Here is a 57,671-nt window from a genome sequence, read left to right on the forward strand (position 1 = left end):
GGACTTGAAGTGAGACGCGCTTCAAAAGATGGCCCTGTTGCTGTAAGGATTCACACCAGTACACCAACAGGGCCAGTAAAGTAAAATATGGAAATGACACAGTTTAAATTACACTCCCGAGGCCGCTGCATGTATACTTGCAGCGGCCTCTTTTATTTTATCTTTGAGTAGAGATCCTCCTCTACGTTTTTAAATCATCAATGCTGCTGCACCATCTCCTTCAGCGCCTCCACCCATGTGTCGCTGGAGTTCAGGCTCTCTACCAACTGCCACTTCTCGCCGCCCTCGTGCTCAAACATCTCCTTAAACTCTTCGCCCACCTCCACAGTGGTTTCCAGGCAGTCGGCCACAAAGGCGGGGCTGAAGGCCAGCACTTTCTTGATGCCTTTGGCCGGCATGGTTTTCAGCACCTCGTCGGTATAGGGCTGCAGCCACGGGTCTTTGCCCAGCCGCGATTGGAAGGCAACGGTATACTGGTCCTCGCTTAGGCCCAACTCAGCAGCCAGCAGGCGTGAGGTGGCGAAGCAGGAGGCGCGGTAGCAGTAGCGGTTGCGCTTGTTGTAGCTGTTGCAGCAGGAGCCCAGTTTGCAGTAGCCGTGGTCGCTGCCTTTAAGTATCTGCCGCTCCGGCACGCCGTGATAGCTGAACACTACGTGGTCGTAGTTATCCTCGGCCATATACTTCCTGCCCAGCTCGGCAAAGGCGTTGATAAAGCCGGGGTCGTCGCAGTAGGTGGAGATAAAGTTTATACTTGGGATGATCCACCAGTCCTTCACGATCTCCATGATCTTGTCGTGCACGGAGCCGGTGGTGGCAGAGGCGTACTGCGGGAACAGCGGCACCACAATGATGCGGGATACGCTTTTGTCGCGCAGCTCCTCCAGGGCACTTTTTATACTTGGGCTCTGGTAGCGCATCCCAAAGGCCACGTGGTAGTCCTCGCCGAGGGCTTTCTGCAGCTTCTCCTGCAGGTCGCGGCCGTGGTAGAGCAGCGGTGAGCCGCGGTCTGTCCAGAGCTGCTGGTATACTTTGGCAGACTTAGGGGCGCGGAACGGGGCAATAACGCCGTTGACCAGTGCATAGCGGCCCACAGGGTTTATGTCGATCACACGCTTATCCAGCAGGAACTCGCGCAGGTATTTTCTAACATCGGGTGTATTGGGGGTGTCCGGTGTACCGAGGTTCACCAGCAGCACGCCAATCTTACCTATAGTTTTTTTGCTCATCTATACTTATAAGAGTACTGTTGTTACACAAAGATACAAGTATAACCCGTTACTTGTTGATACTTAATTTCTATCCGCTCATAGAGGGGCAACGTAGCCTAAAGCGAAAAGTAGGGGGAAATGTTCTGAAGTTAGAAGGTTAGAAAGGTAAAAGCCCTGGCGCAAGCGTCCGCTTGTGCCTTGCTATGGAACCTGTAACAAGAAGCAAAGGCGGACGCTTGCGCCAGGGGAGGAAAGCAGCTTGTTTCTGCAAAACTTTCAGGTTTCTCATCTTCAATATCCTTCATCACCGTTCTCACACTTGATTAAAGTATACGCGGAAGCACCCCTAAGCTTTCTAACCTCTCTAGCTCCCCAACTCCTAAACTCCTCCTAAATCTGCACATTTTCACGGGGTTTCGTAAAAAAGGAGTAATTTTGCAACCTCAAATTTAGATTATGGCCGAAACACCGCACAAAGCCGGTTTTGTAAGTATAGTGGGCAAGCCGAACGTGGGCAAGTCCACGTTGATGAACGCGCTGGTGGGCGAGAAGCTTTCCATCATCACGTCTAAGGCGCAGACCACGCGGCACCGCATCATGGGCATTTTGAACGGAGATGACTTTCAGATCGTTTACTCCGACACGCCCGGCATCATCAAGCCGCAGTACGCGCTGCACGAGTCTATGATGGGCTTTGTGCGTACCTCGCTGGAGGATGCCGATATCATCCTTTTCGTGACGGACATTTACGAGAAGCACGACGAGGACGATGTGATCAAGCGCCTGAAGCATGCCTCGGTGCCCATACTTTTGCTGATCAATAAAATTGACCAGGCTACCGAGGAGGAGGTGAACGAGAAGGTTGCTTATTGGAAAGAGCACATGAACCCGACCGAGATCCTGCCTATATCGGCGCTGCACAAGTTTGGGCTCGATCATCTGTTTGCGCGTTTGCTGCACTACCTGCCGCAGCACCCGCCGTTTTACCCCAAGGATGAACTGACCGACAAGCCCGAGCGTTTCTTTGTCTCGGAAATGATCCGGGAAAAGATTTTCCTCAACTATAAAAAGGAGATTCCCTACAGCTGCGAGGTGGTGGTAGAGGAGTTTAAGGAAGAGGAGGACATCATCCGGATCCGGGCCGAGATCAGTGTGGAGCGGCGCAGCCAGAAAGGCATCGTGATCGGCAACAAAGGGGAGGCGCTGAAAAAAGTAGGCACGCAGGCCCGCCTCGACATGGAGGACTTCTTCCAGAAAAAGATATTTCTTGATTTATACGTGCGCGTGAACGAGAACTGGCGGACAGACCAGAAGCTGCTTCGGCGCTTCGGCTACCGCGAAGAGTAGCGCACCATAAAGCTTCGGGGCACGGTGCTCCGGGGGCACTTTAACACTTTTATTTTAGTTCGATGTCAACCAACATCATTGCTATTGTAGGCCGCCCGAACGTGGGCAAGTCTACGCTTTTTAACCGCCTGATCGGCCAGCGCAAGGCCATCATGGACAACGTGAGCGGCGTAACCCGCGACCGCAGCTACGGCCACGGCGACTGGACCGGCAAGTACTTCACCGTGATAGACACGGGCGGCTACGTGCACGGCTCCGACGATATTTTTGAAGCCGAGATCAACCGGCAGGTAGAACTGGCCATGAACGAGGCCGACGTGATCCTGTTTATGGTGGACGTGGAAGCCGGCCTGACCGGGCTGGACGAAGAGTTTGCCAACGTGTTGCGCCGTACCGATAAGCCGGTGTACGTAGTGGCCAACAAAGCCGACACCAACGCCCGCATGCACCAGATGGGTGAGTTTTATTCGCTGGGTGTGGGTATCGATATTTTCCCGGTCTCCTCGCAGAGCGGCTCCGGAACCGGCGAGCTGCTGGACGAGGTGGTAAAGCACTTTAAAGACGAGGGCGTGGAAGACCCGGATGCCGGTATCCCGAAGATCGCTGTGCTGGGCCGCCCGAACGTGGGCAAGTCCTCTTTCGTGAACCTGCTGCTGGGCCAGGAGCGTAACATCGTGACTGACATTGCCGGTACCACCCGCGATGCCATCCATGCCCGCTACAATGCCTTCGGCAAGGAGTTTATCATTGTGGATACCGCCGGTCTGCGCCGCAAGAGCAAGGTAAACGAGGACATCGAGTTCTACTCGGTGCTGCGCTCGGTGCGTGCCCTGGAAGATGCAGACGTTTGTATCGTGATCTTGGATGCTACCCGCGGTATTGAGGCGCAGGACGTGAACATTATCGCCCTGGCCGAAAAGAACCGCAAAGGCATCGTGATCCTGGTGAACAAGTGGGACCTGATCGAGAAGGATACCCATACCACCAAGAAGTTCGAAGAGGAGATCTACAGCCGCATTGCGCCCATCGCTTACGTGCCGATCATCTTTACCTCGGTGCTGACCAAGCAGCGTATTCACAAAGCCATTGAGGTGGCCATGGAGGTATACGACAACAAGACGCGCAAGATCCCGACCTCCAAGCTGAACGACCTGCTGCTGCCGGATATTGAGCGTTACCCGCCGCCAGCCATCAAAGGTAAGTTTATCAAGATCAAGTACATTACGCAGCTGCCGACGCACAACCCTACGTTTGCGTTTTTCTGTAACCTGCCGCAGTATGTCAAGGAGTCGTACACGCGCTACCTGGAGAACCGGATGCGCGAGCACTTCGACTTTACAGGGGTTCCGATCAGGCTGCTGTTCAAGAAAAAATAATTTTTCGGGTGTGTATTTGGAGGCTCATATATAGTAGTATATTTGCGCCTCATTTATAAAAATCACAAACACCATGAAAAAAGTATTTGGTTTGCTTTTCGTTGCAGGTCTGTTCGCTTTTGCATCTTGCAACAGCGCTGAAGAGACAGCTACTGAGGTTGAGACTGTAGAAGAAACTACAGTTGAAGAGGCTCCAGTTGTAGAGGAAGACACTACTACACTTGAGGCTGACACAGCTGCTACTTCAGTTGATTCTGCTTCTGCTGAGTAATCAACACACGTAAACTCCCGGCGCATGGCCGGGGCATAAAAAGGCACCTCCAAAGGGTGCCTTTTTATATTTCTATATATTTCTATAAACTATATTCAACTGCTGCCGTATTCTTTGTCATGTTTCCGCGGTAGCCGCTTGTGCTGCCCGGGAACAGGGATTTATTCCTTTACCTAAACGCATAGAACCAATGAAAAAAGCACTGTACGTATTTACCCTTGCAGGCCTTTTCGCCTTCGCTTCCTGCGACTCCCCGGCTGAGGAGAGAGCAGAGGAAAGGGAGGAAACTGTAGAGGAAATGGAAGATCAGGCAGAAGAGGTGTCGGATGATATGGAAGACGCCGTGGAAGACACTGACACCAGTGCCGTGATCGAGTAGTTTTGTTTGTAACCCTTAAAACTGAAATATTATGAAAAAGTCAATTTTGATGTTCCTGGCTCTAGGCCTCTTTGCCTTTACCTCCTGCGATTCTAACACAGAGAATGCTGTAGAGAACGATACCGAAAGAGTAGAAGAAGGAGCCGAGGAAGTAGGCAACGACATTGAAGAAGGTGCCGAAGAAGCCGGCAACGAGATAGAGGAGGGTGCCGAAGAAGTAGAGAACGAAGTAAACAACTAATTTATAGCAGGCAATGCCTTGGTAGCGGGTTGGGCTCAGGCTCAACCCGCTATTATTTTAAGTGGACGGTGTTAACCTATCACTTTGCCTGCCGTTGAATAACAGCATGTTGTGTTGTGGAAACTGCCTGTAGGCAAGGCCCACGCACGAAGTATAAATTAAATGAAAGGCCATGAAAAAGCTAGTTTATCTATTTGCTGTCGCCGGGCTGTTTAACCTGGGAGCATGCGCATCTACTGAGAACACGGTAGAAGAAGGAGCCGATGAAGTGGAAAATGCAGCCGAGGAGGCTGGCGATGAAGTGGAAGAGGCTGCGGATGAGGTAGAGGACGAAATCGATAACGATAAATAAGGTAAGCACTACTTCTGAAACACAAAGGCCGGTGCAGTACGCTGCACCGGCCTTTGCTTTTGCACGTTGCCGCACCTACGGGCCCAGCCTTTTCTGGATCAGGCTGTTCACCAGCGCGAAGAGGCGCTTGGGGGTAAAGGTGCGCCAGTGGATGTCGTCCAGGTTGCCGCCATAGTTGATATAAGAGTCCAGGTTATAGTTCTTCATCTCGCTCAGCACGAAATCCTGGAAGCCAAGGGCAGCCACCCAACCCTCCTCAATGTCCTCAAACCACTCTTCATAGTAAGAGTCGTCGGAGCCGTGGAAGTTAAACACGTTTTCCCCGATCAGGATAAAGTGCTTAATGCCTTCCTCCACCATCGGGTCAATGATGTTTCGCTTCAGCTGCATAACGTCGTTGTTCAGGGCGTCGTTCCACTCGCCAATGAACTCTATCACTGCAAAATTCAGCTCGTAATCGGCATAGAGTATCTTGATAAACAGCGTTTCGGAGTTCATGTCGTCCCACTGGGGGTGTATGTAGTACCCGTAAATGGTGTTGGTGTACTGCGAAAGGCTGTTCTCTGCCCCATAGAGCGGTGAGCGCGGATCCTCGGAGGCAGCGTACTTCTCTATCCAGTTATAGTATGGTTCTATCGTATGCATAAAGTGTAAAAACAGGTGCGGGGGCTGCAGTATACTGTACTGCCGGCGCTGCCCTAAAGTTGAGGCCTTCGGGCAGCTTTTTTCCACCCGCCAGCGCTGTGGTTTCAACAAAAACAGCCAAAAAAAAGTGGCATCCGGTGCAAATGTAAAGTATAAGTGCCGAACAGGAAACCGTTTAGGGCCTCCTGCGGTATGGTAAAGTACAGGCGTCGGTTCTGAAAGGCGCTGGCATACCCAGGGTACGCATCATCAACACTAACTTTCCGGCAAACTATGGTATCAATAATTCACTTTGAGGAGGATAACCTTGTAGGTTTTCATGTGCAGCACTATATTGACGAGGCTGGGCTGAGGACAATTGTGCGGGAGATGGAAGAGAAGGCGCAGGAGCAAGACAAGGTATGTTTATACTTTGAGTTCGAGAACTTTGGCGATTGGGACAGCGTGCAGTCGTTTTTTGATACGCTGAAGCTGAAGTTCCACAGCTGGGACAAAATTGCCCGCTACGCCATCGTAACCGATAAGGATTGGGTAAAGAAACAGTCGCGGCTGGCTAACTTCCTGACGCCCCACTTTGAGGTGAAGGCCTTTAGCCTGGCCGACAAGGAGCCTGCAATAGCATGGCTGCGGCAGCCCGTAGCCGACAAACCCGGGCAGGGCCTGTCGGTGCTGGAGGCCATGCCCAGGCATGTGGTGGGGGTGGCTACGCTTGGCAGCCTCTCCGCAGATGATTACCGCACCGTAAACGACCTGCTGGCCGAACAGGCAATGAAGCAACAGGATGTGCGTTTATACCTGGAGGTGCTGCAACCTAACGGCAATGCCCCGGATGCCCTCTGGGAAGAGCTAAAGCAGCAAGTGCCTCGGCACGACAGGCTCAGCAAGGTTGCCATAGCCGGCCATGAGGAGTGGCTGCAGCGCCTGGGGGGCTATGTGCCCGGCAATAATGTAAGATTCTTTAAATTGGATGAGCGCGACACGGCCATAGACTGGCTACGATAGCAGCTGCTTGCAGGGAGCTGCCGCGCCATCAGCTCTGGAAAAATGTTCAGAAAAACACTCTTATTCTTTATGGTACTGCTGCTGGAGCAGCAGTATGCTTTTGCCCAGGGGGCACCGGATTACACTAAAGTCTATCATCCTGTTATAAACGAGGCGGAGCTGCTGGTGGTGGACAGGGAGTATGAAAAGGCGCTGGACACCTACCGGCAAGCCTTTGCCGCCGTTCCCTCGCCTTTCGCCCGCGATTACTACAACGCCGCTATCTGCGCGCTGGAGCTGCAGGACCGCAAAAGAACCTTTAACTACCTGGAGGAGCTGGTGCAGAAAGGCGTAAGCCTGGAATACCTGGAGCGGCAACCTGTGCTGGACTCGCTGCGCAACACAAAGCACTGGCAGAAGTTCGCCAAAAAGTACCCCAAGCGCCGCGACAAGTATGAGCAAAAGCTTAACAAAGAACTCCGAGCCGACCTCGACGAGCTCTATGCCCGCGACCAATACTTCCGGCAGGCGAAGGGCGGCTGGCGCGTGCACGGCGACACGATCACTAAGATTGAGGCGGCCAACACCAAACTGCTGCTCGGTTGGATAGAGGAGTACGGTTACCCGGGGGAGGACCAGATCGGGCTGGCAGATACGTTGGAGCTGCTGCCCCGCTTTACGGTGGTGATAGAACGCCAAACCAAGGCACGCAAAGGCCACGACTTTAAGGAGGTGCTGACGCAGGCCGTGCAGCAGGGGCGCCTTGCCCCACAGGCCGCCGCTTACCTGCTGGACCAGCAGGCCGGCACCAGCAAGTATGGCGCCCGCGTTTTTGCCAAAATAAAGTGCAGCAAGTGCGCGGATGACGAAGAACTCGGGACGCTGGATGATTACATGACCACCAAGATCAGTAGGGAGCAGGAGGAGCAGGTGGATAAGCGCCGCAGGGAGCTAGGGCTGGAGCCGCTGGAGCTATACAAGTATAAGATCGTGCACGTTGGCGATAGGAACCGTGACCGGTTTATACTTACCTACCCCTGGTCTGTTATCAACTACGTGGTGCCGAGCAAGGAGGCCGCCCGTGTGCTGCTGGAGAAGCTAACGATGAAGTAATAAGTCTATACTTAAAACGGGTAGAACAACAGAATCAGGTTGAGGGCGCATAGTCCCATCCCCAGCAGCCCTATCTTTGCTTTCCATTTCCTGTAGGCCCAAAAGCCTGCTACAGCTCCCACAGCCTCCAATATGAATAGAATAGCTCGCGTGTTGTCGCTCATAGTGTAAAGCATGGTCATTTGCTGCATTTCTTCCAGCTCGTTATACTCCTGCATGGTCTCGAGGTAAAAGTAGGTAACGATAGCCAATCCTATCAAACCAATCAAAAGAGATGCGATTCCTGCTTTCATCTGGTTGCTTGTTACAGGGCCCTACCAGTATAAACGTATGAAAACAGCAAGAGCCGGAGTTTTTTGCCCCGGCTCTTGCTGTTTCTGTGCTTATCGTAGCTTAACGCCCGTTCCCGTTGCGGTAGGCCTCAACGGCGGCGCGCACGCTGCCATACTTCTTCAGCAGGGCTCCGGCCTCTGCCCGTCCTATTCCCAACTCTTCCATTACCATGCGGGTGCCGCGGTCCACCAGCTTCAGGTTCGAGAGCTGCATGTCCACCATCTTATTGCCCTTTACACGGCCTAGCTTCACCATGGTGGAGGTGGTGAGCATGTTGAGCACCAGCTTTTGGGCGGTGCCGGCCTTCATGCGGGTGCTGCCTGTTACGAACTCAGGGCCGGTTACTACCTCCACCGGAAACTCGGCAGCGGCGGCTACGGCACTACCCGCGTTGCAAACCACGCAGCCTGTGGCAATACCGCGCTCACGGCAGGCGTTCAAGCCGCCAATCACGTAGGGCGTGCGGCCAGAGGCGGCGATGCCCACCACAACATCCTTATCCGAGATGTTGTGCTCCTGCAGGTCTTTCCAGGCCTGCTCCTCATCGTCCTCGGCAAACTCCACGGCCTTGCGGATGGCTGTGTCGCCGCCCGCCATAATGCCGACTACCATGCCATGCGGCACACCATAGGTAGGAGGACACTCAGAGGCGTCCACGATGCCCAGGCGGCCGCTGGTGCCGGCGCCGATGTAAAACAGGCGGCCACCCTGCTGCAGACGCTCCACGGTGGCGTTCACCAACGCCTCGATCTGCGGGATAGCTTTCTCAACGGCAAGCGGTACGGTCTTGTCTTCGCGGTTAATGTTTACGAGCAGCTCATGCACACTCATCTGTTCCAGTCCGTCGTAATTGGATGTTGATTCGGTAGTAGACACGCTAAAGGATAATGAAAAGGTGAAAACACAAGGAGACAGCCTCACGCCGTCTCCTTAGGGTAAATTTATCTATGCTTTTTTAGGAGAGCCAAACGTCTGCAGCAGCTCCTGGTGGTACTGGATCAGGCCTTCGCTTGGGCTCTTCAGGATGGTTTCTACATGCAGGCCATACTTTTGGGCCACCTGCTTCAGAATATCGCCGAAGTGGAAGGCAATAGAGCCAACAAAGTTAACAGGCAGGGTTTGGTGGCCCTCATACTTTACCACGTGGCGCTCAAAGAACTCCGAGAAGTTCTCGTAGATCATGCCGTGGATAACCGGGTGCTTCTGCTTATCGTGCATGAACCTGGCAAAAGTAGCCATGTAGCGGCTCGGGATGGCAGAGCTATACAGGGTATCCAGGATGCCGTCTTTGGTCAGGCTGTAAGTGTTCTTAAGTGAGGTGGCCAGGTCTTCCGGCAGTTCGCGGTAAAGGTAAGCTTTGATCAGCAGCTTGCCCATGTAAGCGCCGCTGCCCTCGTCGCCGAGCAGGAAGCCCAGCGATGGCACGTTGTCGATGATGTCGGTGCCGTCGTAGAGGCAGGTGTTGGAGCCAGTGCCCAGGATACAGGCAATGCCTGGCTTACGGCCGCAAAGGGCACGCGCCGCTGCCAGCAAGTCATGCTCCACAGAGATCAGGGCATCCGGAAAGGCTCTGAGCAGGGCGTCTTCTACACGCTTGTTACGGTCTGGCGAGCTGCAGCCTGCTCCGTAGTAATAGATGGCCTCCGGGTTCTTGTCGCTTAGCTGGGGTAGCAGCACCTCATTTATTTCCTGGTAAATTTCGTCTGCCTCCTGGTACATCGGGTTAAACCCGGCAGTTTGCGCCTGGCCCAGTTGCTTGTCGCTGGTTACGATGCGCCAGTCTGTCTTCGTTGAGCCGCTATCAGCTATAAATATCATCTGTGTTTGTTTGATTTATGGATGTTCAATGGAGTCGTAACCCCAATATACGGTTTTATTTTTAGGTCTGTTGATGCTGTGAGGGCCGGTACGCAGAATTCTTGACCAGGCCCACGGCCTCAAATTTATCAAAAACATTGGCATTATGTGGTGCATCTGCCAGTTCTTCTGTTAAATCCTGCCCGGCCCAGTGCTCATAGTGCCTGCCGTTGCGCCACAGCCTCGATTTTTTCACGTCATAGATCACTCCCTGGTAGGCCACCCATATTTCGTCGCGGTCCTGCCCGTTCCGGAGGGCCAGTTGCTGCAGGGTGTATTCTGGTAGTGTCATGTGTGAGTTGAAAATGCGGGAATTTACAGATTTAAAGGTATGGAAACTTGGGGTGAGCTAGTTGGGTCCGTTCCACTGCTCAGAAGCACAACGGGCATTAGAGCAGCAGAGGCCGCCTGATGTAAGATCCACGGGGCGCGAGCATAGTCAAATAATGCGCTCAAACCATACTTATACTTTGAACTTCTAATCTCCAAGCCCTCTGATTTCCACGTTTTTTAGCTTCATGTCTTAGCACATTACCCAATCCGGGCCTGCGTCAGGATCCAGCGGTTGGGCACCTCGCCCTTGGTGGCCTGCAGGTAGTCCTCATAGCTACAGGGCACTATGCGGCTGCCTTTGTCAGAGCTGAGCGGCTCCACCTCCAGCCACCATTTCTCGCTGCCCCTGCTTTTGTAGAAGATCATGCGGTCGGGGTTATCATCGGCAAAGGCCACGGCATACTTCGTGAAGTTGCGGCCGTTGAAGTTCGTTTCATTTTTACGGTGGTAAAAGCCCTCTACAAAGTACCAGATCATGGTGGCCACGGTCATGGCGGTTAACTCCCGGTCGTCGAGGGCGGGGTTATACTCATAGATTCCCAGCGAGGTCAGGTTGTCGTTCAGGCCGGCATACCAGCACAGCTGGCAGGCTTCCTCGCCGGTAAGCCCGAAGGGGTTGGCGGGTTCGTAGCCCGGCGCGTCCTGGTGGCGTATGGCCGATATATCGAAGGTGAGCAGATCCGCGATGCGCACCACCGGCTCCATCTCCTGCACGTTGCGGTGTACTTCGCCCACGCGGTAGGCCTCGAAATGCATTTTCTCGAACGTGGCCATCACCTCCGGCTCCACAAAGTACGACTGGTACCCAATTTGGCTCAGGCTGAAGAGGTAATTGGGCTCGTGCATCAGGATCTGGCGCAGCTGCTTTTTATTGGGGGCCGCCTCTGCGTCCTCGGTCATGTCCACGCTGCTGTCCACGGTCACCATGTTCACCACGCGTTCCAGGTGCTCATAGCCCATGTACTGGCCGTACTCCAGGTCCTGAGAACCACCGATGATCACCGGAATGGTGTTGTGCGATATCAGCACCTCCACGATCTCCTTCAGGCGCAGGTGCGTGTCCTCCAGCGTGATGCCGGGGCGCAGGTTCCCCAGGTCCACGATATGGCAGCGGCCGCTTCCTTTGTTCAGGCTGTAAAGCTTTTTGCGCACCAGGCGGGCAGGGGCCTGCGCTGCGGCGGCCTCATCTGCGCTTGGCGCCTCGGCAATTTCACGGCCCCGTGTCTCGTTTACGCCAAGTATGGCGATGTCGGCGGCGCGCCAATCCGGAAACTTGCTCACAAAGCGGCTGATGTATGAGCCGAGGGTGCGGGGCTTGTTCAGGGGCGCGAACACTTCCTCGCTCAGCGGCTCAAAAAATATGGACAGGTTCATGGATGGTTGTCTCTGAGTTTACCTGAAACGTACAGGAGTGCACCTGGCTTTGCCCGTGCATGTGCTTGTAGTTCTAAAAGTATAAATATAACACATGGGAAATATTTATACAGCCTGCCGTGGCAGAATTCGAAAAAAATAATTAAAATGCATCAGTAACAGGCCATTTACCCTGTACTTGGCGCTGTTTACAGCTAACTAATCTAAACACCGTTGTATAACCCATACACTATATGAACCTAACCCGGACCTTCGACCTTTTGCCACACCAGATGCAGCAGTTCCCTAAGCCCGACTGTTTGGCGTCTAAGGTTAACGGCACCTGGCAAAAGTATACGACCAGCGATGTGCTGGAGTATGCCAACCAAGTAAGCCTGGGCTTACTGAAGCTCGGAATCGGAAAAGAGGATAAAGTTGCCATCATCTCTTTCAACCGGCCGGAATGGGTGCTGGTTGACTTTGGCATTCAGCAGATCGGAGCTATCAGTGTGCCGATGTACCCCACGATCACGGAGGAGGATTACCGCTATATCTTCAACGATGCTGAGGTGAAGGCGGTGTTCGTTTCCGACGCGGCACTGTACAACAAGGTAGTGGCTGCCACCGAGGGCATGGAGGGCATCAAGGAGATCTACACGTTTGACGACATACACGGCGCCAAAAACTGGAAAGAGGTGCTGAAGATGGGCGAGAAAGAGGATGTGTCGCAGCTCGAGCCGCTGAAAGCAGCCGTGAAGCCGGAGGACACCCTGACCATCATCTATACTTCCGGCACGACGGGTAACCCGAAGGGCGTGATGCTGACCCACGACAACCTGATGAGCAACGTGCGCGGCACTGTGCCTTACGTGCCCGTAAACCACCAGCACCGTGCCCTGAGCTTCCTGCCGCTTTGCCACGTGTTCGAGCGCATGCTGCTGTACCTGTACTTCCGTATCGGGGTGTCTATCTACTATGCCGAAAGCATAGAGAAGGTGGCCGATAACCTGAAAGAGGTGAAGCCGCACCTGTTTACCACTGTGCCGCGCCTGCTGGAGAAAGTATACGATAAGATTGTGGCTACCGGCATGGAGCTGACAGGCGTGAAACGCAAGCTGTTTTTCTGGGCGCTGGAGCTGGGCCTGAAGTATGACCCGCAGGTAGACCATGGCTGGTGGTATAACAAGCAGCTGGACCTGGCCAACAAACTTATCTTCAGCAAATGGCGCGAGGCCTTGGGTGGCAACGTGCGGGTGATCGTGTCCGGTGGTGCTGCCCTGCAGCCGCGCCTGGCGCGCGTGTTCTGGTCGGCCAACATCCGGGTGATGGAGGGATACGGCCTTACCGAGACATCGCCGGTGATTTCGGTGAACCGCTATGAGCCGGAGAACAACATGATCGGAACCGTGGGTATGGCTATTGACGGCGTGGAGATAAAGATTGCCGAAGACGGCGAGATACTGACCCGCGGGCCGCACGTGATGAAAGGCTACTACAAAAAGCCGGAGCTCACGGCCGAGGTGATCGACAAAGACCGCTGGTTCCATACGGGCGATATCGGCGAGATGATCCAGGGCAAGTACCTCAAGATCACTGACCGCAAGAAAGAGATGTTCAAGACCTCCGGCGGTAAGTATGTGGCGCCGCAGCCTATCGAGAACAAGCTGAAGGAGTCGGTGGTGATAGAGCAGGTGATGATTGTGGGCGATGGCCGCAAGTACGCCTCTGCCCTCATCGTGCCGTCTTTCATGGGGCTGCAGGATTGGGCAAACCACAAGGGGATTAAGTATACCACAGATGAGGAGATGCTCAAGCACCCGGACGTGATCGAGAAGTTCAAGCGCGAGATAGACAAGGCCAACGAAGGGCTGGCGCAGTACGAAACGGTGAAGAAATTCGCTCTGATCCCTAAAATGTGGACTGTGGAGAGCGGTGAGCTGACGCCAACCCTGAAGGTGAAGCGCAAGATCATCACGGCCAACTACCACGATGTGATCGAGAGCCTGTATTAACACATGAAGTATGGTTGGAGCCGCTGGATTAGCGGGTGTCCCTACTTCCTCAATGCTACTGTTATAAACCTGTTTTGTCATCCTGAAAGGATCCTGGTTAGAGGGAGGTAAAGCCTCTGCCAAGGTCCTTTCAGGATTTTTTTTGTCTGTACTTCCTTGGGCCCTTCCCGCACCGGCAAGGGCTTTTTTTTGTCCGTGCTATGCTTTTTGCATCAGAATAAATCCCAATCGCTCGTTTATAGTATAACTATACCCGTAACCTATGTAACATTACCTCCAGTTGCTGCGCCTGAAGGGTAATAAAATTTTTACCTAAAAAGGTATGCAAGCATAACAAATTTGCCTATATTTGGTATACACCATTGTAAATGATGAAACCGGAAGAAACAGTAGACTATAACTTTAAAGTATGTTGGCATGCCATCTCGCGTATGTATAATACAGAGGCGGCCAAGGCAGATATTACCACGTCCATTGGCTTTGTACTGCTCAACATAGATCAGGAGCAAGGCACCCCCGCCACTAAAATTGCTCCCTTGCTGGGCCTGGAGGCCCGCAGCCTTACCCGCATCCTTAAGAGCATGGAGGAGAAAAACCTTATCTACAAAGAGTCCGACCCCAATGACAAGCGCCTGGTGCGCATTTTCCTGACGGAGAAAGGGCTGGAGAAGAAGGAGGTCTCGCGGCAAACCGTAAAGCAGTTTAACCATAGGGTGCGCGAGCAGATCCCCGAAGAAGAGCTGGACGTGTTTTTTAAGGTATGTGGCCGCATCCAGGGCATGATCGAGAATAAAGAAATCTTTTAACCCATAGACAACTATTGCCATTCTATGAAAAGAATAATCAAGAAAGTAGCCGTGCTTGGCTCCGGGGTGATGGGCTCCCGCATTGCCTGCCACTTCGCCAACATTGGGGTGCAGGTGCTGCTGCTCGACATTGTACCGAAGGAGCTAACGCCGGACGAGGAGAAAAAAGGCCTGACGCTGGAAAGCAAGCAGGTTCGCAACCGTATCGTCAACAGCTCACTCGACGCGGCTATCAAATCCAACCCGTCGCCGCTGTACCGCAAGTCTGATGCAAGCCTGATCCAGACCGGTAATTTTGAAGATAACATGAAGGACATCGCCACCGCCGACTGGACCATAGAAGTGGTGGTGGAGAACCTGAAGATAAAGAAACTGGTGTACGACCAGGTGGAGCAGCACCGCAAGCCGGGTACGCTGATCTCATCCAACACCTCGGGCATTCCGATCCACATGATGCTGGACGGCCGCTCCGATGATTTCAGAAAGCACTTCTGCGGCACGCACTTCTTTAACCCGCCGCGTTACCTAAAACTGCTGGAAATTATCCCGACACCGGAAACAGACCAGAGTGTGGTGGACTTCCTGATGCACTACGGCGATTTATACTTGGGCAAGACCACGGTGCTGGCCAAGGATACGCCTGCCTTCATCGCCAACCGCGTGGGTATTTACGCCATTATGCAAGGCCTGCAGGTGATGAACAAGCTCGGCCTGAACGTGGACGAGGTAGACAGAATCTCCGGCCCGATCATCGGTCGTCCGAAGTCGGCTACGTTCCGCACGCTGGATGTAGTTGGTTTGGATACCTTGGCTAATGTTGCCAATGGCTTGTACCAAACCGGCGAGAACGACGAATCCAGAGAGCTGTTTAAGCTGCCGGACTACCTGCAGAAAATGGTAGAGAACAAGTGGCTGGGCGACAAAACCGGCCAGGGCTTCTATAAAAAGACAAAGGATGCAAAAGGCAAGACAGAGATCCTGACGCTGGACCTGAACACGCTGGAGTACGGGCCAAAGCAACGCCCTAAGTTCCAGAGCCTGGAAGTGCTGAAGCCGATCGAGGACCTGAAGAAGCGCATTAAAACATTCTCGAAGCAAACAGACAAGGCTGCTCAGTTCTTCAATGAGTCGCTGTTTGGGCTGTTTCAGTACGTTTCTAACCGTATTCCGGAGATATCGGATGAGCTCTATAGAATAGACGATGCCATGCGCGCCGGCTTTGGCTGGGAGCTTGGTCCGTTTGAGTACTGGGATGCCATTGGTGCCCGCGAAGGCGTGCAGCGCATGATCGAGAACGGCTATCAGCCTGCGCGTTGGGTAGAGGAGATGCTGGAGCATGGCAAGGAGTCTTTCTACATCGTGGAGAACGGCACGCGCCGCTACTACGACATCCAAAGCAAAGAATATAAAGCCATACCGGGCGCCGAGAATTTTATCATCCTGGACAACCTGCGCGGCAACAAAGTGCTGTGGAAAAACAGCGGTGCGTCGGTGATAGACCTTGGCGACGGCATCCTGAACGTGGAGTTCCACTCGAAGATGAACACGCTGGGTGGCGACGTGATCCAGGGCTTGATGAAAGGCGTGGAGCTGGCGGAGAAAGATTTCCGTGGCATGGTGGTTGGCAACCAGGGCGCCAACTTCTCGGCGGGTGCTAACCTGGGGCTGGTGTACATGTATGCGCTGGAGCAGGAGTACGACGAGATCAACTTCATGATCAAGCAGTTCCAGGACGCCATGATGCGCATGCGCTACTCGGCCATACCGGTAGTGGGTGCACCGCATGGTCTGACGCTGGGCGGTGGCTGTGAGCTGAACCTGCACTGCGACCACGTACAGGCGGCCGCTGAGACGTACATGGGCTTGGTGGAGTTTGGCGTTGGCCTGATACCAGGCGGTGGCGGTACCAAAGAGATGACGCTGCGCGCTGCCGATATGTATGCCGACGGCGACATTGAGCTGAACGACCTGAAGAACGTGTTCCTGACGATCGGTATGGCCAAAGTGTCTACCTCGGCTAAAGAGGCGATTGACCTGGGTTACATGCGCAAATCAGATAGCATCACCATAAACAGTAACCGCCAGATAGCCGATGCCAAGGCACAGGCTATACTTTTAGCGGAGGCTGGCTATACCAAACCGGTGCAGCGCACCAATGTGAAGGTACAAGGCAAAGGCGCGTTGGGTATGTTTCTGACAGGAGCCAACGCCATGTACTCAGGCCGCTATATCTCGGAGCACGACAAGAAGATCTCAGAAAAACTTGCCTATGTGATGTGCGGCGGCGACTTGTCGGCCCCAACCGAAGTAAGCGAGCAGTACCTGCTGGACCTGGAGCGTGAAGCCTTCCTGTCATTAACAGGTGAGCGCAAGACTTTGGAGCGCATCCAAAGCATCCTGACCACAGGCAAGCCGCTGAGAAATTAAGTCTATAGTATAAACTATAAAAGAGCATCAAAATGAACAATGCATATATCGTAGCCGGATTTCGCAGCGCCGTGGGTAAAGCAGGCCGTGGCGGTTTCCGGTTCACCAGACCTGATGACCTGGCTGCTGATGTCATCAAACACTTAATGGACGCTGTGCCCGCCCTGGACCCAGAGCGCGTCGACGACTTGATCGTGGGTAACGCCGTGCCGGAGGCCGAGCAGGGCCTTCAGATAGGCCGTATGATCTCCCTGTTGGCGCTGCCCATGTCGGTGAGTGGCATGACGGTGAACCGCTACTGCGGCTCCGGCTTGGAAACTATTGCCATTGCCGCTAACCGCATTTCGGCAGGTATGGCTGATTGCATCGTTGCCGGCGGCACCGAGTCAATGTCGTTGGTGCCAACAGCAGGCTGGAAAACTGTTCCCAACTACAAAATAGCCAGCAAAAATCCGGACTGGTACCTGAGCATGGGCTTAACTGCCGAGGCGGTGGCCGCGGATTACAATGTTTCACGTGAAGACCAGGATGAGTTTGCCTTCAAATCGCACCAGAAAGCGATCAACGCGATCAAGAACGGCTACTTTAAAGACCAGATCGTGCCGGTGACGGTGGAGGAGACATACCTGGACGAGAACGGCAAGAAAAAGACCCGCACCTACGTGGTGGACACCGATGAAGGTCCTCGCGCTGATACCTCTATGGAAGCACTTGCCCGCCTGAAGCCGGTGTTTGCCGCAGGGGGCACGGTAACAGCCGGTAACTCTTCTCAGACGTCCGATGGAGCTGCGTTTGTGATCGTGATGAGTGAGCGCATGGTAAAGGAGCTGAACCTGGAGCCGATCGCGCGCCTGATCAGCTACGGAACCGGTGGCGTTGACCCGCGCATCATGGGCATGGGTCCGATTGCAGCCGTTCCGAAGGCCTTGAAGCAGGCAGGGATGACGCTAAACGACATCGACCTGATCGAGATGAACGAGGCCTTCGCCGCACAGTCTATCGCTGTGATGCGTCACTTAGAGTTTGACCCGGATAAGCTGAACATCAATGGTGGTGCTATCGCGCTCGGTCACCCGCTGGGTTGCTCTGGCGCTAAGCTGAGCGTGCAGCTCTTCAGCGACCTGCGCCGCACCGGCGGCAAGCATGGCCTTGTAACGGCTTGCGTTGGCGGTGGTCAGGGTGTAGCTGGTGTGTTCGAGCTATTGAAGTAGATTTTTCGAATCACGTATCACGACACACGAATCACGACTTTTCAGATGCATAATTTCAAAGAACTGAGAGTATGGAAAGAGGCAATTGAGTTAGCAAAGCTGATTTACAATATATCAGCAAAGTTTCCTGCCGATGAGAAATATGGTTTGAAATCCCAAGTTAATCGTGCCGTTGTTTCTGTTGCCTCAAACATTGCAGAGGGAGCAGGCAGAGGATCTAATAAAGAGTTTGCTCAGTTTCTGAAAGTAGCACTAGGCTCAGCCTTTGAAATTGAAACACAGATGATTTTAGCAGAAGCATTTGGCTTTGTAACGGAAGCTGATAATCAAAAGCTGATGCAGCAGTTGTCAGGTGTACAAAAGATGCTAAACGGTCTGATTAGTAAACTGTAATAATCGTGTGTCTTGATACTTGATACTTGATACGAACAAATAAAAATACAATAACAATGGAAAACGCAACTAAAACAGCCGCGATCCAGGGTGGTGAGTTCCTGATAAAGGAGACCAACCCGCAGGACGTGTTCATACCGGAAGAATTTAATGAAGAGCAGCGCATGATGGCGCAGACCTGCCGCGATTTTGTGCGCGAGGAAGTGTATCCGCTGCTGGACCGCCTCGATAACCACGAGGAAGGCCTGATGGAAGACCTGATGAAAAAAGCAGGGGAGCTAGGCTTGTTCGCGGTGTCTATTCCGGAGAGTTACGGCGGCCTGGACATGGACTTTAACACTTCGCTGCTGGTAACAGAGTCAGTAGGCGGGGGCCATTCCTTCCCGGTTGCCTTTGCGGCGCACACCGGTATCGGTACCCTCCCGATTTTATACTTTGGCACCGAGGAGCAGAAGAACAAGTACATCCCGAAGCTGGTGAGCGGCGAGTGGATGTCGGCTTACTGCTTAACAGAGCCGGGTTCTGGCTCAGACGCGTTGGCAGCTAAAACCAAAGCTGAGCTGAATGCAGCAGGCACGCATTACATCCTGAACGGCCAGAAAATGTGGATTACCAACGCCGGCTTTGCCGATGTGTTTGTGGTGTTCGCGCAGGTGGACGGTGATAAATTCACGGGTTTTATCGTGGAGAAAGGTTATCCTGGCCTGAGCCTAGGCAACGAGGAGCACAAAATGGGCATCAAGGGTTCCTCCACCCGCCAGGTTTTCTTCGAGGACTGCGAAGTGCCGAAGGAGAACGTGCTGGGCGAGATCGGCAAAGGCCACCTGATCGCTTTCAACATCCTGAACATCGGCCGCATTAAACTGGGCGCCGCCACGCTGGGTGCCTCTAAAAAAGTGGCCGACCTGTCGGTGAAGTATGCCAACGAGCGCCACCAGTTCAAGCTGCCGATTTCAAAGTTTGGTGCGATCAAGTATAAACTGGCAGAGCAGGCTATCCGCATTTATGCGGTGGAGTCGGCGCTGTACCGTTGCGGCATGGATATTTACCGCAAAGAACAGGAACTGATGGCCGGTGGCGCCAACGAAAATGAGGCGCTACTAGGGGCCGCTCGTGAGTTTGCCGTGGAGGCCGCCATGCTAAAAGTAGAGGGCTCTGAGGTACTGGATTACGTGGTGGACGAAGGCGTGCAGATCTACGGTGGCTACGGTTTCTCTGCTGATTACCCGATGGACCGCGCCTACCGCGACTCCCGCATCAACCGCATCTTCGAGGGTACCAACGAGATCAACCGCATGCTGACCGTGGACATGATCCTGAAGAAAGCCCTGAAAGGCGAGCTTGATTTAATGGGCCCTGCCCAGGCGGTGCAGCAGGAGTTGATGGCTATTCCAGACTTCAACACAGAGGAAGAAACGCTGTTCTCGGCCGAGCATAAAGCAATTAAGAACCTGAAGAAGGCCATCCTGATGGTGGCCGGCACGGCGGTGCAGAAGTACATGAACTCGCTGGCCAAGGAGCAGGAGATCCTGATGAACATCGCCGACATGGCTATTAAAACCTACGTGGCGGAATCTACGCTGCTGCGCGTGGAGAAACTGGTAGGCATGAAGGGCGAGGAGGCCGTGGCCAACGAGATCGACATTGTGCGCGTGACGGTGAACGATGCCGTGGACGCTGCCTTTAAGGCCGGCAAGGAGGCTATCGCCGCCATGGCTGAGGGTGATGAGCAGCGCCTGCTGTTCATGGGCCTGAAGCGCTTCACTAAAAAAGACCTCTACAACACCAAAGAGGCGCGCCGCCGCATAGCCGCCGCCCTGATCGAGGCAAACGAGTTTGTATATTAATTTCTGACCATTTATAGTTAAGAAAGGCTGTTACCTCAGGTAGCAGCCTTTTTTGTTGCACCTGTGGCGTACGAACCTGCATACTTTTTGAGTATAGAGGCAAAAGGAGCGGTCAGTTTTACGTATTTAGCTAAGCGCCCATCTTTATTTAAACAAGCATCGCTATGGAAGTAACGTGCCTCATACCTTGCCACAACGAGCGTGAGCGGATAGCCTGTGTGCTGGATGTAGTCGTTGGCACTGCCCATATCTCCCAGGTCATCTGTGTGGATGATGGCTCTACTGATGGCACCGCTGACTTCATACAGCGGCACTGGCCCGAGGTAGAGGTGGTGCGCCTGCTGCAGAATGTGGGTAAGACGGCAGCCATAAAGTATGGCCTAAAGTACGTGCGGCACGAGGTGCTGCTGATGATGGATGCTGACCTGCAGGACCTGCGGAAGGATGAACTGGAGGCAGCCCTGGAAGCTTACCAGAAGTATACTTCCTTAGATATGATCATCCTGCGCCGCATCAATTCACCCTGGTTCGTGAAGTGGTACCGCAGCGATGTGCTGCTATCCGGGGAGCGCATCCTCAGAACCGCCGACCTGCGGCAGGTGCTAAGGCAGCAACTGAAATGCTACCAGCTGGAGGTAGCCATAAACCGCTATATGCTACGCCACAAAAAAGTGGTGCGCTGGATGCCGTGGTCGGCCATGAACACTTACAAGGTGGATAAACTGGGCGTGCTGGACGGCTCGCGCAAGGAGTTCCAGATGTATGTGGACATTGTGAACTACGTGGGCTTCTCGCACATGCTGTTGCAGCTGACCTCCTTTACCCGGAAAATGCGGGAGAAACAAAAAAGCGAGAACCTGCGCTCTCGCTTTCTGCAGCAGTTAAAACTGTAGTTACTTTATCTCGATGCGGCTTAGCTGCAGCTTGTCTGCTTTCTTACCACCGCGCAGCACCGTAACAATATTTTTATCGGCCAGCCAGGCGGTGTAATCCTTCACGTAAGCGGCCTTATTGTCTTTGGGGATGCCCAGGCGCAGCTCCTGCGGCGCTGTTGCTTGCCCGTTGTTGGTATTGATCTGGCGCAGGTATAGATCATACTTGCCATTGAGCTCCTCTAGTGTAAGCAGGTTCAGCGTGTTGCCGTTGAGGTAGGAGCTGTAGGAGATGCTGGTGAAACCATCGGAGGCGGGGGCCTGCTGCTGCTTCATCAGCACGGAGTTCCAGTCGAAGGTCATGTACTCGTCGTAGGCGAACAGGTGCAGCTCTTTGGCAAAGTATGGCGCATCCTCGCCACCCTCGGTATACTTCTTCTCGGCAAGTATAAGCAGCTGCTTCTCCGGCGTCAGGATCAGGTCGGTCAGGTAGATGTCCTGCAGTTTGTCGCTCTTGTCAGCTTTATCCAGCGCATTCACTTTCTGCACATACTCCGGCGTAAACTTATACTCCTCGGCGAAGCGCATGTCCTCCTGCTCGAAATCATACTTCACGGCTTTCAGGCTGTAGTAGCCGCCGCTCTTCTCGTCGGCCGTCAGCACGGCGCCATACATTTGCCCGTCCGGCATCAGCTCGAAGTGCGTATCGCGGATATATACTTTCTTGCCATCAAACACACCGCCCACCAGCACCGACATCACCTGCGCTTTTTTGCTGCCTGGCTTGTACTGCCGCACGCTCAGGCGGTTCATCTGGTCCGAGATTAGGTTCACATACTGCTCGCCACCATTGCCCACTTTTATGTCCGCCGTCAGGATGCCGCGCAAATCGCCCAGGTCATAGGTTACGTCCTGCTGCTTCTGCAGGCTGCCGTTGTACAGCGCGCCGCTGATGCGCTGTATCTGGAAGCTGTTATCGGTATGGAAGCGGTAAGCCAATACCTGCGTGCCGTCGGCAGATACCGCCACGCCGGCTCTGCGGCCTTTAGAAGGAGCCTCCAGCAGTTGTACCGGCTTCTCCAGCTGTCCGTTTTTCAGGTTCATGCGGTACCCCTGCAGCAGTTGGTTTTGGCCCTCTTTACGGTGCGTTACCACCAGCGCCGCCTCCTGTCCGGCCGTAAAGCTTTCCACCTCCTCCCCCGCAGCCATCAGTATCTCCGCCGCCCAAAGCTTTTTCAGGTCCGCGTTATACTTCTCCACGGTATACTTGCCATCGCCCTGGCGCTTCAGAAGTATAAACTCGTTCTGCCCCACAGGTATGGATTTGTGCGGCAGGCGCTGGTTGTAGTAGTCGGCCTCGGGGTTGGGCTGGTAATTAAAGTCTACCGCTGCCCTGGTTTTGGACTGGGCAAGTATAGCCTGCGGCAGGCAGAGCAGGCACAGAAGTATAAAAAGTGTGGAATGTTTTCTCACGGGTGGTATGGGTTTTTGGTAGAGGTAAAACGGTGGTGTTGGGTGTTTGTTGTGGGTAACCCGGCTGGGCTAAGGCATGTTTTAATGTGCTTTTGCTTTAGTTGGCAGCAATAATTTTTCTTCATACGCTTTTAGAAGCCGCCATATACTGGCAAACACTTCAATCTGTTCCTCTTCTTCAAGCAGTGTGTTGGTTATAAATACTCTCCCCGTGGCAGTTTCGGGATTGAAGAAGACGAAAGTTGTTATACCTGGGTCACCTCCTGTGTGCCCTATTTCTCCATTTCGCTTGTGCACCCAAAACACTCCGATATTAGGTTCTTTAGGATTAATATTCCTGGGGTTGAGGTTGTTCCCGAACTGAGGCGCGAGCAACATGTTGTAAGATGAGTCGCCTAGAACTTCCCCTCTGCCGGCCCTGCCTTTCATAATTTCCTGCAGATACTTGTTTAAGTCATGTAGATTAGACTTTAACCCGCCGTCAGGGTATGTTAACAATGAGTAAAGCGGAATGGGTTTTTGGGCAGCACTGTACAGAACAGCATGGTTATTCATCGGGATGTCTCTAAAAAACCAGCCGGTCGAGCTTAGCCCCAGCGGCGCTGTAATATGCCTCCTGGTGTATTCACTAAAAGGCACCTTAGTGGCACCCTCTACCACAAGAGCTACCAAGGCTGAACCGATGTTGCTGTACTCCTGCCATTCTCCTGGCTTGTACCTCAGGAAGTTCTTTTCAGAGTAATTTGCCCCCGTCCTGCTCAGGTACTCCTGCAGGAATGCTTTATATGCATCAACATCCAGTTCTTTTGTGTAGGTCTGCTTGTATACCTCTTCCCGGTCAGTTATCCCGGAGGTGTGGGTGACTAAGTGAATTACCTTGATTGGCTGGTCGGGGTAAAAGGGGTTCTGGACCTTGAAGGGTAAAAAATCATTGATATCCGAGTCCAGACTCAACTTACCTTCGCTTACCGCCTTCATCAAGGCTAAGCCAACAAAAGTCTTACTCACGGAGCCAATATTGAGGATCGTTTTTTCGGTGAATGGTTTCTGGCTGGAAATGTCAGAGAATCCAAAGGCCTGCGTGTACAGTACACTGTCTGGGCTGATCACGGAGACAGCAAATCCCGGAAGCACATTCCTTTCGCTCAGCTCGTCGAGGTTCTGCGTTAACGATGCTTTAAGACCTTGACCTAACAAGGTCAGAGTAACTAAAGAGAAAACCGAAGTTAAGAGAATATGCCTCATGTTTGTTAAGGGGCTATACGTGCCAACAGGCAAGTATAAGCGGTGATACAGCTACTGTAAAGACGTGGTTTGTATTATTAATTCTTTTGCAAACCGTCTAAGATAACTTTATTATTTTTTGGATTTATACTTGAATACTTTACCGTTACGGTATCTCCTAATTCAACAGAAGGATTGCCTTTGATTCGATAAGTAGCATCTACACCTAAACTGCTGCCATTTATCTTAAGTGTTGTAGTATGCCTTTTCCCTTCCACATCAAAGCTAATCAAGACATTAGAGTGCTCACCGCTAAGCGTAAGCCTAATTTCTTCAACGGTTCCTACTGTTTCTTTGCCATAAAGCTTTAGCTCAATATCTTGGCTTCTCAGGTAAAAAGATAAAGCAGACAATGCAAGAGTGATTGCTCCAACAACTATAATACCCTTTCCTGAGTATAGCTGGCGAGATCTAATCTTGTGCATTCTAGCGAGCTCGTCAAACCGTTCAGGTGTAACATATCCCGTGGCTAACATTTCCATTCTCCATTTCTTGTATTCATAATGTGACACCAAATGAGCAGGCGGAAACGGCAATATGAATATCAATGGAATCAAATACTTCGTCTGAGTAGTCACAACTAGAATAGCCAACAAAATGAAAGTACTAATAAAGACCACGACAGAGAGTTTTCCGCTCCCTCGTTCAAAATCTTCTTTTGTTAAATATTCTTCAATCATTAGTTATTACTGCCAACGTCTTGGCTAAAATGAGCCTTGGTTCTTTTTAGCTCTTGTTGAGCTAAGTAGTTTTTCATTCAGAACATTAACTAAGTTCTCCGCTTCCTGTTTGCTTAGAGTCTGCCCGAAGACCTTGTTATTTCCGTAGTACCCGAACTGTATTTGTCCGCCAGTAATCCCATACATTCTGAATATCAAAGGGGACGTTTGTTTTGTCACCACTCTGAAATTGTCTATCTGGCTTAATTCATACTTTCTTTTAGAAGTCAGGATTGTGCCAAGCTTTTGAACTGTCAGCTCCTGAGCATTTAACTCAATTCTTTCTATTCCATTTAGGTGCCACAGAAGGTATTTGAGCACAAACACTCCTGCCAGTATAATTAGGGTTGTGAAAATAATTAGCTCACCGTCTATTTTTTCAGGATTGGTAGCTAAGCTATAAAGTATCGTTAATGTGATGCCAGCCCAAGCAAGCGACCAAGCCCCAGTAAGAAATAGAATCAAGTAGTTCGCTTCTCTTTTAAGCGTTACTACAAGACTACTATGCTCGCCAGATTCTATTCTCACTTTCTCTTTTATCATTCCTATTAAGCTCAACTACCAGATACAAGCAACCCGTTTAGCCAACCAACGGTAGGCGGACAAACATAACTGTGCTACCTAATATACCGGATTTCACTCACCCAAAGTAGAAATCGCTGTAATATTAACCTGCGGCTATTGTTTCGCGTGGAACTTCATGTAAACGGGTCATTTATACCTGTACTTCCTCGGGCAGTACCCGCACCGGCTGCTTGTGCTCGTCTATGGCTACAAAGGCAAAGCTCCCGCTCACGGCTTGGGTGCGTACATCAGAGTACATCTCTTCTACAAAGATCTCTACCTGCACCTTCAGACTGGTATTGCCGACACTCACGACGCGGGCTACCAGTTCTACAATGGTGCCTGCCGGTATGGGCTGAGTGAAGTCTATTCTGTCGGATGACACGGTAACCACACGCTTGCGGCAGAAGCGCGTGGCGGCGATAAAAGCTACCTCGTCCATTAGCTGCATAGCTGTGCCGCCAAAAAGCGTATCGTAATGGTTGGTGGTATTCGGGAAAACAGCTTTAAATATGCGGGTCTCCGACTGCGCGATGCGATCTTTTAGGTTCATATAGGCTTTTTCTATTGGTTTGCAGGTGACGGGCGCGTACCGGTGCAGCTTGCTGCAGCGAAGGTAGTTGAGGGTATAAAGTTGCTGTGGGTGGCGCGCGACATATGCTTTTTCTTAAAGTATGTATGCCTGCGCGGGAAGTTTGCGGAAAGGAAGTATAGCCAGCACCACAGAGAGGGCAGACTATTTTTCTTGCCACAAGCCTTAGGCGCGAAGGCTGTGCAATGTATGTCTGTGGCAAGTCTCCTGGCTTATAACCTTGCTGCCGTCCTTCTCATCCGGTGCCGGACAATGGACCTGCAAAAGCAGCAAGTTCTCGTTATTTACAGTTGCGCGTCAGCCCGTGAGTTTCACACGGTTCCTTTTTAAACCCGGTTATACTTTACCGGAGTACCGCAGACAGAGCAAAGGTACACTTTTTGAAGTATGTAGAAAGGTTCAAAGTATAAGCAGCCTCAACTTTCTAACCTTCTAACTTTTTGACTTTCTAACTTAGCTGATCCTACTCCAGTTCACCGTGTTGGCGCTCAACGACTGGATGTGCCGGCGGATATTGGCATGCTCCGGCTGCTCCAGCTGCGGGTCCTGGTGCAGCACGCGCTGGGCGGCGGCACGGGCCTCCTGAAGTATAGGCGCGTCTTTGGAGAGGTCGGCAATGAGCAGGTCCAGCACACCGCTCTGCTGCGTGCCCATCAGGTCGCCGGGGCCGCGCAGTTTCAGGTCAATATCGGCAATCTCGAAGCCGTTGTTGGTGCGTACCATCGTTTCGAGGCGTGTTTTACTGTCTTTGCTCAGTTTATACCCTGTCATCAGGATACAGTAACTCTGTTCGGCACCACGGCCCACGCGCCCACGCAGCTGGTGCAACTGCGAGAGGCCAAAGCGCTCAGCACTTTCGATAATCATCACAGAGGCATTCGGCACGTTTACGCCTACCTCAATCACCGTGGTGGCTACCATAATCTGCGTCTCGTGGTTCACGAAGCGCTGCATCTCGTAGTCTTTGTCCTGCGGCTTCATCTTGCCGTGCACCATACTTACCTTGTACTCCGGGAACGCCCGCTGCACACTCTCAAAGCCGTCCATCAGGTCTTTGTAGTTCTCCATCTGCTCCGACTCCTCAATCAGCGGGTACACAATGTATACCTGGCGGCCCAGCTTTATCTGGTCGCGCACAAACTGGAACACGCGCAGGCGGTGCGAGTCGAAGCGATGAACGGTTACAATCTCTTTACGTCCGGCTGGCAGCTCATCGATCACCGACACATCCAGGTCGCCGTACAAGGTCATGGCCAGGGTGCGGGGAATAGGGGTGGCCGTCATGACGAGCACGTGCGGGATGATGCGCGGGTTTTTGCGCCATAGTTTGGAGCGCTGCTCCACGCCAAAGCGGTGTTGCTCGTCCACAATGCACAGGCCCAGGTTCTGGAACTGCACCACGTCCTCCAGCAGCGCATGCGTGCCCACGATCATCTTCATCTCACCGGAGCGCAGCTGCTCGTGCAGTACTTTGCGGTCTTTGGCTTTGGTGGAGCCCGTTAGTTTGCCGAGGTTGATGCCCAGGCGGTCGGCAAATTGCTTCAGGCCCACATAATGCTGGTCGGCCAGAATTTCGGTTGGAGCCATTAGCACCGACTGCGCCCCGTTGTCGGCCGCAATGAGCATGGTGATGAAGGCCACGATCGTTTTACCCGAGCCCACGTCGCCCTGCAGCAGGCGGTTCATTTGCTTGCCCGCCGTTAAATCCCCATAAATTTCCTTCACCACCCGCTTCTGCGCGTTGGTCAGGTCGAAGGTCATGTGGTTTTTGTAGAACTCGGTGAGTGTAGGCACCTGATTGAAGATCTGCCCTTTCAAATCAGCCTTGCGTACCACCTTCTGGCGGAACAGGCGCAGCTGTATGTAAAAGAGCTCCTCGAACTTTAGCCGGAACTTGGCCTTGTTATACTTGTCTGCTGACTCCGGGAAGTGGATGTTGGCATAGGCGCTGCGCTTGTCCATCAACTTATAGGTATCAATCAGCTCCGGCGACAGCGACTCCTGCACCTGCGGCAGCGCCACCTTCAGCAAGTGCTCCATCATTTTAGCAATCACTTTGCTGTCGATGCGGTGGGCCTTAAGTTTTTCGGTGGTGTTATACACGGGCTGCAGAAAAGAAGTCGTTTGCTTCTCCTCAGCCAACTCCTCCAGCTCCGGATGCGCCATGCTGAACCTGCCGTTGAACTTGGTGGGCTTACCAAACACGATGTAGTCGGTGTGGTTCTTCAGCGTCTTCTGCATCCACTTTACCCCCTTAAACCACACCAGCTCCAGCTGATCGCCGTTCTCATCTACTAGTGTGGCTGCCAGGCGCTGCTTACGGCCCTCGCCAATCACCTCTTTGCCCCGAATGCGGCCGCGCACCTGCACGTACGGCATACTTTCGTCCAGCTCGCTTACTTTGTAAAACTGCGTGCGGTCAAGATAGCGGAAAGGGTAGTGCTGGATCAGGTCGCCGTAGGTGAAGATGCTGAGTTCTTTCTGCAACAGCTCCGCCCGCATCGGCCCCACGCCCTTCAGGAATTCTATTTTGGTGTTGAAAAAGTTGCTCCCAGTCATTGGCTTGCTATCGGGTGAAAGTATGGCAAGTATAAAGTACAAAAATAAGCAAAAGCCCCGACAGGTGTAAATGCTGGCGGGGCTTTATGCTTGGTAATTAAATTAACGCTTCGCGGTGTCTGAGTGATGTGTAAGTATGGGAGGTATGTCCTAGTGCCAACTTCCGCTTGTGCCTTTACCGCTTTAGCCGCTGCCTCCTGCATCTTGAACCAAGCTATCTTTGCTAGCTATTGTTTATCCACTGCCTTACATCCAACTTGTTTCATAGTATGCTTTGGCTCCCTCCAGGCCGGGAGGCCTCGTCCTGGGGGTAGGGGCCCTCGATAAGGGCATCGCGCTGTCTACATTTCCTTTGCTGTCGCAATTTCGCTGAAGCGAAACCGGAAATCTAGAAGGCGCTCAACCCAAGGACTGGGAAATATTTCGATAGCTTAGGCTGACGGAGCTTGAATAGAGCTCCTCTCGAAAAAGCCAAGGAGGGGTAGGGGTGGTTGAACCCGGTGTCGCTGCCAGGCACCCGCAGGAGCTGTGCACGCTGAGAGGTCTTTGTTTTATACTTACCTCCCTAACAACTAATAACTACTAACCAATAACCAATAATTACTTCTCCTTCCACTCCAGCGTGTTCAGCAAATGCACGATGTCCTTTTTCACAAACTCGATGACCGGGGCCAGCGAATCGTTTTGGGTGGCGGTTCGGAAGTACAGAGCGCCACGGAGGAAGTTATCTGTTGAGTCGGTCACATAGAACTGGAACTGGCTGGGCACCTCGCCCTCCAGCTCAAACACAGAGGCGATGTCGCCGCCGGGCGTTTTGATTTCTGCCTCCTCAATGGCATAAGCCTTTATCTGGTGCTTGGCAGTCAGCTTACGGGCGTCCTCCACCAGGTCGTTGAGCATCTTATCGTTGTTCTCCAGCTTTTTGTACGTCAGCTGTACGTTGGCGCCAAGGCTGGGGTAGATGATGTTGATCCAGTGCGGTTGCGCAATGCCGGAGGAGTCGGGCCGGATTTTAGCGTGCGCTGAGTATTCGAAAGTATAAGGGTGCGCCTCCTGCAGCTGCTGATAGGTTTGCGATGGCAGGTCAATGCGGTTGTAACCCTTCGGCTTTGGCGTATACTCTGCCCCGCAGGCCACTACACCGGCGGCCAGTGCAGTCCACATAAACGCCTTCAGGCTACCCAACTTTATGATACTGTTCTTTTTTACTTGCGACATTGATCTTTACTCGTTTTACGCGCTTCGTGTCCGCCGACTCTACTGTAAAGTGGAAGCGGCCATGCTCCACGTCCTCGCCCACGCGCGGTATCCGGGAGAACAGTGCCAGCACCAACCCGGCCACTGTCTCGTTCTCGCCCTTCACCTCGTCGAAGGTGTCAAAAGGCACCTCTGTTATCTTGCAGAAGTCATGCAGCGAGGTCTTTCCGTCAAAGATAAAAGTATTTTCGTCGAGTTGAGAGTATATGATGTCATCGTCTTCGTCAAACTCGTCGTTGATCTCACCCACGATCTCCTCCACAATATCCTCCAGGGTAAGCAAGCCAACCGTGCCGCCATATTCATTCACCACAATGGCCATGTGCACGTGCTTCTCCTTGAAGTCCTGGAAAAGATCCGCAATACGCTTCGTCTCGGGTACAAAGAAAGGCGGGCGCACCAGCTGCTGCCATTCAAAGTCGGCTCCTTTGCCCAGGTGCGGCAGCAGGTCTTTCACATAAAGTATACCTTCTATGTGGTCGGTGCTTTCAGAGTATACCGGCACGCGCGAGTACCCCCAGTTCACGATCTCAGGCATTAGCTCCGGCAGCGTCATGGAAGTATGGAAGGCCACGATGTCCATGCGCGGGCGCATGATCTGCTTTACTGAGATGGCGCCGAAGTTCACCACGCCGCGCAAGATCTTACGCTCCTCGGGTGAAGTGTCGGCATTGATCAAGGCTATATCCAGGCTGTGGTGCAGCTCCTCGATGGTATGGTTGTAGCCCCGGATGATGTATTTGCGCTCGATATACTCATTGATAGAGATGAGGAGCCACGAAACAGGGCGCACCAGAAACTGCAGCCTGTGCACCACGCCCGCCATGCGGCGCGCCAGTGGCATGCGGTGCTTCTGCACATACACTTTAGGCAGCACCTCCCCGCAAAAAACGATGAAGAAGGTGGCAAATAGCATGCACAGCGCCAATGCGCCGGCCGCCAGGTCCATGGTGCCAAAAAGCTGCCAGGCCACATAGGCAAACAGCGTGATAATAGCCACGTTGATGCCGTTGTTAAAAATAAGTATGGTGGTGAGAAGCTTGCGCGGGTTCTGCAGGAGGCTGTACACACGTTGTTCGGTGGGGTGCTTGCTGGTTTTGCATTGCTCCAGCTCCTGCTCCGATAGAGAGAAAAAAGCTGCCTCGGCACCTGAGGTCAGGGCCGAGAGCAGCAGTAAAATCAAGCCGCCTGCTATGGCAGCCAGGTATTCTAACCTGAGTTGTGTTAACGAACTCTGTAAAAACTGGAGTAAGCTATAACTCAGGGGGTCTCCGGGATCTGTACTTTCCAAGACTAATCAATTTGATGAAACATAGGTTAGAACGGCAGGTCGTCTGGCTCGTCGTTCTGGAACCCGCCAGCCGGGTTGCCGCCTTTGTTTGCCGTGGCACCGCCGCCATAGTTCCCGCCGCTTGCCGCAGCAGAACCCTGGTAGTCGCCGCCACCGCCGTTGTCGCTGCGGCCGCCCAGCATGGTCATGTTGTCGGCCACAATCTCGGTGCTGTAGCGTTGGATGCCGTCTTTATCGGTGTAGTTGTTGCTGCGGATCTTGCCCTCGATGAACACAGAGTTGCCTTTGCGCAGGTATTTCTCTGCTACTTCGGCCAGGCCTCTCCACACCACAATATTATGCCATTCGGTACGCTCCTGCTTCTGTCCGCTTTTGTCTTTAAAGGTTTCAGAGGTTGCGATCGGGAAGCGGGCAACGGCTACACCGCCTTCCAGGTGACGAATTTCAGGGTCTTTGCCCAGGTTTCCGATCAGGATCACTTTGTTTACACTTGCCATGTCTTTTTTTGTCTAAATATGAAATTGAATTGGGCTACTCCAGCAACCAAGCTGGAGGCAAATATGGCTTTTACTGAACCTTTAACTGTTTTTATCTCCGAAAAAGTTTCAGCCTATAAATATACTAAAATCTTAGCATCTTTCAAATAGCTGCTGATCAAAACTGGCTTAGGTAAGGCCTCTATTTTTTCAACGGTATAAGGGGCCAGTCTGGTTTCTGTCAATACCTCATCTTTTAGCGGATCTTTTAATTTAATACGGTAAAAACGCGCGGTTATTTTCTGGTGGCTCAGGATGTGCTTATAGTCTTTTGCCGGCGGCTGCAGCTGCGCCTCCTGCACCGGCACGCCGGCCTCCTGCAGTTCCTGCAGCAGCTGCGCCACCGGCAAGTCCTTGCTGTCTCCCTCGTAGAGGTAAAAATCGTAGAGGCCCTGCCAGATGTCGCCCTCCAGGCGCTTGCGCAGGTAAAAGGTGCCGTTCAGCTCAAACACAAGGTAATGGAAAAAACGGGGGCGCGCCGCCTTGGCCTTCGACTTTACCGGCAGCTCCTGCACCATGCCGTGGTTAAAGGCATAGCAGCGCTGTTGCAGCGGGCAGAACAGGCAGTCGGGCATCAGGGGGGTGCACTGTATGGCCCCGAACTCCATGATGGCCTGGTTGTAGGTATCGGGGGCGCTGGCGGGCACCAGCTCATCGGCCAGTTTCTGGAATACCTTGCGGGAGGCAGGAGCCGCAATGTCATCTGCTACCCCGAACACGCGCGCCAGCACCCGGAACACGTTGCCGTCCAGCACGGCCACCTGCTCCTTAAAGGCAAAGGCCGCAATGGCCGCCGCCGTATAGCTGCCCACGCCTTTCAGCTTTATCAGCTCCTCATACTTGCCAGGGAACCGGCCGCCATACTGCTCCACCACCAGTTGGGCGGTGTGGTGCATGTTGCGCGCCCTGGAGTAGTACCCCAGCCCCTGCCATAGCCGCAGTACCTCGTCTTGCGGAGCCGCCGCCAGGTCCTGCACGGTAGGGTAGGCCGCCACAAAGCGCTCATAGTACGGCTGGCCCTGCGCCACCCGCGTCTGCTGCAGGATTACTTCGGAAAGCCATATAAAGTATGGGTTTGTTGTGTCGCGCCAGGGCAGGTTGCGCTTGTGGCGCTCGTACCAGGCAACAAGGGTTTGGGCGAAGTGAGCAGGCGATGCAGGTTCCATGATTTCTAGGGTTTAGGCTTTGCAGAACAGCCAAGGTACGCTTTTGTTCGGGCTGCGCACAAGTATGAAACAGATGGGTGAACATTGAAATATAGCCTACGAAAGTGCGTTAGGGGAGGGGAAAGGTGGCACGGGCATTGCACAGCGCATGCGCGGCGGCCCCAAAAAGGCACTGGTTTAGTAGCTAATAATTTAGCGCTAAAGCTTTTACTATTCGAAAAGTAAAACTACCTTTGTGCCCCGAATTTAACCGTTCTGCGGAACAGGCTGATTCCCAAAGATTAGAAAGTTAACATATTATTAATATCCTAAAAATTTAAGAAAGTGACTAAAGCAGAAGTAATATCAGAGATTGCTGATAAGACAGGGATTGATAAAGCAGATGTTCAGTCTACAATCGAGGCTTTCTTCAAAGTGGTGAAGGACTCTATGGCTGATGGTAACAACATCTACGTGAGAGGTTTTGGTAGCTTTGTGAATAAGAAGCGCGCCAAGAAAGTGGCTCGTAACATTTCTAAAAACACATCTATCATTATCGACGAGCACTTTATCCCGAGCTTCAAGCCATCTAAGACCTTCATCCAGAAGATCAAAAACAGCAAAAAGATTCAGGAGCTAGCGCATTCTTAATTTTTTGTATCTTTGCTGAGCTTAGCTTAAAGATTTTATTACAGTACTAAAGGTAAAAAGAATGAAACGGTCACAGATTCTGATAGTTGTTGTAGCCATCGCTTTGGTGGCCGCTCTATTCTTTTTACCTAAAGTTGTTGTAAACAACGAGGAGAAAGCCACTGCTGCCGGAACCGAGGCCAATGCCGGCCTGCCGGAGGGCCACTCTGAAGATGACGGCCATGACCACGGCGCAGCGGAGGGCGAGGCAGCGATAGAGGCCCACAGGACAGCCACACCGGAGCAACTGATGGCGCTGACAACCGCTCGTGCCAAGTATAACAAGGCTACCGACGAGCAAACCCGCAGCCGCGTGGCCGTGGAGCTTGCTGAGGCTTACTCCAACGCTGCCAAGTATGACAGCGCGGGTTATTACTACGAGATTGCCGCTGAGGCCCGTGGAGGTGAGAAAAGCTACAAGAGAGCTGGCGACGCCTACTATGAGGCCTTTACGTTTGCTGCCACGCAGGAGCGCGCCAGCGACCTGGGTGCCAAAGCCCGCAGCATGTATGAGCAGGTGCTGAAGAACAACCCTTCTGACCACGACGCCAAAACAAACGTAGCCATGACCTACATCGCGACCTCTAATCCGATGCAGGGTATCACCATGCTGCGCGAGGTGCTGGCCTCTAATCCAAACCATGAGAAGGCGCTGTTTAACCTTGGCATCCTGTCCATCCAGTCGAACCAGTACGATAAAGCCGTAGGACACTTCGAGAAGCTTATCTCAGTGAACCCGCAGCACGTGGAAGGAACCTTCTACCTGGCTGTAGCGTTGGCTGAGACGGGGCAGACCGAAAGAGCCAAACAGCTGTTTAACAAGGTGAAGAGCATGAGCTCCGACCCAGCCCTGAACACGTCGGTAGACGAGTACCTGGCCAGATTACAGTAAAGCATTAAAGAAATCATCCATAAAACAAAAACAACAAGATTATGCCTTGCGGAAAGAAAAGAAAAAGACATAAGATCGCTACGCACAAAAGAAAGAAGCGCCTTAGAAAAAACAGACATAAGAAGAAGTAATTTCTTCTGCGTTCACGAGGGCCCACTTTGCATACGCTAAAGTGGGCTTTGGTCTTATAAATCCAACATAACCATTTGAGAGAAATTGAGCAACGAGCTAATCATCAATTCTACTCAGGATGGGGATCGCATTGCGCTTTTACAGGACAAGAGACTAGTTGAGTATCACTTCGAGTCGAAAGACACGGACTACATTGTAGGCGATATTTTTCTGGGCACTGTAAAGAAGGTAATGCCAGGACTGAACGCCGCTTTTATTGATATTGGCTACCAGAAGGATGCATTTTTGCACTACCACGACCTGGGGGCCAATATCAAAACGCTGAACAGGTATGTAAAGGCGGCGCAAACACAGAAGAACGCAACACCCAAGCTAAACCAGGTTAAGTTTGAGCCTGAGATAGACAAGCTCGGCAAGATAGCTGACGTGCTCAAGAAAGGGCAGCAGCTGTTGGTGCAGATCGTAAAGGAGCCTATCTCAACCAAAGGGCCACGCTTATCCTGCGAGCTCTCCCTTGCCGGCCGCTATTTGGTGCTCGTGCCGTTTTCAAACACGGTAAGCGTATCCAAGAAGATCGTCAGCAAAGAGGAGCGGACCCGACTGAAACGCCTGATCACAAGTATAAAGCCGGAGAACTTCGGCGTGATTATCCGGACGGTGGCAGAAGGCCGCGATGTGGCAGAGCTCGACAGGGACCTGCGCAACATGTTAGCAAATTGGGAAGAGGGCTTTAAGACCCTCAGAATAGCGAAGCCAAACGATAAAATCATTGGTGAGCTGAATCGTTCTTCCTCCATCTTGAGGGATTTACTAAACGAGAGCTTTGACAACATAGTAGTGGATAACACCCAGCTCTATGATGAGATCAAGGCATATGTGCAAAGTATAGCGCCGGAAAGGATCAAGATCCTGAAGCATTATACTGGCAAGACAAAGACCTTTGAACACTTCCACATCGAGAAACAGCTAAAGGCTGCCTTCGGCAAAACCGTGACGATACCAGGTGGCGGATACCTGGTGATAGAGCACACCGAGGCCTTGCATGTAATCGATGTGAACAGTGGGAACAAATCTAATACCGAAACCGATCAGGAGGCGACCGCGCTGCATGTGAACATGATGGCCGCCAAGGAAGTGGCCCGCCAGCTGCGCCTCCGGGATATAGGTGGTATAATTGTAGTAGACTTCATCGATATGAAGTCGCCTGAAAACCGCCAGAAAGTATACGAGGTGGTGAAGGAGGAGATGAAGCGGGACCGCTCCAAGTCTACCATTCTTCCGATCTCAAAATTCGGCCTGATGCAGATCACCAGACAGCGTGTAAGGCCCGAGCAAAACATTGTAACCGGCGAAGTTTGCCCTACCTGTGGCGGCACCGGTAAAACATCTGCCAGTATCCTGGTAACAGACGAAATTGATGCAGCGGTAGACGACCTGCTGACAAGCCACAACCACAAGAGTCTGCAAATTTACCTACACCCGTTCGTGCACGCCTACTACACAAAAGGCCTGCTCTCACGGCAGGTGAAATGGTTCTTTAAGTACTTTAAGTGGGTGAGCCTGATAAAAGACACCTCCCTGGGCATCCTGGAATTCAAAGTGATGGATGGCAGAGGAGAGGAAATAGAATTGCGTTCCGCCTTCAGCGACATGAATGGCGTGCAGGATAAAGAAGAGGAGTAAGCAAAACTTACTCGCACAAAAAAGCCGCTCCGGAGTTACCGGAGCGGCTTTTTTGTTTAGGGAGCACAACCTGTTTAAAACTTCAGACCGAAGTCCAGGGATACCCCGTTGTTTTTCACAGAGATGTTTTTGTCGCCAAACTTCTCCTCGTAGAAGTCATCGATATCGGTAAGGCCGCGGTGGTAGGTAAGGCCGGCAAAAACCTTTGTGCTTTGGCCTAACTGAAACTCGGCTCCTCCGCCCAGTTTGGCATCCACCTCGAAGATGTTGAAGCGCTTGATCACCTTCTCGCTGTCGATTACCTTTTTGTCGTTGACCTGCGCCGCTACCTTGGTGTTAAGCGAGCCGCCCACCTGGAAGTACAGAACGGTGCCTGGGGCCACCTCATTGGTAAAAAGCTTAAGTGTTAGAGGCAACTCGATGTACTGCACGGAAATATCATCTTTCCCACTGATGCGCTCACTAGAGCCATCTCCATTCTGGCGAGAATAGTCATAGGTGATCTCAGCACCTTTGCTGCGGTACATCAGGCCGGTGCTGAAGGCATAGTTCTGGGCGAAGAAGTAATCCACCACCACGCCCACGCCCAGGCGCAGCTTGTTGCTTTCTTTCTCAAAGTTATACCTGTCTTCGGCTACAAAGCGGTTGCCGGAAATGGTAGGAGAAAGCTGCAGGCCAATCTCCACTTGGGCCATAGATGTGAACCAGGCGCACAAAAACAGCATTAAGAGTGTAATTTTCTTCATTAGCTTAGCTTTTATTATACTTTGCGTTACCCTAATACGAAGTAACCCCCTATTTTTGTACAAAGATACGAAACAATGTATTACAGATTACTTATACTTGCCATACTTGTCTTCGCCTTTGGTTGCGGCGATAAAGGCTGCGAGCTGCCGAAGGAAATAGCCAACATATCGATGGATGTGCAGATAGAGCGCCTGGAGAAGCCTTTTTTTGAGTCAAAAACCAAAGCGGACATGGCTGCCTTCATCAAGGCCAATCCGTATTTTTCCGAGCAGTACCTGCAGCAAAAGGAGTACCCTTCCGACTCTGCTTTTATTAACCCGCTCTACAACCTTGCCTCTAATCCAGCCCTTGACTCGCTGGCGCAGCAGGCCATGCAAACTTTTGGCGACATGGGGCAAGAGGAAAGGCTGCTGGAAGACGCTTTCCGGGTGATAAAGTATAACTACCCTGAGTTCAGGGCACCGCAGGTAAAGACTTTCGTGACTGGCCTCGGTACCTTGGGTAACGACCTGTATGTGTCCGATAGCCTGATTGTGTTTGGCATCGACTACTTTATTGGTCCCAAGGCGAAGTATCGCCCTCAGGCCTACGAGTACATCTTAAAGCGCTATGAGCCGGAGAAAATGGTGCCTGCCGCTATGCTGCTGCTTTCCAATCGCTTCAACAGAACTAATTTTGCCGACCGTAACCTGCTGTCCGAAATGATCGGCATGGGCAAGGCCTACTATTTTGTGAAGTCGGTGCTGCCCTGTATACCGGATTCTGCCATTATTTCTTATTCTGAGCAGCAGATAGCGGACGTGACCCATAACGAGGGGCGCATTTGGGCGCACTTTCTAGAGAAGGAACTGCTGTTCGATAAAACGCCTTTTTCGATAAACAAGTACATCGGCGAGCGGCCAAACACACCTGAGATCGATGCGTCAGCTCCTGGCCGTATCGGGGCCTGGGTAGGTTGGCAGATTGTGCGAAAGTACATGGAGCGGAACCCGGATGTAACGCTGCCCGAGCTTATGGCCGAAACCGACTACCGCAAAATCTTTGACGAATCGAAGTATAAGCCCGAAAGAAAGCGCTAACTCTAACAGGTCCGAAGGCCGGTTGTACGTTGCTGTTGGTGCTGGGCACAGGCCCTGGCAACCTTTCAGCGGTTTAGCAACCCCACAGTTCAACAAGCACGCATGCACATTGCACTCCTAAACCAGCATCACCACAACCCGGACTGTCCTGCCACATGCCGCCACTACTCTTTTATGGAGGAACTGGTGGAGCGGCACAGGATAAGCCTGGTAACGAGCGATGGCTGGCGGAAAGTCCGGATCACGCACAACTATGGTTGGGTGCCGGAGGGAGTGGAGCTGCACGAGTGCCTGGCGCCGTATTCCAACAAGATGGGGGTGCGCAAGCGCCTGAAGTCCTTCGCCGGCTTTGCCGGGAGTGCCTTTAAGCGCACCATGCAGCTGCAGAAACCCGACGTGCTCTGGGCAGTGTCTACGCCGTTGAGCACGCCCTGGGTGGCGGCACAGGTAGCCAGGCTGCGGGGGGTGCCGTGGGTGTTTGAGGTGCAGGACCTGTGGCCAAGCTTCCCGATCCAGATGGGGGCCGTGCAGAACACTTGGCTGCAGCAGCGGCTCTACAACATGGAGCGCCGCCTTTACGAAAGCGCCAGCCACATCATTACCCTTTCGCCGGACATGACGGAATACGTGGCTAGCCTTGGCATTCCGCAGGAGAAGATCACCACCAACTACAACGGTACCGATTTTAACATGCTGCATGCCGTGCAGGAGCAGGAGGTGGAGGAACTGCGGCAAAAGTATAACCTGCAGGGGAAGCGCGTGGTGTTGTACGCCGGTACTTATGGCCGGGCCAACAGCATGCCCACGCTTATGCAGGCCATCCAAAGTATGGCCACCGACCAAGGTATAACTTTTGTGTTTACAGGGAGTGGGTACTATGAAGCACAGCTGAAAGAGCTGGCGCAGCGAGTGCCTAACCTGCTGTTGCTTCCCCCTCAGCCCCGGCCGGATGTATTTAAGCTTTTCCGGTTGGCCGATGTCTCCCTGGTGTCTTTTAACGACCTGCCGGTGCTGGCTAGTAACTCCCCTGCCAAGTTCTACGATAGCCTGGCCTGCGGCACGCCCGCCATTGTGACCAACCCTGGCTGGACCAAAGCCTTCGTGGAAAAGTATGGCTGTGGTTGGTACACGCCTGCCGAGCAGCCTGATGCACTGGCGCAGTTGCTGCGCCAGGTGCTGGTCCAGCCGCAGCAACTGCTAACAGCCTCTGCCAACGGTGCCGCCATAGCCCATCGCCTTTTCGACCGCCAGCAACTGGTGCGGCAGGTAGAGGAGGTGCTCCTAGGGGTGGTACACTCACCTTCCCTATAACTTAATACCTTCCTTTTGCCTTCAAGGAAAAGCAAGACCAGCTAACCTTTAGCGTTTTAGAGAGTGTAGCCCAGTGGATGTGCCATGGCCTTAAAGTTTTGGTACGCACTTTGGTAATGATACAAGTATAAGCCAAAACTCCAGGCCTGGGCTTTGTGCAAATTTATCCTATCCAACCTAAAGCAAAGGAAGATGAAGAAGAACCTATTGATGCTGGCACTCGGAGTGCTGGTAGCGGGAAGCACCATAGCTCCCGCGGTAGCACAGGAGGCGGGCAAGCCGCGCCAGGAAGCAAGAATGCACAAACACAAAGGCGAGCGCAAATCTCCGGAAGAAAGAGCCAAAGCAAGAACCGAGCGCATGACCCAGGAGCTGGACCTGAGCAAGGCGCAGGCGAAAAAGGTGGAGGCGCTGTACCTGAAGGATACAAAAGAGCGAGAAGCCAAGCGCGCCAACTTTAAAAAAGGAGATAAAAAAGATGCTGCCACCCGCGAGCAGATGCGTTCCGATATGATGGCTGCCCACCAGCGCCACAACGATGAGCTGAAGGATATCCTGAATAAGAAGCAGTATGCCAAGTATGAGGAAATGCAGGCCAAGAAGCGCGAGCAGATGAGAGACAGGCACCAGGAAAGAGGAGGAAAAGGTAAGCGTGGCCACCATGAGAGAGGCAGTGTGCAAACCCGATAACATAAACTAAAAGAGGCAAGCCAGTAAGCTTGCCTCTTTTAGTATGGGGATTCTATCTGGAGTTTTATTTGCTCGTGCCACTCAGCCTTACACCCCACCCACCTTATTCTCCGGGTCATCCGGAATATTGGGGAAGTTCTTTTGGAAAAAGGCACAGAAGTGGGTAAGCGGGCATTCCTCGCACTTGGGCCGGCGGGCCAGGCAGATGTAGCGGCCATGAAGTATGAGCCAGTGATGCGCTTTGGAAATGAGCTCGCTTGGTATGTTAGCCACCAACTGCTTCTCCACTTCCAGCGGCGTCTTGGCGGTTTTGGTTACCAGGCCCAGGCGCTTGCTTACCCGGAACACGTGCGTGTCCACGGCCATGGCTGGTTGGTTCCAGATAACGGATACGATCACATTCGCGGTTTTGCGTCCCACCCCCGGCAGCTTTACCAGTTCCTCCACCGTACTGGGCACCTCCCCGTTAAATTGCTCTACCAGCATCCTACCCAAACCTGCCAGGTGCTTTGCCTTGTTGTTAGGGTAGGAGATGCTTCTGATGAGCGGGAAAACCTCCTCTGGCGTGGCAGTGGCTAAGGCTTGGGCCGTAGGGTAAGCCTCAAAAAGGGCAGGCGTTACCATGTTCACGCGTTTATCGGTACACTGGGCACTTAGTACCACCGCCAGAATCAGTTCATAGGGGTTGCTGTATGCCAGTTCGGTTTCCGGCTCCGGAAAATGTTGGGTAAAGTACTCAATCAGGAGCCTGTAGCGTTCCTTTTTCTGCATAAAAAAAGCTTGCAATCGGTTAGGACTGCAAACTTAAGCTTTTTGAGTAATTTAATATGTTTTGTACCGAGCGTTCGCTAGGCGCTTTCATAGCCCCGTCGAGGAGCTGCTGGAGCAGGAGCAGGTCGGAGCAGCCCTCGGCTAGCTCTGAGTCTTGCATTAGTGCTGATTCCAGCTGAGCGCAGGCGTCGTCGGCCAACTCATTATATACATACTGGATCAGTTCATTCTGAGTAGAGGTTTGTATCATACGCAATATTACTTTTTAGCATCTTTTTCCTGAGGTTGATCAGCGCGTAGCGCATACGACCCAGGGCAGTGTTGATGCTCACACCAGTGGCGTCGGCTATCTCCTGAAAGCTCATCTCTGCGTAGTGACGCATCATAAGCACTTCCCGCTGCGACTGTGGCAGCGTCTGGATAAGCGCGCGCAAGCGGGCATGCGTGTCCTCTTTTATCTGCAGCGACTCCGCAGAGTCCTCAGAGAAAGACATGTTATTGAACACGTTGCTGCCGTCTTCCAGCGTGATCACCGGGCTTCTTTTCTCTTTACGGAAATGGTCGATTGCCAAGTTATGGGCAATGCGGCATATCCACGAAGAAAACTTGCCTTCCTCGTTATAGCGTCCGCCTTTCATGGTATGGATGGCTTTGATAAACGCATCCTGCATGAGGTCCTCGGCTGTGTACGAGTCCTTTACGATCAATAAAATGGTTGTGTAGACTTTGTTTTTGTGCCTGTTTACAAGCTGTTCAAACGCACCTTCATTACCTGCGATGTAGAGTGACACCAATGCAGAGTCGCTCAGCTGGGTAGTTGTATTCATCTTAAAGCTACATTAAGTTAACGTAGAGCTTTATATCATATTGTCGCGTTTACTTGTTTTAAACAGTTTTTTTCAGAAAAGTAAATCAAATATATAGAACGCCTTTTGGATGTGCAAGCATTAATGCCGGTAATATTCAAAAAAATAAGTGGACCTTATACTTGCAACCGCCTTAAAACGTTGCCCTGCACTGGCTTAAAGTGGTATATACGTAAGCAGAATGAAAGTTATAATCAGAAGGGTTAAATTTAGTTTTCCACATATAGGAAAAGCATTCGCTTTTGGCGCAATCTGTTGTGGGCGTGAGGCTTATAGGATCGTATTTTTTTCTGTTGGCACCCGCAAAAGAGCACAGCCGCGCGGCTACCTGTACAGCAGAGGCAGCTTTATAGCAGAAGCGGCTGCCGGATTCCGGTGCAAGGCCAAAGTGCTTCCCGCCTCGGCAAGGTTCGGAATCCTGCAAATACAGGGACAGGCTCTTGAGGCGGAGCCTTGTGGTGGGGGAAGCCATGAGCGGGGTGGGGAAGCAGTGCGACAAAAAAGCAGAGGCAGTAGCCGGTGGTGCTACTGCCTCTGCAGGGGTAAGGAATGATCCAGGCTTAGCCTATCTCCGGCTCCTGGTCCAGTATACTTAGCAGGCCCATGCGCATCTGGAAAATGCGGGCTATGCTTTTGGCTTTATACTTCGCCTCTTCTGCCTTAGGGCCATCGAACAACACCGCAATGGTTTGGGTGAACAGTACCACCCACCGTTCAAAGTGCTCCTGTTGTATCGGCAGGCGTAAGTGCTTCGGAAAGGGCTGACCTTTATACGCCATACTCCCAAAGAGCAGCGAGCTCCAGAAATTATACATAATAGGCAGGTGTTGCTGCCAGTTTATTTGGGCAAAGCTGTTAAACACTGGCGATAGCAGCTCATCCTCGTTTACGAAGCCGTAAAAGGTGTCAACTAACAGCTTTATATCCTCTTCCGTCTCAATGTCTTTCTTCTGCATACTGTTATCTTTTTCAGCACCTTTTCTCTCATTTATGGTTGCCTGTGTGGCGTGGCAGGCTTGCCGGGTATTGTGCTAGTCTGCAGTGCCGCCTGTCAAAGGCTCGCTCATGCTCCCGTAGGTCTAGCGGAGCAGCACCTCCTGTATGGTGGCGCGCGCCTTCAGCGATTGCCCCTGCGCAAGGGCAGAAGGCATGGCTTAAAGCAGTTCGCCTTCAAAAGCCCCTTTTCTCGAAGCTCTGGCAGCCTCAGTGGGCAAACCGGATAGAAAATCGAAAAGCCTATGAAGCACTGCACCTGCTGCCGTGTTCTCAATACTACAAACTTAAGCAAGCCTGCAGCCCTAAAAAATGATAGATGTCATGAAACGGCGGGGCTGATGAAAAGTGCGGACATAAAAAATCCTTCGGAAGAGCTGAGGAATCTTGCGAAGGATAGTCTTTAATTTAAATTTAAACTGCTGTCGGCTGCTACCGTCTGCTGTAGCCTTTCAGGCGGTTCAGGATGAGTAGCAGGCGCCGGTTAATCTCGCGCTCCTCCAAAGGTTTACATTGCGCGGAGATGTCACACGGTTTGCGGAGTTTGGCCTCTACGGCCTTCAGGTGATCCAGGTAGCACTCCAATGTGGTGCAGGAAACATTCTTCAGCAGCTCTTCTTCAGCCTGGCTTTCCTTTTTGTACTTCAGGTTAATGGCCTTGGCAATCTCTGCGTTTATGAGTTTCGTTACTGCGTCGTCAGTAGTGATTTCCTGCTGGTATACCTTCCGCTCGATTCTCTCCAACAAATTTCTGATGTCCAGTACTTGCATGGAATAGTGTTAGTTAAGTTTTGAAAATAGTTTAATGAACGTCTTACAGTCCTGAAGGTACGCACCTGCCTGACAAGCGTTGGCTCGGAAAAATATATTTTACATTTTGATAATGCCTGTGCCTTATGTGTTAACACAAAGGCAACAGTTTTGTTATTTTGGGCTAATTATGCTGGCCAGAGGCGCCTTCGGGGAGCAGGCCCAAAACTTAAAATAAGTAAATGTTTATACCCTGTTAAGTGTGCGTTAGTTGCAGGAATGGGGGAAATTTTAGCAAGTGTTTTGGATATATTTGATAACCAGTTAAATGTAGCTAAATAAGAGCGGATAGCACATTTCCTGGCAGGAAAAAAAGCGAAAACTAAACCATGGGGCTCGTGGTTAATGTGCGAAGCAATTAAAATACAAAGTCGCCCTGCCAGGTTAAACTACCTGCGGCAAGGCGACCCTGCATACTAAGCTCACTAAGCGTTAGAGGCTTTCGCTTCTTTGTCTGTCGAGGTCATTTTCTGGTTATAACCTTTGTGAGGGCGTCTTTTGCCGTAGGTGCCCTTCGTGATTTTGCCTCTTCTGGATTTCTTATCGCCTTTTCCCATAATATGATAATGCTTTGAAATTTGGTTTAACGGTAAACACCATACGGTTTTCCTGCAGGTATGGGTTATACGTACCGGCACATATTTAGGAAAGGCTGCTTTTACTCCAACACTACCCGCTGCCGCACTACCTCCTGCCCGGCCTCTGCCGTAAGTATGAACACTCCACGGAGGCCCTGTAGCTGCTCCTGCGTAAGCTGCAACTGTTCTGCATCGTTGCGGAGGCGCTGCTCAAAGACCACCCTGCCCGTCAGGTCCTGCAGCTGCACCCGAACCTGCTGGCCTGGTGCGCTCGTTGAGATACTTACCTGGCAATCGCCGCTGAGGCAGGGGTTCGGCAGCAGCAGTGCCTGCAGCTTTCCGGCTTGTTCGGTGGCAGTTACGGCCACAACCTTGCTGTACTCATACTGGCCGTCAAAATCCACTTGCTTTAGGCGGTAATAGTTTAAGCCCGGGTGCGGGTGCTTGTCCAGGAAGCGGTACTTCAGCGTAACGGCAGAATTGCCGTGGCCTTCAACGCTGCCAAGCAGCTCGAAGGTGTTGCCGTCGGCACTCCGCTCCACCTCAAAGTGGCTGTTGTTTTGCTCGCTGGCAGTCTCCCAATCCAGGCTGATGCCGCTCTGGGTGGCTTTGCCCTCAAAACGGGAGAGCTCCACGGGGAGTGGAGTGATGGGGAGGCAAGGGTCATCCGAGTCCAGGCGCGCTTGCAGGTCAACCACATTGGTCGGAAAAGGAATCTGAGGGAACCCGGGGAGCGGTATGGGAATATAGAAGAAGGTGGCTACCAGAACATCGGGCGCTGCTGTGAAAATGGCTCTATTTACAACCAGCTCCACAAAATTATTGTTTTCGGCCAGGTCCTCCCGAGTTACCAGCGTAGGCAAGCCGCCAGCAGGGGACAGGATGAGGCCATCGATGTTAGAGCAGGCACCCCCGGTGTTGATAAAGGCCGTGAGCACGACAAGGAGGCTAGGCGATGTAGGGCTTTCCTCCTGAATCGATTCGAACTCTACGAACAGGCAGTCGTCCTCATAAGAGCAAACGCCTACCTGAACCTGTGCTTTTGTGGTTGTGCCGGAAAGCAAGAGGAGTAAAGCAGAAAGTATAGCTGGTAGGCTTAATAAAGTAAAATTTTTTCTCATAACAGGGTAGCTAACAATTAAGACGCACGGAGTCAGCAGGGGCATACCCAATTACCAAGGGGTAAACGGAGAATATATTGCAAGGCAGGGTGGGGCTATTTGCCTTTCGCAGAGGTTTTAGTACACTTTTTCTCTCATGTTATGTACGGTTTCTGAACAACTTGGAGCTTGCGGGAAGGCTGATTTTAGTGAAGCTTTATAAATAATTTGTGAACCTCTGTGGATGGTACCAAATTAGGAGCCACACGAATGGCGCGCACTTCCTGGCTGCAAGGGCAAGGGCATCTGCCTGAGCACCAACTGCAACAAAGGCCTTCAAAAAGCGGTTATCTATTCGTATCTTTACAGATTGAAAATTAGCTTAAAACAGCCTCAGAAACGGCAACTTATACTTGCTGGCGGGGCTAACCAAAGTATGGCAAACATAACCGAAGATAATTTAGACGAGCTGGATGCCCGTCAGAACATCATTATAAAGGGCGCGCGGGTGCACAACCTCAAAAACCTGAGTGTGGCCCTGCCCCGCAACAAGTTCATCGTCATCACTGGCCTCTCCGGCTCCGGCAAGTCGTCGCTGGCGTTCGATACGCTCTATGCCGAGGGGCAGCGCATGTACGTGGAGAGCCTGAGCTCCTACGCGCGCCAGTTCCTGGGCCGCATGGACAAACCCGACGTGGACTACATCCGCGGTATCAGCCCGGCCATTGCCATTGAGCAGAAGGTGAGCATCAAGAACAACCGCTCCACCGTGGGCACCAGCACCGAGATCTACGATTACCTGAAGCTGCTCTATGCCCGCATCGGCAAAACCTACTCGCCTATCTCAGGAGAGGTGGTGCAGAAAGACAGCGTTACCGATGTGGTGGACTTTATTTTCTCGCTGGAGGATGAGGCCCGGGTAATGATTCTGGCGCCGCTGCACCAGCACAAGGAGCGCACGCTGGCCAAGGAGCTGGACCTGCTGCTGCAGAAAGGCTATTCCCGCATCTACGCCAACGGGCAGGTATACTTTATTGAGGAGCTGCTGGAGGAGAAGAAGCCGAATTTGGGTAAGGAGGTGTACATCCTGGTGGACCGCGCCGTGATCTACAAATCGGACGAGGACCTGCAGTTCCGCATCGCGGATTCGGTGCAGACAGCCTTTTTCGAGGGCCATGGCGAGTGCCGCGTCAAGTATGGCAACGATGAGGAGCGCGTGTTTTCCGACAGGTTTGAGTTGGACGGAATGGTGTTCGAGGAGCCGTCGGTAAACTTCTTCAGCTTCAACAACCCCTACGGCGCCTGCCAGACCTGCGAGGGCTTCGGCTCTGTGCTCGGCATCGACCCAGACTTAGTTATACCTGATAAAAGCCTGACCGTGTATGAGGGGGCGATCGCGCCCTGGCGCACCGATAAGATGAGCGAATGGCTGCAGCCGCTGCTCAAAAACGGTATCCGCTTCGACTTCCCGATCCACCGCCCATACAATGAACTGACGGAGGCGGAGCAGGAGCTGCTGTGGACCGGCAACAAGTACTTTTCTGGCCTCAATGCCTTTTTCAAAGAGATACAGTCGCAGACGCACAAGATACAGTACCGCGTGATGCTCTCGCGCTACCGTGGCCGCACCACCTGCCCCGACTGCAAGGGCTCGCGCCTGCGCAAGGATGCCAGCTACGTAAAAGTAGGTGGCAAAAGTATAACCGACCTCGTGCTGATGCCGATCACGCAGGTGCTGCCGTTTTTCCGCAACCTACAGCTAACGGAGCATGAAGAGAACGTGGCCGAGCGCCTGGTAACCGAGGTGACGAACCGTCTGGGTTACCTGGAGCGCGTGGGCCTGGGGTACCTAACCCTCAACCGGCTTTCCAATACCTTGTCCGGAGGCGAGAGCCAACGTATCAACCTGGCCACTTCCTTGGGTAGTGCTTTGGTGGGATCGATGTACATCCTGGATGAGCCAAGCATTGGCCTGCACCCGAAGGACTCGGAGCAGTTGATCGGGGTGCTGCGCTCGCTGCAGCAGCTGGGTAATACGGTGATTGTGGTGGAGCACGAGGAAGAGATGATGCGGGCGGCCGACCAATTAATTGACATTGGTCCGGAGGCCGGCACGGGTGGCGGTAACCTGATGTTCCAGGGAACCCTGGAGGAGTTGACGAAGAAAGCGGACACCTATACGTCCAGGTACCTGAGTGGCCGCATGGAGGTGCCGGTGCCGCCCCAGCGCCGTAAGTGGCGCAATGCCATTGAGATCATCGGTGCCCGCGAGAACAATCTCAAAAACCTGAGCGTGAAGATTCCGCTGGATGTGATGACGGTGGTGACAGGGGTGAGCGGCTCCGGCAAATCCACACTGATCAAGAAGATACTGGCCCCGGCCATGCAGAAGCTGCACGGAGCTACTTCGGAGGCTACCGGTAAGTTTGATAAACTGGCAGGCGACTACGGTAAAATAGAGCACGTGGAGTTTGTGGACCAGAACCCGATCGGCAAGTCGTCGCGCTCTAACCCGGTGACCTACGTGAAAGCTTACGACGCCATCCGTACCTTGTATGCCGATCAGCCGCTGGCAAAGTCGCGGGGCTTTAAGCCGTCGCACTTCTCGTTCAACATCGAGGGCGGCCGCTGCGAAGTGTGCCAGGGCGAAGGGCAGGTGAAGATCGAGATGCAGTTCATGGCCGATATCTACCTGACCTGTGAGAGCTGCCATGGCCAGCGCTTTAAGCAGGATGTGCTCGACATCAAGTATAAAGACAAGAGCATCTCGGATGTGCTGGACATGACTATTGCCGACAGCATCGACTTCTTTGCCGAGCAGCCAAAGATCATCGAAAAGCTGAAGCCGCTGAACGATGTGGGATTAGGCTATATCCGGCTGGGGCAATCGAGCAACACGCTTTCGGGGGGCGAGGCGCAGCGCGTAAAGTTGGCGTCCTTCCTGACGAAGGGCGTGCAGCCGCACCAGGAGAATATCCTGTTTATCTTCGATGAGCCTAGCACCGGTCTGCATTTCCACGACATCAGCAGGCTGCTTACCTCTATCAACGCGCTCATCGAGAACGGCAACACCGTCGTAATCATTGAGCACAACATGGACATCATCAAATCTGCCGATTGGATCATCGACCTGGGGCCGGAAGGCGGCATAAACGGTGGCCACCTGCTGTTTGAGGGCACACCAGAGGATATGGCGAAGCTGGAGGATAACCACACGGCCCGCTTTCTGAAGGATAAGCTTTAGGAGAAGTATAAAATATGAAAAGCCGCTGCAAGTATACATGCAGCGGCTTTTTTGTTTGCTGTGCCGGGTTCCAACCATCCCTACCCTCGTGAGAGGAAAGTATACCTGCTTCTTTCACTGCCCTCCTGCAAGGATCTTGTGGGAAGGGAGGTGAAGCTGAGGCTACTGGCTTCGAAATCCAACCACCCCTCTATCCCCTCCTTGATTAAGGAGGGGAATTTTCACCTTCCCCCAACCCTCTCCTAAGAACAGGAGAGGGAGCTTTTCAGCAAACGATTACACTCCTATAGTCCCCTCAAGGGGACAGTTGCAGAAAGCCTCAGCTACCGAATTTGTACCCAGTTTTTCTGTGAGGCGCCTATGCGAGTTTTTCCGGTGCCCGGAGGGCATTGCGACGTAGGAGCAAAGGAAAAGCTCCCAGCGCCGAATAGGAAAACGAGGCCTCCCGGCCTAGGAGGGCAGAAAGTGTACTATGGAACGGGTCGTTTGTAGGAACTAGAGGATAAGTGGTAGCTAGAAAGTACAGCTTGGTTCCAACTGCAGAAAGTGGGGGCCAAAGTATAACGGCACCAGCGGGCGCTTGCGCCAGAAGACCCTTGAAGTATAAAAGTATAAAGTATCGCTAAGTATAAATCAGCAAGTATGAACTTAACAAATACTGCGGCAAAGTATAGGTAGAGGAGGTACACCAAATTTTCCTATCTTGCCGTAAAGCTTCGGAGCAAGCAAACCAACGTATAACGAACATCAACCCAAAGTATAAAACATGAGAAAGCGAATTGTTGCAGGCAACTGGAAAATGAACAAAACCGCCGAAGAGGCGCTCTCGCTGGTGTCGGAGATCGATAACATGGTGCAGGACGAGGTGAACAGCGATGTGACCGTGGTAGTGGCCCCTCCGTTTCCATTCCTGCAGAGCGTAGGCAAACTGGTGCAGGGCAACGATAAAATGCACCTGGCCGCCCAAAACGTGAGCGAGCACGAGAGTGGCGCCTACACCGGCGAGGTATCGGCTGCGATGCTGAAGTCTGTGGGCGTGGAGTACGTAATCATCGGGCACAGCGAACGCCGCCTGTACCACCACGAGGATGCCCAGACGCTGTACAAAAAGCTGAAGGCAACGATTGCCCATGGTATGAAGCCGATCTTCTGCTGCGGCGAGCCGCTGGAGGAGCGCGACGCCGACCGCCACTTCGACTATGTGGGCAAGCAGCTGCACGACAGCCTTTCCTACCTCAGCAACGAGGAGTTTGACCAGGTGGTGGTGGCCTACGAGCCGATTTGGGCTATTGGTACCGGCCGCACCGCCAGCAGCCAGCAGGCGCAGGAAATGCACGAGTACATCCGGGAGCAGCTGGCCCGCATGTTCGATGCCGAGGCAGCCTACAACACCCCCATCCTTTACGGCGGCAGCTGCAACCCAAGCAACGCCCAGGAGCTGTTCTCGCAGGCTGATGTGGACGGCGGCCTGATCGGCGGCGCGTCGCTTAAATCAAGGGATTTTACGGATGTGATCAAATCCATATAAAATACAATAGGAAATTGTTAAAAAGGTCGCTGGTCTGCTGGACGAGCGACCTTTTTTTGTATCTTGCCTATATTTTAGCAAATTAATATTATGCAGATACTGTTCACCCTATGGCTGGCCCTGCTGCCTTACGTAAACGCTGCCCCTGCCGCAGAAGCAGCGCGCAACCACTGCCAGGTGTATGGTTCTGTGTACCTGGAGCGCAACCCCCTGTACAAGAATACCGCCTCGCATGTGGTGTTCCTGGGGGAGGAAGAGGCCTTCGCCAACATGGTAGTATACCGTGAGAGCAACAAGCTCTTTGCCGATGGGCCCGCCGTTTGGTACGTTACGCCTAACAAGGCCTTTGCCGACCACGTGCTGTACGTGACCGACCAGCGCCACCAGGCCGATTTTACAGTGCATTTTACTGATGTGCGCTCTTTTGCCACCTGCCGAGAATAATTTTTTACCATGGATTTTATAGAAGTAACCTTAAAAGTAAACGCAGACTTTGCGGACATACTGACGGCCGAGCTCGGGGAACTGGGTTTTGATGCCTTTGTGGAGACGGAAGATGGCTTCAGTGCCTACATCGAAGAGGGCAAGTATAGCCAGCAGGCGCTGGAGGAAGTGCTGGCCCGCTACGCCGACTTTGTGCAGGTGGAGTATACCACCCAAAAGATCGCCCGCCAGAACTGGAACGAGGAGTGGGAACGCAACTTTGAGCCGCTGTTCATTGGCGGGGAAGTATCGGTACGCGCCTCTTTCCACGAGAAACCTGCCAATGCCAAGTATGATATTGTCATCAACCCGAAGATGTCGTTCGGCACGGGCCACCACGAAACCACCACGCTCATGATCGAGAACCAGCTGACGCTGGACCACCAGGGCAAGCGCGTGCTGGATATGGGCTGCGGCACCGGCATTCTGGCGATCATGGCCGGCGAACTGGGCGCCTCTGATATTGTGGCAGTGGAGATCGAGGACTGGACCGTGGAGAACGCCCGCGAGAATGCCGAGCTGAACGGCTACGGAAGTATAGACGTGCGTCTGGGTGGCGCTGAGACCATTGCCGGCGATCAACCATACGATATCATCCTAGCCAACATCAACCGGAACGTTTTGCTGGAAGACATGCCGGCCTACAAGGCTGTGCTGAAGCCGGGCGGCTTCCTACTGCTCAGCGGCTTTTACACCGAAGACCTGCCCATGATCCAGCAGCGCTGCCAGGAGCTGGGGCTGAGGTATGTGTCGCACCGGGTCAAGAATAACTGGGTTTCTGCCGTTTTCAGCGCCTAGCTTAGGCTGTAGTATAAGAGTATAAGTTACCATCCAATCATCCAACCGCTACCTTTATGAAACAACTTTTACCCTTCATCCTGTTTTTTACGGTTCTGACGGCGCAGGCGCAGCAGGTAAAGCTATCTGCCGAGCCTGACAAGTTTGTGGGAGATGTGAAAGCCCTGCTGCTGGCGGGTAAAGTTGAGAACGCAGAGGCGCTTTCCGCTGACCTGGAGGAAGTATGGAGCAACGGGAGACTCTCCTCGAGGCAGCAGAAGGAGGTGATGGACATTGCTCAGCAGATGTACCGCAAGCGCATGCGCAGCAATCCGCACTTCTCCGACTTCTTTACCATGGTAACGGCCGGCATCAAGAAGCAGAACCTGCGCCCTGCCCAGCTGGATAACATGCTGGAGGTAACGGCCAAGGCAGTAAAGCAGGAGGACACGAAGCACCTGGAGCAGTACCTGCGCACTGTCAGCTTGTTCCTGGATCAGGGTAAGTTGTTTCAGAATACCTATTACAGCCTTCGCGCCTCCGGTGGCAGCTTCAGCTTTGCCTACGAAGGGGCCAGCAAGGCTGCCGAAGAGCAGGAGGAAGGTGCGGATGCCTGGGGAAGCGTGTCGTGGGATGATGAGGCAAGCACAAGCGAAGATGCCTGGGAGGATGACGGTTGGGGCACAGTAGCCCCGAAGCCGAAGAAAGAGGACAAGCAGAAAAGCGCCCAGAAACAGAAAGAAAGCCTGAAGCGTATGTATGTGCCGGCCATGCCAAAAGTATCGGGACCGGTGCTAAAGCTGGAGAAGGTCGCGCTTGTGTTCGTTACCCCCTGGGACTCCGCTGCCATCCAGAACACCGCCGGCCAGCTGATGCTGACGCAGAACATGTTTGTTGGCGACGGCGGCACGTTTGACTGGGAGGTGAAAGGAGAGGCTGCCAAAGCCGAGCTGAACAAGTATAGCTTTAACACCAGCTTTGCCGGCTTTAAGGCCCCGGATGTAAAAGTAACCTATAATGCCGTACTGGCTGCTCCTGTGGATGGCGCGCTGGAGTGGATGAGCAGCAAGCGCAAGAACGGCAACTACCCTTATCCTAAGTTTACCTCCTTCACCAGCGATGCCCGCCTGAACAGCCTGGGCAACGACATTGCCTACAACGGTGGTTTTTCGCTTACCGGCAACATCATCGGCAGCCGGCCGCTGGACGGTAGCCTGTCGCAGCTGGTAGTATCGCACCAGGGCAAGCGTAAGTTCCGCACCATGGCCCGCAACTATACGTTTGAGGACTCGCTGGTGCTGGCCAACCGGGCCACCGTGTCGGTATACCAGGGGCAGGACTCGCTCATGCATCCGGCCATGCAGCTCCGCTACTCCCGCGTAAACCAGGACCTGACCCTAACGAAAGACAAGGGCCCGTACGCCCGCACGCCTTTTTACGACTCCTACCATAACCTGGAGATCACCGCAGAGCGGGTGCATTGGAACTTGAACAAGCCAGAGATAGATTTCTCCATCCTGAACACGAAAACCCTGATTCCGGTACAGCTGGAGTCTACCGAGTACTTTTCCAATGTGCGGTACCAGCAGCTGGTAGGCATCGCGCCTTTCCACCCCCTGCAGGTGCTGGTGGGTTACGGAGCCAAGGCAAAGTCAAGCACGTTTTACGCGAGCGATGTAGCCCGTGCCACCCGCGTGGATGAGAAGGCTATCCGCGAGGCGGCCCAGGCGATGGCCTACCAGGGCTACATGGACTACGACCCCGCCTCCGGTTACATCGAGCTTAAGAACAAGGCCTGGCATTATGTGGGGGCCTCCCGCGACAAAAACGACTACGACCACATCGTGATCAAGTCGGTGGTGCCGTCTGGCCGAAACGCGACCCTAAACCTGGAGAACAACAAGCTAACCGTGCGCGGGGTGAACAAGATCACCTTTAACAACGATACCGCCAGCGTGTACGTTTTGCCGCGCCGTGAAGAGATACACATCCTGAAGAACCGCGACATCGAGTTTGACGGGCAGGTATACGCCAGCCGCCTCGCTTTGCGCGGCACCGAGTTCAGGTTCAACTACGATGAGTTCTCCATCGACCTGACTAAGCTGGATACCATTGCCCTGGTGACGAACAGCCGCAAGGCGAAAAACATGAAGACCTCGGAGCAGGTGATGACCAGTAGCTCGTCAGGAAAGCTGTACATCAACAAGCCGAATAATAAATCCGGGGAGAAATTTATGCCGGAGTACCCTAAGTTTGATGCGGTGGCCGGTGCGCAGATGGCCTTTTCACGCCCCGAGGTGGCAGGAGGGGCCTACGACAGCACCGTGTATTTCGACATGCCCCCCTTTAAGCTCGACAGTCTGAGCTCAGGCAATCACATCGTTTCCTTTGATGGCACGTTCCACTCCGGCGGCATCTTCCCGCCGATAAAGGCAAAGTTGCAGATGATGCCCGACGAGACCATGGGCTTTTATCACCAACCACCCGCCAAAGGCCTGGAAACCTACGGAGGCAAGGGCATGGTGTACGACACCATTATGATGAGCGCAGCGGGCATTCAGAGCCGGGGCAAGCTTACCTACCTTTCCGCCACGCTGCAGGCGCCGGTGTACACGTTCTATAAAAATGGTGCCGTGGCAGAGGGCGGCACAGAGCTCACCATCAGCGAGAGCACCATAAACGGGACGAAGTATCCAGCGGCTACGTTGAAGGGCTTTAACATGAACTGGCAGCCGCAGGCCGACACCATGTACTTGCAAACCACCAAGGACCCGATGGCAGTGTACAAAGAAGGGTATGCTTTTACGGGGGTGGCCAAATTGTCGCCGGGAGGCTTGTACGGTAGCGGTGTGCTGGATAATGCCTATGCCAACGTTACGTCAGGCAAGTTTCGGTTCGACCAGCGCAGCTTTAGCGGCAATAACGCCCAGTTGCTCGTGAAGTCGGATGTGGAGGGAAGCCCGGCGATTAAGGCACAGGACGTGGCTTTCTCCTACGACATGACCTCCGGCTTTGTGGACTTTGAGAGCGAGCAGAAAGGTGCCGCTATCATGGAGTTCCCGAAAACGCAGTACAAGACATCCATGAGCAGTGCCCGCTGGGACATGAACACCAAAAAGGTGAACCTGAAGGCGGACGAGAGCGGCGCAAAGAACTGGTTCTACTCCCAGCATCCGGAGCAGGAGGGGCTGCGCTTCATGGCCGACGGAGGTGAGTTTAGCCTGCTGGAAAACACACTGCACGCTACCGGAGTGCCGCATATTGCCGTTGCTGACCTATATGTGGTGCCGGACAGCGGCAAAGTGGCCGTGCAGGCGGGTGCCAGCATCCGCACCCTGCGCAATGCCAAAGTGCTGGCAGACTCCGTGCAGCAGTACCATAAGCTGTACGCGGGCAACATCGACGTGCTGTCGCGGTACGCGCTGCGCGGCGACGCGATTCGCGATTACTACAATGCTGCCGGCGACTCATTCCAGCTCCACTTTGGCGATTTTGTGTATGGCAACCCGCAGCAGAAAAAGAAGCCGATCTTTACCTTTGCCACCGCACACCTGGAGGATGGGGCGAAGCCGTTTTACATTTTCCCAAGGATCATGTACCGTGGCAAGGCGGTGATGCAGGCTCCTAACGCTTACATGAACTTCGACGGAGAGGTGAAGCTGAACTTTACCGGTAATCCCGAGGATTCCGACTGGTTCCCTTACAAGAAAGATACCCTGAACCCGAACAACGTGCGCATCCCGATCCTGAAGCCGAAGGCGGCCGACGGTTCGCCGCTGCACACGGGCCTGCACGTAGCAACCGGGTCAGGCAAGCTCTACAACACCTTTGTGTCGAGGAAGCAGGGGGCGGAAGACCTGGACCTGTTCACAGTAGATGGCCTGCTGTCGTACAACAAAGAGAGCGGCGAGTTCAAGATCGGCCGGGAGGAGCGGGCCTATGGCGATGCCTACCAGGGCAATATGCTGCGCTACAACGAAGCCTCGAACACAATCCATTTTGAGGGCAAGCTGAACCTGGTGAAGCCGAAGAAGAGCTTTGCCATTGAGGCAGCTGGAAGCGGCGATGCCAATGTAGACAGCAGTCGCTACAGCCTCCGCTCTATGCTTGCATTTGACCTGGATGTGCCAAACCAGGCGTTAGGGGCCATGGCCGGGAACCTGCGTGGCAACGCTGCCGGGGCTGCCGCCATCAGCAACGTGGACGATGAGCTGCTCTACCAGATAGGCGAGTTCGTTGGCGACCGTGATGCCCGCAAATACCGGGACCAGTCGATGACAGCGTACGTGCCGCTGCCGAAGCTATCCAAGAAACTGGAGCGCAGCCTGGTACTGACCGACGTGAACCTCCATTGGTCTAACGAGCAGAAAGCCTGGTACAGCGTGGGGGGCATTGGTGTTGTGAGCAGTATGAAGGAAGACATCAACTCCAAAATGAACGGCTACCTGGAGATGAAACAGGACAACTACGGTGACCCGGTGGTGAACTTATACCTGCAGGCCGACCCGTATACCTGGTACTACTTCAGCTTCTTTGAGAATGGCCTTACGATGGTATCCTCAGACGATAAGTTTAACAAAGCCATACGCTCCAAGTCGAAGGGCAGCCGCGGGGCAACCAGTAGCTATGGCATCTACGAAGGCATCCCGATCGAGAAGAACGAGTTCCTCAACCACTTCCAGAAGACCTACCTAGGTGGCGAAGGCGGCTTTAAAACCGTAACGGAAAACGTGGTGAACGAGCCGACCGGAAACTTCGATTTCATATCAGAAGATGATGGAAATAAAGGGCGTAAGAAGAAAAAGAAGAAGAATGAGGAAGAGGGTGAAGGGACATTCTAATATAACCAGGAACCATAAACACAGCGTATAGGGTTAATGTGGCACTTAATAATTAGCTAGGAAATTAAGTTTTGCCTATATTTGGGCTTGTTTTTGCTGTTTAAAATACCGTGTGCGCCTTAAGATTGGCACAGTTGCAGAAACTACCCTCTTGATTTTAATCTTATACTTATGGATATGATTTTTATAGCTGCACTTGCCCTGGTAGCTTACCTGATCGGCTCTATGTGTACCGCCGTGTGGATAGGCAAGGCATACTATGGCATTGACATACGACAGCACGGCAGCGGCAACTCTGGGGCCACCAACACCTTTCGGGTGCTTGGCAAGAGGCCGGGTACCATCGTGATGCTGCTCGATATCTTTAAAGGATGGGTGGCAACATCGTTGGCCGGTTTGCTGCTGATCTTTAATGCCATTGAGCCGGAGAACCTGATCGTTTACCAACTGGTCTTCGGGGCCATCGGAGTGCTGGGGCATATTTTCCCGGTGTACGAAAAGTTTAAGGGCGGCAAGGGCGTTGCCACGCTGCTGGGCATGATGCTGGCCATAGAGCCGGTCGTGGCCCTGATGTGTATCGCCATTTTCGTGATCGTGCTGTTCGCCTCCAAGTATGTTTCTTTGGGCTCCATGATTGCCGCGCTTGCCTTCCCGATGCTGTTGCTGCTGGTGCCGCGCTTCCACCCGGAAAACCCAATCCTGATCATCTTCGGGTTCATCCTTTTTGCGGTGGTGGTGCTGACGCACCGGAAGAACATCAACCGCCTGATTGCCGGCCAGGAAAGCAAAGCCAACATCAAGCTGGGCCGCAAACGATAAGTATAGCACGTATACGAAGAGCCATCCTGCACAGCAAGGGTGGCTTTTTTTTGTAACTTTAAGTCAAAACAGAGCAAACCTTATTCGATATGATCAACCAATATATCAACGACAACAAAGACCGCTTCGTGAACGAGCTGCTCGACATGCTGCGCATCCCGTCAGTTAGCGCCGACCCAAAGTTTAAGGCTGATGTCCTGCGCAACGCCGAGTTCCTGAAGGAGCGGCTGCTAGAGGCCGGAGCCGATAACGTAGAACTGGTGGAGACGCCTGGCAACCCGGTGGTGTACGGTGAGAAGATTGTTGACCCTGCGCTTCCGACCGTGCTGGTGTATGGCCACTACGATGTGCAGCCCGCCGACCCCTATGAGCTGTGGAACTCCCCTCCGTTCGAGCCTGTGATAAAAGACGGCAAGATATACGCCCGCGGTGCCTGCGACGACAAAGGGCAGATGTACATGCACGTGAAAGCGTTTGAGACGATGGTGCAGACCGGCACGCTGGCCTGCAACGTGAAGTTCATGATTGAAGGGGAGGAGGAAGTAGGGTCTAAAAACCTGGCTACATTTGTGCGCGAGAACAAAGATCGCCTGACAGGCGACGTGATCCTTATCTCTGACACGGGCATGCTGGGCAACGATACACCATCCATCACCACCGGCCTGCGTGGCATGAGCTACGTGGAGGTAGAGGTGACAGGCCCGAACCGCGACCTGCACTCAGGGCTGTACGGTGGTGCCGTGGCCAACCCCATCAATATCCTGTGCCAGATGATTGCCTCGATGCACGACGAGAACAACCACATCACCATACCGGGCTTTTACGACAACGTGCAGGAGCTTAGCCAGGGGGAGCGTGCC

Annotated in this window: 52 protein-coding genes and 1 riboswitch (1 of these 53 running past the window's edge); of the genes, 28 read left to right on the top strand and 24 right to left on the bottom strand. The window is 52.9% G+C overall.

What is annotated here, in order from left to right; genetic code table 11:
- Nucleotides 1–197: 197 nt before the first annotated feature.
- Nucleotides 198–1,226 (bottom strand): ferrochelatase, encoded by a 1,029-nt coding sequence (hemH, locus tag PXG97_RS20675; protein WP_276499748.1) that lies wholly within the window; start codon nt 1,224–1,226, stop codon nt 198–200.
- Nucleotides 1,227–1,664: 438 nt separating this feature from the next.
- Here hemH and era point away from each other — a divergent pair, with 438 nt between their 5' ends.
- From era to PXG97_RS20705, 6 genes are all read left to right on the top strand, one after another.
- Entirely contained in the window at nt 1,665–2,555 is an 891-nt protein-coding gene (era, locus tag PXG97_RS20680) for a GTPase Era (protein ID WP_276499749.1), read from the top strand.
- Nucleotides 2,556–2,617: 62 nt separating this feature from the next.
- On the top strand, nt 2,618–3,931 hold the full coding sequence (der, locus tag PXG97_RS20685) for a ribosome biogenesis GTPase Der (protein ID WP_276499750.1): 1,314 nt from the start codon (nt 2,618–2,620) through the stop codon (nt 3,929–3,931).
- A 73-nt stretch (nt 3,932–4,004) separates the two neighbouring features.
- Nucleotides 4,005–4,202 carry a hypothetical protein gene (locus PXG97_RS20690; RefSeq protein WP_276499751.1) on the top strand — a complete coding sequence of 66 codons (198 nt, stop codon included), beginning with the start codon at nt 4,005–4,007 and terminating at the stop codon, nt 4,200–4,202.
- 190 nt (nt 4,203–4,392) lie between these two features.
- On the top strand, nt 4,393–4,581 hold the full coding sequence (locus PXG97_RS20695) for a hypothetical protein (RefSeq protein ID WP_276499752.1): 189 nt from the start codon (nt 4,393–4,395) through the stop codon (nt 4,579–4,581).
- A 31-nt stretch (nt 4,582–4,612) separates the two neighbouring features.
- Nucleotides 4,613–4,822 (top strand): hypothetical protein, encoded by a 210-nt coding sequence (locus PXG97_RS20700; protein WP_276499754.1) that lies wholly within the window; start codon nt 4,613–4,615, stop codon nt 4,820–4,822.
- 172 nt (nt 4,823–4,994) lie between these two features.
- Nucleotides 4,995–5,174, top strand: coding sequence for a hypothetical protein (locus PXG97_RS20705; RefSeq protein WP_276499755.1), 180 nt, complete (start codon nt 4,995–4,997; stop codon nt 5,172–5,174).
- A gap of 75 nt (nt 5,175–5,249) precedes the next feature.
- Here the strand turns inward: PXG97_RS20705 and PXG97_RS20710 are convergent, their stop codons facing one another.
- Nucleotides 5,250–5,819 (bottom strand): hypothetical protein, encoded by a 570-nt coding sequence (locus PXG97_RS20710; RefSeq protein WP_276499756.1) that lies wholly within the window; start codon nt 5,817–5,819, stop codon nt 5,250–5,252.
- 273 nt (nt 5,820–6,092) lie between these two features.
- Between PXG97_RS20710 and PXG97_RS20715 the strand changes: the two genes are divergently transcribed.
- Together PXG97_RS20715 and PXG97_RS20720 are read left to right on the top strand one after the other, a co-directional pair.
- The gene (locus PXG97_RS20715) at nt 6,093–6,821 is read left to right on the top strand and encodes a SpoIIAA family protein (RefSeq protein ID WP_276499757.1); all 729 of its coding nucleotides are present in this window, start codon (nt 6,093–6,095) and stop codon (nt 6,819–6,821) included.
- Between the two features lie 42 nt (nt 6,822–6,863).
- Entirely contained in the window at nt 6,864–7,913 is a 1,050-nt protein-coding gene (locus PXG97_RS20720) for a hypothetical protein (protein ID WP_276499758.1), read from the top strand.
- 11 nt (nt 7,914–7,924) lie between these two features.
- Here the strand turns inward: PXG97_RS20720 and PXG97_RS20725 are convergent, their stop codons facing one another.
- From PXG97_RS20725 to PXG97_RS20745, 5 genes are all read right to left on the bottom strand, one after another.
- Nucleotides 7,925–8,206, bottom strand: coding sequence for a hypothetical protein (locus PXG97_RS20725; protein WP_276499759.1), 282 nt, complete (start codon nt 8,204–8,206; stop codon nt 7,925–7,927).
- A gap of 100 nt (nt 8,207–8,306) precedes the next feature.
- Nucleotides 8,307–9,122 (bottom strand): N-acetylmuramic acid 6-phosphate etherase, encoded by an 816-nt coding sequence (gene murQ, locus PXG97_RS20730; RefSeq protein ID WP_276499760.1) that lies wholly within the window; start codon nt 9,120–9,122, stop codon nt 8,307–8,309.
- Between the two features lie 69 nt (nt 9,123–9,191).
- Nucleotides 9,192–10,064 carry a hypothetical protein gene (locus PXG97_RS20735; RefSeq protein WP_276499761.1) on the bottom strand — a complete coding sequence of 291 codons (873 nt, stop codon included), beginning with the start codon at nt 10,062–10,064 and terminating at the stop codon, nt 9,192–9,194.
- A 61-nt stretch (nt 10,065–10,125) separates the two neighbouring features.
- Entirely contained in the window at nt 10,126–10,395 is a 270-nt protein-coding gene (locus PXG97_RS20740) for a cytochrome b5 domain-containing protein (RefSeq protein WP_276499763.1), read from the bottom strand.
- A 239-nt stretch (nt 10,396–10,634) separates the two neighbouring features.
- Nucleotides 10,635–11,810 carry a formimidoylglutamase gene (locus PXG97_RS20745; RefSeq protein ID WP_276499764.1) on the bottom strand — a complete coding sequence of 392 codons (1,176 nt, stop codon included), beginning with the start codon at nt 11,808–11,810 and terminating at the stop codon, nt 10,635–10,637.
- Between the two features lie 233 nt (nt 11,811–12,043).
- Here PXG97_RS20745 and PXG97_RS20750 point away from each other — a divergent pair, with 233 nt between their 5' ends.
- From PXG97_RS20750 to PXG97_RS20780, 7 genes are all read left to right on the top strand, one after another.
- On the top strand, nt 12,044–13,801 hold the full coding sequence (locus tag PXG97_RS20750; protein ID WP_276499765.1) for an AMP-dependent synthetase/ligase: 1,758 nt from the start codon (nt 12,044–12,046) through the stop codon (nt 13,799–13,801).
- 371 nt (nt 13,802–14,172) lie between these two features.
- Nucleotides 14,173–14,607: a MarR family winged helix-turn-helix transcriptional regulator gene (locus tag PXG97_RS20755; RefSeq protein ID WP_276499839.1), complete on the top strand. Its 435-nt coding sequence runs from the start codon at nt 14,173–14,175 to the stop codon at nt 14,605–14,607.
- A 24-nt stretch (nt 14,608–14,631) separates the two neighbouring features.
- Nucleotides 14,632–17,034, top strand: coding sequence for a 3-hydroxyacyl-CoA dehydrogenase/enoyl-CoA hydratase family protein (locus tag PXG97_RS20760; RefSeq protein WP_276499767.1), 2,403 nt, complete (start codon nt 14,632–14,634; stop codon nt 17,032–17,034).
- A gap of 32 nt (nt 17,035–17,066) precedes the next feature.
- Nucleotides 17,067–18,245, top strand: coding sequence for a thiolase family protein (locus PXG97_RS20765; protein ID WP_276499769.1), 1,179 nt, complete (start codon nt 17,067–17,069; stop codon nt 18,243–18,245).
- 45 nt (nt 18,246–18,290) lie between these two features.
- The gene (locus PXG97_RS20770; RefSeq protein WP_276499770.1) at nt 18,291–18,638 is read left to right on the top strand and encodes a four helix bundle protein; all 348 of its coding nucleotides are present in this window, start codon (nt 18,291–18,293) and stop codon (nt 18,636–18,638) included.
- A gap of 56 nt (nt 18,639–18,694) precedes the next feature.
- Nucleotides 18,695–20,485, top strand: a complete 1,791-nt coding sequence (locus PXG97_RS20775) for an acyl-CoA dehydrogenase family protein (RefSeq protein WP_276499771.1) — start codon at nt 18,695–18,697, stop codon at nt 20,483–20,485.
- 164 nt (nt 20,486–20,649) lie between these two features.
- On the top strand, nt 20,650–21,378 hold the full coding sequence (locus PXG97_RS20780) for a glycosyltransferase family 2 protein (RefSeq protein WP_276499773.1): 729 nt from the start codon (nt 20,650–20,652) through the stop codon (nt 21,376–21,378).
- Here PXG97_RS20780 and PXG97_RS20785 read toward each other — a convergent pair whose 3' ends face one another.
- The 10 genes from PXG97_RS20785 to mutY form a co-directional block, all read right to left on the bottom strand.
- Nucleotides 21,379–22,830 carry a hypothetical protein gene (locus PXG97_RS20785; RefSeq protein WP_276499774.1) on the bottom strand — a complete coding sequence of 484 codons (1,452 nt, stop codon included), beginning with the start codon at nt 22,828–22,830 and terminating at the stop codon, nt 21,379–21,381. It lies immediately after the preceding gene.
- A gap of 81 nt (nt 22,831–22,911) precedes the next feature.
- On the bottom strand, nt 22,912–24,075 hold the full coding sequence (locus PXG97_RS20790) for a serine hydrolase domain-containing protein (protein ID WP_276499776.1): 1,164 nt from the start codon (nt 24,073–24,075) through the stop codon (nt 22,912–22,914).
- A 77-nt stretch (nt 24,076–24,152) separates the two neighbouring features.
- Complete coding sequence (locus tag PXG97_RS20795) at nt 24,153–24,794, bottom strand: hypothetical protein (protein ID WP_276499777.1); 642 nt, start codon at nt 24,792–24,794, stop codon at nt 24,153–24,155.
- A 24-nt stretch (nt 24,795–24,818) separates the two neighbouring features.
- Nucleotides 24,819–25,376, bottom strand: coding sequence for a hypothetical protein (locus tag PXG97_RS20800; protein ID WP_276499778.1), 558 nt, complete (start codon nt 25,374–25,376; stop codon nt 24,819–24,821).
- 172 nt (nt 25,377–25,548) lie between these two features.
- Nucleotides 25,549–25,950: an acyl-CoA thioesterase gene (locus tag PXG97_RS20805; protein ID WP_276499779.1), complete on the bottom strand. Its 402-nt coding sequence runs from the start codon at nt 25,948–25,950 to the stop codon at nt 25,549–25,551.
- Nucleotides 25,951–26,169: 219 nt separating this feature from the next.
- Nucleotides 26,170–26,363, bottom strand: a riboswitch (cobalamin riboswitch).
- 79 nt (nt 26,364–26,442) lie between these two features.
- Nucleotides 26,443–28,548 (bottom strand): ATP-dependent DNA helicase RecG, encoded by a 2,106-nt coding sequence (gene recG, locus PXG97_RS20810; protein ID WP_276499780.1) that lies wholly within the window; start codon nt 28,546–28,548, stop codon nt 26,443–26,445.
- A 600-nt stretch (nt 28,549–29,148) separates the two neighbouring features.
- Nucleotides 29,149–29,712 carry a gliding motility lipoprotein GldD gene (gldD, locus tag PXG97_RS20815; RefSeq protein WP_276499781.1) on the bottom strand — a complete coding sequence of 188 codons (564 nt, stop codon included), beginning with the start codon at nt 29,710–29,712 and terminating at the stop codon, nt 29,149–29,151.
- Between the two features lie 13 nt (nt 29,713–29,725).
- The gene (gene gldE, locus PXG97_RS20820) at nt 29,726–30,988 is read right to left on the bottom strand and encodes a gliding motility-associated protein GldE (protein WP_276499782.1); all 1,263 of its coding nucleotides are present in this window, start codon (nt 30,986–30,988) and stop codon (nt 29,726–29,728) included.
- A 134-nt stretch (nt 30,989–31,122) separates the two neighbouring features.
- Nucleotides 31,123–31,593 (bottom strand): single-stranded DNA-binding protein, encoded by a 471-nt coding sequence (locus PXG97_RS20825; protein WP_276499783.1) that lies wholly within the window; start codon nt 31,591–31,593, stop codon nt 31,123–31,125.
- Nucleotides 31,594–31,706: 113 nt separating this feature from the next.
- Nucleotides 31,707–32,798, bottom strand: coding sequence for an A/G-specific adenine glycosylase (gene mutY / locus PXG97_RS20830; protein ID WP_276499784.1), 1,092 nt, complete (start codon nt 32,796–32,798; stop codon nt 31,707–31,709).
- A 324-nt stretch (nt 32,799–33,122) separates the two neighbouring features.
- Between mutY and PXG97_RS20835 the strand changes: the two genes are divergently transcribed.
- The 3 genes from PXG97_RS20835 (at nt 33,123) to PXG97_RS20845 (ending at nt 36,174) form a co-directional block, all read left to right on the top strand.
- A complete protein-coding gene (locus PXG97_RS20835; protein WP_092105376.1) occupies nt 33,123–33,428 on the top strand; it encodes an HU family DNA-binding protein in 306 nt (101 codons plus the stop codon).
- A 61-nt stretch (nt 33,429–33,489) separates the two neighbouring features.
- Nucleotides 33,490–34,359 (top strand): tetratricopeptide repeat protein, encoded by an 870-nt coding sequence (locus tag PXG97_RS20840; protein ID WP_276499785.1) that lies wholly within the window; start codon nt 33,490–33,492, stop codon nt 34,357–34,359.
- Between the two features lie 216 nt (nt 34,360–34,575).
- The gene (locus tag PXG97_RS20845; RefSeq protein WP_276499786.1) at nt 34,576–36,174 is read left to right on the top strand and encodes an Rne/Rng family ribonuclease; all 1,599 of its coding nucleotides are present in this window, start codon (nt 34,576–34,578) and stop codon (nt 36,172–36,174) included.
- Nucleotides 36,175–36,248: 74 nt separating this feature from the next.
- Here the strand turns inward: PXG97_RS20845 and PXG97_RS20850 are convergent, their stop codons facing one another.
- Entirely contained in the window at nt 36,249–36,920 is a 672-nt protein-coding gene (locus PXG97_RS20850) for a porin family protein (protein ID WP_276499787.1), read from the bottom strand.
- Between the two features lie 75 nt (nt 36,921–36,995).
- Here PXG97_RS20850 and gldB point away from each other — a divergent pair, with 75 nt between their 5' ends.
- The 3 genes from gldB to PXG97_RS20865 all read left to right on the top strand — a co-directional run bounded on the left by gldB (nt 36,996) and on the right by PXG97_RS20865 (nt 40,001).
- Entirely contained in the window at nt 36,996–38,000 is a 1,005-nt protein-coding gene (gldB, locus tag PXG97_RS20855; RefSeq protein ID WP_276499788.1) for a gliding motility lipoprotein GldB, read from the top strand.
- A gap of 102 nt (nt 38,001–38,102) precedes the next feature.
- Nucleotides 38,103–39,311, top strand: coding sequence for a glycosyltransferase family 4 protein (locus tag PXG97_RS20860; RefSeq protein ID WP_276499789.1), 1,209 nt, complete (start codon nt 38,103–38,105; stop codon nt 39,309–39,311).
- A gap of 192 nt (nt 39,312–39,503) precedes the next feature.
- Nucleotides 39,504–40,001 (top strand): hypothetical protein, encoded by a 498-nt coding sequence (locus tag PXG97_RS20865; protein ID WP_276499790.1) that lies wholly within the window; start codon nt 39,504–39,506, stop codon nt 39,999–40,001.
- Between the two features lie 87 nt (nt 40,002–40,088).
- On the opposite strand, the gene nth is transcribed toward PXG97_RS20865, so the two are convergent.
- The 6 genes from nth to PXG97_RS20895 form a co-directional block, all read right to left on the bottom strand.
- Entirely contained in the window at nt 40,089–40,772 is a 684-nt protein-coding gene (gene nth, locus PXG97_RS20870; RefSeq protein ID WP_276499791.1) for an endonuclease III, read from the bottom strand.
- A 224-nt stretch (nt 40,773–40,996) separates the two neighbouring features.
- Nucleotides 40,997–41,599 carry an RNA polymerase sigma factor gene (locus tag PXG97_RS20875; RefSeq protein WP_276499792.1) on the bottom strand — a complete coding sequence of 201 codons (603 nt, stop codon included), beginning with the start codon at nt 41,597–41,599 and terminating at the stop codon, nt 40,997–40,999.
- Between the two features lie 599 nt (nt 41,600–42,198).
- The gene (locus PXG97_RS20880) at nt 42,199–42,594 is read right to left on the bottom strand and encodes a group III truncated hemoglobin (RefSeq protein WP_276499793.1); all 396 of its coding nucleotides are present in this window, start codon (nt 42,592–42,594) and stop codon (nt 42,199–42,201) included.
- A 469-nt stretch (nt 42,595–43,063) separates the two neighbouring features.
- On the bottom strand, nt 43,064–43,402 hold the full coding sequence (locus tag PXG97_RS20885; RefSeq protein WP_276499794.1) for a hypothetical protein: 339 nt from the start codon (nt 43,400–43,402) through the stop codon (nt 43,064–43,066).
- Between the two features lie 464 nt (nt 43,403–43,866).
- Complete coding sequence (locus PXG97_RS20890; RefSeq protein ID WP_276499795.1) at nt 43,867–43,998, bottom strand: 30S ribosomal protein THX; 132 nt, start codon at nt 43,996–43,998, stop codon at nt 43,867–43,869.
- Between the two features lie 101 nt (nt 43,999–44,099).
- Nucleotides 44,100–45,140, bottom strand: coding sequence for a hypothetical protein (locus PXG97_RS20895; RefSeq protein ID WP_276499796.1), 1,041 nt, complete (start codon nt 45,138–45,140; stop codon nt 44,100–44,102).
- A gap of 415 nt (nt 45,141–45,555) precedes the next feature.
- On the opposite strand from PXG97_RS20895, the gene uvrA reads away from it, so the two are divergent.
- The 7 genes from uvrA to PXG97_RS20930 all read left to right on the top strand — a co-directional run.
- Nucleotides 45,556–48,363 (top strand): excinuclease ABC subunit UvrA, encoded by a 2,808-nt coding sequence (uvrA, locus tag PXG97_RS20900; RefSeq protein WP_276499797.1) that lies wholly within the window; start codon nt 45,556–45,558, stop codon nt 48,361–48,363.
- A gap of 766 nt (nt 48,364–49,129) precedes the next feature.
- Nucleotides 49,130–49,891 (top strand): triose-phosphate isomerase, encoded by a 762-nt coding sequence (gene tpiA / locus PXG97_RS20905; protein WP_276499798.1) that lies wholly within the window; start codon nt 49,130–49,132, stop codon nt 49,889–49,891.
- Between the two features lie 90 nt (nt 49,892–49,981).
- Nucleotides 49,982–50,335, top strand: a complete 354-nt coding sequence (locus tag PXG97_RS20910; RefSeq protein ID WP_276499799.1) for a 7(1) septoil knot domain-containing protein — start codon at nt 49,982–49,984, stop codon at nt 50,333–50,335.
- A gap of 9 nt (nt 50,336–50,344) precedes the next feature.
- Nucleotides 50,345–51,172 carry a 50S ribosomal protein L11 methyltransferase gene (gene prmA, locus PXG97_RS20915; protein ID WP_276499800.1) on the top strand — a complete coding sequence of 276 codons (828 nt, stop codon included), beginning with the start codon at nt 50,345–50,347 and terminating at the stop codon, nt 51,170–51,172.
- A gap of 56 nt (nt 51,173–51,228) precedes the next feature.
- On the top strand, nt 51,229–55,992 hold the full coding sequence (locus PXG97_RS20920; protein ID WP_276499801.1) for a hypothetical protein: 4,764 nt from the start codon (nt 51,229–51,231) through the stop codon (nt 55,990–55,992).
- Between the two features lie 171 nt (nt 55,993–56,163).
- Nucleotides 56,164–56,811, top strand: a complete 648-nt coding sequence (gene plsY / locus PXG97_RS20925; protein WP_276499802.1) for a glycerol-3-phosphate 1-O-acyltransferase PlsY — start codon at nt 56,164–56,166, stop codon at nt 56,809–56,811.
- Nucleotides 56,812–56,900: 89 nt separating this feature from the next.
- Nucleotides 56,901–57,671 carry the 5' portion of a dipeptidase gene (locus tag PXG97_RS20930; protein ID WP_420851837.1) on the top strand. It continues 594 nt past the right edge of the window, so only the first 771 of its 1,365 coding nucleotides appear in the window; it begins with the start codon at nt 56,901–56,903; its stop codon lies beyond the right edge, outside the window.

This window comes from Pontibacter litorisediminis, from assembly GCF_029360645.1.
Taxonomy (GTDB): Bacteria; Bacteroidota; Bacteroidia; order Cytophagales; family Hymenobacteraceae; genus Pontibacter; species Pontibacter litorisediminis.

What these genes read in the sequence shown, in the direction of transcription:
- hemH (WP_276499748.1), bottom strand. Translation starts at nt 1,226, where the DNA reads ATGAGCAAAAAAACTATAGGTAAGATTGGCGTGCTGCTGGTGAACCTC.
- era (WP_276499749.1), top strand. Translation starts at nt 1,665, where the DNA reads ATGGCCGAAACACCGCACAAAGCCGGTTTTGTAAGTATAGTGGGCAAG.
- der (WP_276499750.1), top strand. Translation starts at nt 2,618, where the DNA reads ATGTCAACCAACATCATTGCTATTGTAGGCCGCCCGAACGTGGGCAAG.
- PXG97_RS20690 (WP_276499751.1), top strand. Translation starts at nt 4,005, where the DNA reads ATGAAAAAAGTATTTGGTTTGCTTTTCGTTGCAGGTCTGTTCGCTTTT.
- PXG97_RS20695 (WP_276499752.1), top strand. Translation starts at nt 4,393, where the DNA reads ATGAAAAAAGCACTGTACGTATTTACCCTTGCAGGCCTTTTCGCCTTC.
- PXG97_RS20700 (WP_276499754.1), top strand. Translation starts at nt 4,613, where the DNA reads ATGAAAAAGTCAATTTTGATGTTCCTGGCTCTAGGCCTCTTTGCCTTT.
- PXG97_RS20705 (WP_276499755.1), top strand. Translation starts at nt 4,995, where the DNA reads ATGAAAAAGCTAGTTTATCTATTTGCTGTCGCCGGGCTGTTTAACCTG.
- PXG97_RS20710 (WP_276499756.1), bottom strand. Translation starts at nt 5,819, where the DNA reads ATGCATACGATAGAACCATACTATAACTGGATAGAGAAGTACGCTGCC.
- PXG97_RS20715 (WP_276499757.1), top strand. Translation starts at nt 6,093, where the DNA reads ATGGTATCAATAATTCACTTTGAGGAGGATAACCTTGTAGGTTTTCAT.
- PXG97_RS20720 (WP_276499758.1), top strand. Translation starts at nt 6,864, where the DNA reads ATGTTCAGAAAAACACTCTTATTCTTTATGGTACTGCTGCTGGAGCAG.
- PXG97_RS20725 (WP_276499759.1), bottom strand. Translation starts at nt 8,206, where the DNA reads ATGAAAGCAGGAATCGCATCTCTTTTGATTGGTTTGATAGGATTGGCT.
- PXG97_RS20735 (WP_276499761.1), bottom strand. Translation starts at nt 10,064, where the DNA reads ATGATATTTATAGCTGATAGCGGCTCAACGAAGACAGACTGGCGCATC.
- PXG97_RS20740 (WP_276499763.1), bottom strand. Translation starts at nt 10,395, where the DNA reads ATGACACTACCAGAATACACCCTGCAGCAACTGGCCCTCCGGAACGGG.
- PXG97_RS20745 (WP_276499764.1), bottom strand. Translation starts at nt 11,810, where the DNA reads ATGAACCTGTCCATATTTTTTGAGCCGCTGAGCGAGGAAGTGTTCGCG.
- PXG97_RS20750 (WP_276499765.1), top strand. Translation starts at nt 12,044, where the DNA reads ATGAACCTAACCCGGACCTTCGACCTTTTGCCACACCAGATGCAGCAG.
- PXG97_RS20755 (WP_276499839.1), top strand. Translation starts at nt 14,173, where the DNA reads ATGAAACCGGAAGAAACAGTAGACTATAACTTTAAAGTATGTTGGCAT.
- PXG97_RS20760 (WP_276499767.1), top strand. Translation starts at nt 14,632, where the DNA reads ATGAAAAGAATAATCAAGAAAGTAGCCGTGCTTGGCTCCGGGGTGATG.
- PXG97_RS20765 (WP_276499769.1), top strand. Translation starts at nt 17,067, where the DNA reads ATGAACAATGCATATATCGTAGCCGGATTTCGCAGCGCCGTGGGTAAA.
- PXG97_RS20770 (WP_276499770.1), top strand. Translation starts at nt 18,291, where the DNA reads ATGCATAATTTCAAAGAACTGAGAGTATGGAAAGAGGCAATTGAGTTA.
- PXG97_RS20775 (WP_276499771.1), top strand. Translation starts at nt 18,695, where the DNA reads ATGGAAAACGCAACTAAAACAGCCGCGATCCAGGGTGGTGAGTTCCTG.
- PXG97_RS20780 (WP_276499773.1), top strand. Translation starts at nt 20,650, where the DNA reads ATGGAAGTAACGTGCCTCATACCTTGCCACAACGAGCGTGAGCGGATA.
- PXG97_RS20790 (WP_276499776.1), bottom strand. Translation starts at nt 24,075, where the DNA reads ATGAGGCATATTCTCTTAACTTCGGTTTTCTCTTTAGTTACTCTGACC.
- PXG97_RS20795 (WP_276499777.1), bottom strand. Translation starts at nt 24,794, where the DNA reads ATGATTGAAGAATATTTAACAAAAGAAGATTTTGAACGAGGGAGCGGA.
- PXG97_RS20800 (WP_276499778.1), bottom strand. Translation starts at nt 25,376, where the DNA reads ATGATAAAAGAGAAAGTGAGAATAGAATCTGGCGAGCATAGTAGTCTT.
- PXG97_RS20805 (WP_276499779.1), bottom strand. Translation starts at nt 25,950, where the DNA reads ATGAACCTAAAAGATCGCATCGCGCAGTCGGAGACCCGCATATTTAAA.
- recG (WP_276499780.1), bottom strand. Translation starts at nt 28,548, where the DNA reads ATGACTGGGAGCAACTTTTTCAACACCAAAATAGAATTCCTGAAGGGC.
- gldD (WP_276499781.1), bottom strand. Translation starts at nt 29,712, where the DNA reads ATGTGGACTGCACTGGCCGCCGGTGTAGTGGCCTGCGGGGCAGAGTAT.
- PXG97_RS20825 (WP_276499783.1), bottom strand. Translation starts at nt 31,593, where the DNA reads ATGGCAAGTGTAAACAAAGTGATCCTGATCGGAAACCTGGGCAAAGAC.
- mutY (WP_276499784.1), bottom strand. Translation starts at nt 32,798, where the DNA reads ATGGAACCTGCATCGCCTGCTCACTTCGCCCAAACCCTTGTTGCCTGG.
- PXG97_RS20840 (WP_276499785.1), top strand. Translation starts at nt 33,490, where the DNA reads ATGAAACGGTCACAGATTCTGATAGTTGTTGTAGCCATCGCTTTGGTG.
- PXG97_RS20850 (WP_276499787.1), bottom strand. Translation starts at nt 36,920, where the DNA reads ATGAAGAAAATTACACTCTTAATGCTGTTTTTGTGCGCCTGGTTCACA.
- gldB (WP_276499788.1), top strand. Translation starts at nt 36,996, where the DNA reads ATGTATTACAGATTACTTATACTTGCCATACTTGTCTTCGCCTTTGGT.
- PXG97_RS20860 (WP_276499789.1), top strand. Translation starts at nt 38,103, where the DNA reads ATGCACATTGCACTCCTAAACCAGCATCACCACAACCCGGACTGTCCT.
- PXG97_RS20865 (WP_276499790.1), top strand. Translation starts at nt 39,504, where the DNA reads ATGAAGAAGAACCTATTGATGCTGGCACTCGGAGTGCTGGTAGCGGGA.
- nth (WP_276499791.1), bottom strand. Translation starts at nt 40,772, where the DNA reads ATGCAGAAAAAGGAACGCTACAGGCTCCTGATTGAGTACTTTACCCAA.
- PXG97_RS20875 (WP_276499792.1), bottom strand. Translation starts at nt 41,599, where the DNA reads ATGAATACAACTACCCAGCTGAGCGACTCTGCATTGGTGTCACTCTAC.
- PXG97_RS20880 (WP_276499793.1), bottom strand. Translation starts at nt 42,594, where the DNA reads ATGCAGAAGAAAGACATTGAGACGGAAGAGGATATAAAGCTGTTAGTT.
- PXG97_RS20885 (WP_276499794.1), bottom strand. Translation starts at nt 43,402, where the DNA reads ATGCAAGTACTGGACATCAGAAATTTGTTGGAGAGAATCGAGCGGAAG.
- PXG97_RS20890 (WP_276499795.1), bottom strand. Translation starts at nt 43,998, where the DNA reads ATGGGAAAAGGCGATAAGAAATCCAGAAGAGGCAAAATCACGAAGGGC.
- PXG97_RS20895 (WP_276499796.1), bottom strand. Translation starts at nt 45,140, where the DNA reads ATGAGAAAAAATTTTACTTTATTAAGCCTACCAGCTATACTTTCTGCT.
- uvrA (WP_276499797.1), top strand. Translation starts at nt 45,556, where the DNA reads ATGGCAAACATAACCGAAGATAATTTAGACGAGCTGGATGCCCGTCAG.
- tpiA (WP_276499798.1), top strand. Translation starts at nt 49,130, where the DNA reads ATGAGAAAGCGAATTGTTGCAGGCAACTGGAAAATGAACAAAACCGCC.
- PXG97_RS20910 (WP_276499799.1), top strand. Translation starts at nt 49,982, where the DNA reads ATGCAGATACTGTTCACCCTATGGCTGGCCCTGCTGCCTTACGTAAAC.
- prmA (WP_276499800.1), top strand. Translation starts at nt 50,345, where the DNA reads ATGGATTTTATAGAAGTAACCTTAAAAGTAAACGCAGACTTTGCGGAC.
- PXG97_RS20920 (WP_276499801.1), top strand. Translation starts at nt 51,229, where the DNA reads ATGAAACAACTTTTACCCTTCATCCTGTTTTTTACGGTTCTGACGGCG.
- plsY (WP_276499802.1), top strand. Translation starts at nt 56,164, where the DNA reads ATGGATATGATTTTTATAGCTGCACTTGCCCTGGTAGCTTACCTGATC.